We start from the raw sequence: 57,671 nt of genomic DNA on the forward strand, positions 1-57,671 counted from the left end.
CCGCTCTTTAAGCTAGCTAAGCTTGCAGCTCTGGTTTCTGCGAAGGATTTGGTATCGTCCTTGACCTTTCTTTTACCGCTAAATTTAAGATCTAGCGCTCTTCCGTTTGCATCTACCATCGCATATGTTTCATAATCTATGGTAGCGCCTTGTTGAACCTTGGTCTGCAAGTGATCTGCGTTAGGAAGAAGTAATCGTCCGCTTCCTTGTTTATCTATTAGATGGATCGTGCTGGTATCGCCTACGTCCGTATTGCCGCTAACATAAGCAGTGATCTTACCGCGCATATTACTTAGATCTGTATTGGCAGTAGGATCGGTTAGCTTGATCATCGAATCGCCGTCTTTAACGGTAGGTGGCATAAAGATATCGATATCGTCAAATCCGCTGATATTCTTAGCAGTGATTGAATTAGGAGCCGCGGGATTAGAAGTATCTTTACCTACGTTGAGTTTGCTTCCGTTGCCGCCCGAGATATTGCCGATATTATCGCCGCTGATTAAATTTACGGTCGAGTTATTGCCGCCATCAATATCTAAGCCGTTAAAATTCGTAGGATGAGAAGGATCGTCGCTTACTACATTTATGACAGGATTTGGAATATTTCCGTATTTATTGATCTCTCCACCGTCAAATTTGCCGTCATTGGAAATTTTTCTGCCGGTTAGCTTGTTTCCCTGGATCAAGATAGACTGATCGTCGCTGCTTTGGATCAAACCTTTTAACATTATGTCGTAAGAGGTAGAATTTTTAAGAGTAAACTCATTGGTTGTTTGCTTCGCCTTCTCGGTAAAATTCGAAAAGGTATTGCCTGCATTATGGACTAGATAATACTCTTTACCCTCTTCGATATTAAGTGAGCCATAGGTATCTTTATCTATGTCATACTCTTCGCCGTTTAGTTTAAATTTAGCGTTATTGATATCAGTGTCGGCATTAGTAGTTAAATTTAAAGCAGCGGTTGCAGCATTGCCGTTAGCATCCGAAATTCCGTTGAAGTTAAGAGCATTGAAATTCTTAATATCGCCTGCTGTTTTTTGGGTGGAAGCATTATTTACGTTAAGAGTGTTGCCACTATTATTGCCTCTTGCGTTAGATGCATCGTCAGAACCATAGAGCTTGCCCGATAATGTGCCTGCATTGAAATTTATAACGTTATTGCTGACTTTACCGCTTGAGCTAGCGTTATTACCTGCGATGACATCGCCGATATTTGTTCCGCCATTGATCTCTACCGTATTGTCGTGGATATCTAAGGTATCGCCCGCTGCAGTGCTTCCGCCGTAAATTTTTTTACCATTTAGATCGCCCGCATTGGCATCAATGATGACAGTATTGTTTTTATTCCTATCAAGTGAGTGACCGTTATTATCTGCATTATTTTGTTTATTGAGTTCAGTTTCGCCATAGTCGAATTCCCCATCCCAGTTTCTAGTCTGTGTGCCTTTCGAATATTGTAGCTTTTTGTGGCTTGCGTCGGTTTTATAGCTTTCTCCTACGAAGCTATATTCGTTTGCGTTCTTGATAGTATAGATTTGATCTTTTTGGATAGTGCGATCAAGCTGATTGATCGTTCCATTTGTTTTATTGATTAGCGTATATTGCGTATTATCGGCTAACTTATCAGAATTTACGCTAATTTTAGTACCGCTTAGATCGGTAGGATTACCATCTGTCAAGGTTAACGCAGTATCGCTGCCTGAAAAACCGTCCGGAACGTTGAAATTTAGCTTACCTGCACCAGATATATTTTTAGCTGTAATTTTACCAGGTACTAGTGGATTGTTGCTATCTTTACCTACGTTTATCGTATCGTCGCTATTGGCTCTTATCTCGCCGATATCATCACCGCTTACTAGATTTATCGTAGCGTTAGGAACGTTATTCGTATCGATATCTAGCCCGCCGAAATTCTGCGGTGCATTTGGATCTTCACCTACGTCGATAGTAGGATCGCCCGCAGGACCGGAGTATTTACCAACCTCGCCGTTATCAAATGCTCCATCGATAGTGCGGTCTGTTTTCTTTTTACCTTGGATTACGATGGATTTTCCGTCATCATCTTTCATTAGACCCTTTAAATTCATCGAGTAGGTAGTGGCGTTTTTGATCGTAAATACATTATCAGTGCGCTTGGTCGTTTGCGTTTCGTCAAAACCGGTAAATCCGTTTTCATTATGGATCAGATAGCGCTTCTCGCCGTCGCCTATCGCGTAAGTATCTACATTATAATCAGTGCCATCTAATTGGAATTTGGCGTTATTAATATTGGTAGTTGAGCCCGCATTTAAATTTAAAGCTGCAGTTGCAGCACTGCCGTTAGCGCTTGAAATTCCGTCGAAGTTAAGAGTATTGAAATTCTTAATATCGCCTGCAGTTTTTTGAGTAGAGGCGTTATATACGTTTAATGTGTTATTTGTACTACCTGCGCTAGATAGACCATAGATGGTTTTTGTTACACTACCGCTATAGAAATTTACCTTATTATCGCTGCCGTTTGCTGCGTGTGCTGCGTAGACATTACCGGCGACTTGTGCACCACTTAGATTTACGACGCTGTTTGTCGCAGAGCCGCTAGCTTTTGAGCCGTATACATCGCCACTGACGCTACTGCCTATTAGGCTTACTTGATTATCATCGGTATTACCGCTTTGGGCTTCGCCTCCGATTACATTCTTACTGGCTGTGACATTGGTTAGCGTGACTCTACTTCCAGTTACGTTGCCGCTAGAGCTTTTGCCACCTATTACGTTTCCATTAAATTTTGTTCCGCTGGCTATTATCTTACCACCAACTGCACCTGTAGAGCCTAAGCTACCGATTGAATCTCCACCGATCTCGCCGCCGGTCAGATCTAAATAACTATTAGTAACCGTTCCGCCGCGACTTTCTCCACCGATCAATCTTCCGCCTATTTTTGCACCACCATTAATTTTTGCGTAGTTATGTGCGACATCTTTATTGTTGCTTCTTCCGCCGATTGCATCACCGCTTATCTCGCCGCCTGTTAGGTCTAAATAGCTATTATTAACAGTGCCGTCATAGCTAAGCCCACCAAATACTCCGTCATCGCCAGCAACATTCGTGCCCACGACTTTACCACCACTCATATCTACATGAGCTCCATCTATATCGCCATAATATGTAAAAGCACCAAAAGTTGCCTTGTCAACGGTACCACCACTAATGGTAACATAATCGCCTTTGCTATTAGATTTAAGATCATGGGCATCGTTTCTATAATAACTTCCGTATACGTAGTTAGTTACATGGCCACCCTCGATAGTAGAATGATTTTTTTCGGTTTTGCTAACCATATACGCGCCGTTGATATTTCCTACTGTACCTTTTATCAGCTTACCATGATTATTTTTAGCTGTTGCTTTGCCGCCTGGGCCGCCAATACCACCGCCCGTACCATTAGCGACTAAAACATCGGTAACTACAGCACCATCGTTATTGATAGTGACGATATTATTTTGTAAAGTGGCGGTGCTGTCTTTTGAGGCTATTACTCCACTTACATTTGCTAAATTTACAATAGCGTTGATATCTACTTTATTGCTGTCTGCATCGCCGTTTTCTACCGCAGCACCAGCAATTCTACCATTGATAGTAGGTGTTCCCTTAATATTTACTTCATTATTATTGGCTTTATTTGTGCCTGTTGCTCTACCACCCATTACCGATGTGCTATTGAAATTTATGAAATTATTATATTTAACTTGCGTAGAACCGCTAATATTTACAATATTGTGGATAGCATCTCCACTGCTATCTGCTTGACCGTACCACGTACCGTTACCACCAAGCACGACATTATTCACATCTGCGTTAATCAAGTTGACAGTATTATTTTTCGCACCTTTTCCTTCGCCGCCCACAAGTATCGCCACCGTAGCGCCGCTGTAAACATTAAGCGTATTATTTTCGGCTGCGCTAGTTTGCTTATAATAAAAAGGTGGGGTTGTAGGAGTACCGTCTCCGTTACCTCCACCATAAATCGTATAATCCCACATAGCTTGACCGCCGCTATCAACGCCAGTTATCGTTACGATATTATTGTCGTTTTTACCGTGAGCATTTGTGGAGCTTTCAAAGCCACCTGAGAAATTTTTACCTGATGAATGGTAAAAGTTACCTGGATGGCCGTCTGTAGTAACGGTTACCTGCCCATCTTTGGCTAAGACCTGTATAGGCAGCAATGCTAGCGTAGCAGCGATGCTCAGACCTGAGATAATTGGGATTTTGATCTCTTTCATAGTTGTAATCCTTTGTAAAAAATAAAAACTATCCATTATACTATAAAAATACCTATTTACAATAAATTTAATACAATTTCTAACGAAAGGTAGCTTAACGCGAAAAAATGGGTATCGCGATGTAACGTTTTCGATAATAAAGTAAAATTTCAGCTTATTTTTGTTATCAAAGCTTAAATGAAAAATTACGATTACAAAATGATGGAATTTTAAAATTCCGACCTTAAAATTTAGCCGGCAGGATTCCCAAGAAGCGTCGCTGCGAGAAAAGCATTAGAATCAAGAGGCAGTAGTTTCTGATATCAAGAAATGGGGTAGGGCACAAATTTTCTAAAATTTGGATTTGTGGAATTTAAAGCGAAGTAATATATATGAGAGGGATTAAAATTTGAAGTAATTCTAGGCTAGAAGCACATGATTCTACGGTATGTCGTTTAAAATTTTAAAGCAGTTCCAGGTGAGTCGAAAAAACGATAAAGTAGCGGCGCGAAGGGTTAAATTTTAAAAATTCTAAGTGAAAACAAAAGCAAAATTCTAAGAATTTCAAGCGAAATCGGGGCTTTCAGCGGAGGTGCTTTAAAATAGCAGAGGGCTTTCGGCAGCTTTTAATGTTCGCCAAAAGCCCATTTTTATAGTTTATGTGTATCTTTTGCGCTCGAAAGCTAGAAATTCCGCTTTCCAGAAAGTCCAAAATCTCAAAAGCTTCTGCTAGCTTATCCGCAAGCTCCGCTAATGCTTTGTCCAGGCTTGCCGCGGTTAAATTTTAACGTTTGCGCGTTTCTCGCAGCTAAAGGCTTAGCGATCAAGCTTAGCGGATTACAAGACCTTGCGGAATTCCGCGTCTGATAACCCAGACTAGGGTCTTTTTGCCCTTATAATCTTTGATATAACGATCAAAGTCGTCTGAGCTTTTAACGTCATTTTGACCGACTTGGATGATCACGTCGCCTACCTCAAAGCCGTAATCATCGGCTTTTGAGCCATCTTTGACGCTTAAGACGAGGGCACCCGAGACATCGTCGTCGAGGTTATATTTGCGGCGCAAGCTGTCATTTAACGTCCTTAGCTTTAGCCCCTCTATTGCGCTTTTTGAGTCCTCGCCGGCTGAGCCTAAGGTGGTGGAGTCGGATTTCATCGCGTCTAGCTTGATAGTCGTACTCTTGCTTTTGCCGTCGCGTTCAAATTCTACATCCACTGAGCTTCCTGGAGCCATAGAGCCGATCAAATTTTTTAGCTCGTTAGCGTTTTTGATAGATTTGCCGTTTATTTTGGTAATCAAATCGCCGCGCTTGATGCCTGCTTTATCGGCAGGCATGTCTTTTTCGACGCTTGAGATTAGCGCGCCCTCTTTGCTTTCATAGAGCTCTTTTTGATCTTTAGACATATCTGAGATCGTAACGCCTATAAAGCCACGCTCGATCTTGCCGTTTGTGATGAGCTTTTCGGCGATCTCTTTTACCATATTTGAAGGGATCGCAAAGCCTACGCCGTTATTTCCGCCGCCGCGACTTAAAATAGCGGAATTTATTCCCAAAAGCGCGCCGCGACTATCCACTAGTGCACCGCCTGAGTTGCCCGGATTGATCGAAGCGTCGGTTTGGATGAAATTTTCATATTGATTTAGCCCGATATTGTTTTTATTTAGCGCCGAGATTATGCCTTGAGTGATGGTGCCGCCCACGCCGAAAGGATTTCCGATAGCAAAGACGATATCGCCCTCCATAGCCTTGGACGAGTCTGCAAATTTAACCGCAGAGAGATTTTTTTCGTCGATTTTAATAATTGCAAGGTCGGTTTTAGGGTCGGTGCCGATCACCTTGGCTTTATATTCCTTATCGCCTTCTAATAGCGTAACTACGATTTCGTCGGCGTTTTCTATTACGTGATTATTTGTGACAATATAGCCGTCTTCGGAGATGATGACACCAGAGCCTAGTGAGCTTCCCTCGCGCTCCTGCTGCTGCGGAATGTCAAAGTCGAAAAATTGCTTAAAAAACGGATCGTCAAACATCTGTGACATCGGGCTATTGCCTGCTTTAATCTTGGTTTTAGTTGCGATATTGACGACGGATTTTTTTACGTCCGCAAGTGAGCTGTGATACGAAAGCACCACGTCTTGATTAAAGCCCGGATTTACGCGCTCATAATTGCTTGGAGCTTCTTTAATGTCGATACTGGCGCCAAAAAGCGCACCTACTAAAGCTATCGATATGATGATCGATTTTTTCATTTTTGCTTCCTTTGTGATAATGAAATTTTGGCGGAATTATAAATTTTGTCCGCTAATATATTCTTAACGCAAAATTAAAATTTATAAATAGAATTTAGCAAACTTGATTGACACTCACTAAAGTTTTATGATATAATCTACATAAATTTTAAGATTTTAAGGATTAAAATGGCAAGCACAAGCAGTTTATACGAAACCTTAGGCGTGGATAAATCAGCAAGCGCCGAGGAGATTAAAAAAGCTTACCGCAGGCTGGCTCGCAAATATCACCCGGATATCAATAAAGAGCCGGGAGCCGAGGATAAATTTAAAGAGATCAACGCTGCGTATGAAATTTTAAGCGACGAGAAAAAGCGGGCGCAGTATGACCGCCATGGCGACGAGATGTTCGGCGGGCAGAATTTCCACGATTTCGCGCAGGGCTCGGCAAACATGGGCGATCTAAACGACATCCTAAATAGCATTTTCGGCGGCTCTTTCGGCGCAAAAAGCGCAGGCTCACGTGGCGGATTTAGTTTCAGCTCTTTTGGTGGCGGCGAGGGTTTTAGTGGCTTTAGCGGCAGCAGTTTCGGCGGCGGATTTGGCGGCACACAGAGCCTAGATACGCACAGCTCGATTGAAATTCCTTTTGAGACCGCGATACAAGGCGGCGAGATGAGCGTGCGCGTGGGCGGTGAGACTGTTAAATTTAAAGTGCCCGCGGGTATAAATGCGGGCGAGAAGCTGCGCATCAGGGGCAAGGGACAAAAATCAGGCGCTCAAAGCGGAGATCTGATTTTAGAGATAAAAATCGCGCCAAGTGCCGAGTATAGCCGCGAAGGCGACGATCTTTTCAAAAAGATTGACGTGCCTTTGAAAACGGCGATGTTTGGCGGAAAAGTAGAAATTTCGACGCCGAGCAAAAGCGCAACGATAAAGATTGCAAAGAATACCAAAAACGGGCAGAAATACCGCTTAAAAGGCTATGGCGTGCAAAACCGCAAGAGTAAAATTTTAGGCGATTTATACGCGGTGGTAAATGTCGTTTTGCCCGACGTTGATTCGCTGGGCGAGGACGTCAAAGCCGCGCTGCAAAAGCTATAAGGAGGCATCAAAATGCATGATTACGATGAGCCGGTTTATCTCATATCGATAGTTTCGAAGGTCCTAGATATCCATCCACAGACGCTGCGGCAATACGAGCGCGAAGGGCTCGTGAGTCCGGGACGTACGGAGGGTAAGATGCGCCTGTACTCGGCGCATGATATGGATCGCATACGCATGATTTTAAACCTTACAAAGGAACTCGGCGTCAATCTTGCGGGCGTGGACGTGATCTTTCGCCTGCAAGAAAGGATCGCCGAGTATGAGCGCGAGATCGAGGAGCTGCGGGCTAGAATTTTAGAGCTTGGCGGAGAGATAGACTAGGGTCTGCAAGATAAAGATTTTAAAGCTTAACAAAAATCGAGATCCTGGTGCTACAAGCTGAAATTTTAATGCTATCAAAAAGCAAGATCGCCTCTTAAGCGTAGATTAAAGCGATAAATTTTGACTTTCAGAGCGGATTTGTGAGCGCGTTAAATTTAAAGTTGCGCCAAACAAACCCAGGTAAATTTTCTTACAATTAAATTTAAAAGTCGCCTTGATATAATTTAGCTTTAAAATTTAAAATTCCAAGCCGTGTTAGGCTTTAAAATTTTGTCGCGAGCCTCTAAATTTAGCGATAAAGTGCGACATAATTTCTCTATTTTTAAGCGGGATTTTAGTAAAATCACATTATAAAATTTACCCGTAAATTTATATGAAAAGATAGAATTTCATCGATTATCGCCTCCGGTAAATGGTCGCATAATGTAAAATTTGACAATAAATTTAGCGCTAAATTTTATGCATAATCTTACAAAAAAGGGAGTTAATGGAGCTTGTTATAGAGCTATTTCTTGCGATCACGGCGCTTGCGATAGTGCTAAATATCGTCTTTAAAATTTTTGAAATTCCCACCATCATCGGCTATATCGTCGCGGGCGTGTGCTTTTCGCAGATCTATAGCTTAAGCAGTGTCGAAAACGCCCATATGTCTGAGCTGGCGGAATTTGGCATCGTCTTTTTGATGTTTACCATCGGGCTTGAGTTTAGCTTCCATCACCTGATGAGTATGAAAAAGGACGTGTTTTTTAATGGCATACTCCAAGTACTCGGCACCGGTATTATTCTAGCGCTCATCATCGATCAAGCTTTCGGCGGAAACATAAAAACCGTGATGATTATCGGGCTTGCGCTCGCGCTTAGTTCGACAGCGATCGTGCTAAAAACGCTCAACGAAACAGGCGAAATCAACCAAAACTACGGGCGCAAGGTGCTTGGCATCCTGCTCTTTCAAGACCTCGCCGTCATCCCTATTTTGCTGATGATTGACATATTCGGCTCGACCGACAATACCCCCGTGAACTATCTAATCTTAAAAACCGCCGTAAGCGCCGCCATAGTGGTGGTGATCCTTTTCGTGCTCGGTAAATTTGCTTTTAACCGCTTCCTCTACTACGTCGTAAGGACAAATTCTAAAGAAATTTTCATCGCGACCATCCTTTTTACCGTCGTGGGGGCTAGCTTTTTGGCGCATGTTTTTGGTTTTTCATATACGCTAGGTGCGTTTATCGCGGGCATGCTAATCGCAGAAACCGAGTATAAACACGAGATAGAGGCCGATCTGACGCCGTTTCGGGACATACTGCTGGGGCTTTTTTTTATCACGATTGGCATGCAGATAAATTTTGAAGTCATCGTCTCGCACTATGGGCTAATCCTGCTCGCTATTATCGTTATAATGGCGCTTAAAACGGTTGTGATTTACGCGATCTTATTTCTCTCGACCGGCAAAAGGATAGCGCTAAAAGCGGCGCTGTCGCTATGCCAGATAGGTGAGTTTGCGCTTGCGATCTTTTCGCTACTGATGAGCCGCGATATGCTAAGTAAGGAAAACGGGCAAATTTTAATTACAGTCGTAACCGCGACGATGATTTTAACGCCGTTTATCCTTAAAAATTTAAACAAAATCGCCAACCGTTTCGAGTCCAAGGTTGAAAAGCTCGAGGATGAGGAGCATAAAACTCAAATCCCGCCGATGAAAAATCACATCATTGTAGCAGGCTACGGCAGGATAGGGCAGGAAGTGGTGCTGCGCCTTAAAGATCAGGGGCTACTATACGTAGTCGCCGAGAGCGATTTAGAGCTTGTAGATCTGGGCAAATCGCGCGGAGAGAATATATATTTTGTAAATATAATGCAAAAAACCGCAATCGACGAGCTTCATGCGCGCGAAGCGTCGGTCATCATCCTAACGATCGCAAATCAGCAAAAGCTCGACATCGTCGCTAAGATGCTAAACGGCTCCAATCTAAAAGCAAATATCATAGTGATGCATACGGGCGCCGATCCACAAAGCGAGCTGCAGAGCGAATACGGCGAAAATTTTATATTCATAAAAAAGGAGAGAGTAGTAGCCAATGCGCTTTTACAAGAGGCGCTGAAATGCAAGCTAACGCAGTAGCCTTGAGCGTTTAAGATCAAATTTAAACGCATTTGCTATGCCTAAAATCTCCACGCTCTTTATTTTCTTACTTCTATACTCAGCTAATTTAAAGCGTTTTGATGAACGTAGATAAATAGATATATTTAAATGGTGGGCTTGCAAATTTAAAGACGCAAAGTGCTCTGCTTTGGATTGATTTAAATTCTAAATTTAAGCTGTCATTTCACAGCAAAGGGATACTCCGACAAGGAGCTGATGAAGTATATTCGCGCGATAAAGTTATTTAAAAATTCGTTTAAATTTTACTAATTTCACTCTTTTATCTCTTTATAAACGCTTAAATTGCGTGCTAGACAAACGATGGTCGTTATAAACAATATCGGAGCTATCGGCAAATACAGATACCCAAGAATCAGAGCCATATTATCGTAACTTCGTCCTTGAGAAAAGAGCAATTCCGAGAGTGGGAGATACAAAACTAGCGTCACAATCGCAAAATTTTCTATCGCGAAAATCGTATTGCTTTTTTCGGGATTTTCTACGAAAAGTTTGCTGTATCTGCGCTTTGAAAAGAAAAATATAATCGTGCAAACGGCGCTAACTATAAACGCCCAGTGTAATTCGTACGAATTTGGTAAAAATAAAATCAAAAAAACCGTTGTCGCAAAACTCGCGAAAGCAAATCTGATCAAACGGTGAAGTTGATATTTTTGCTTTAAATTTTTTGCAATTCGTGCTAGAGCTTTGCCGTACTCTAGCGCTTCCTCTTTGCTTTGGATAGATTCTGTTTCAAGGCTCGCGTCATTAAATTTTTGCTCAAATTTAGCGGCTTCATCTTGGGTAGCTTGCGCCTTGCCGTTTGTTTTGTTAAAATTCTGCTCGCCGGAAATTTTATCAGCGACCGCTCCGCTAATTTTTGTCTGCGATTTTGGTGCCGGTAGATACACGGTTTCATCGGCGTCAAATTCCGGATTTGCGTTATATGTTATTATCGCCACCGGAATAGCGATAAAAATAGCGGGTATAATCCGACGTGTATCCCAGTCTATGTGATATTTTATCTGTAAATAAAATCCGACCAAAGCATAAAGGACGTAAAATATCGCAGCCACATGTATCCATATAAGCATAAAGGCCTTATCTGCATCGCTAAATAAAAGCAGGGCGTATTTTCTATACTTCAGCCTGTTTAGGCAGACGAGTATATTTATCGCAGATAGCGCGAGCATGCATAAAAACGACATTATGAGCGCATTATGTACAAACGTAAGAAACACGACGATATAAATCAGGAAGGTCAAAAGCGTCCCGAAAAATAGATATCTACAAAAGCGAAATCTATCGTAGCTTTTTAAAATTTCTTGCGAAATTTGGCTGATGTCCGCAGGAATTTTGTCTTTTTGCATTTTTACCGCCTTTCTCGATTATTTTAGCTCAAATTTTGCTTTTTTACTCCGTAGCGTTTTAAATTTAATGAAGCGAGCTTTTTGGCTTGCTTCTTTTTTAACAGACAAGCGATCCCGGATTTCACATTAAATTTTAAAAGCGAATACTTACCGGCTCTCGCAATTTAATCGATAAAATTTTTGGCAGGCTAAATTTACGCTTCTTTTCTAGCTAAATTTAGCTTCAAAATTTATCCTGCTCCATTCATAAAATAAGGCAACCAAGCTAAAGCTCATCTGTTTTATTCACCCGCACGAACGCCCAGTGCATAAATCCTTGCCTCGGTTTATATTTGCCGCCACCAAAATCAACCTTGATTATAAATTCATTCGCGTAGCTAGTTTTAACAAGCCATCGTTGAAGCTGGGCACCTTTTTGCTCCAATGCTCGGCAAATTTTTTGCCAAAGCAGAGCAAGTCTTGGGCTATTTTTGAAATTTGGCTTTGAAAAATGGGGCGAGCCGCCTAGCATTGCCTGATGGATAATGAGTACAAATATGCCGTTATCTTGGGACTAAAGCTATAAAAGCTAAACATTAAGCAAATCAAGATATAATTTCGCCCCAATCCTAGGTAGACGTCCGAGCGGTTTAAGGAGCACGCCTGAAATGCGTGTGCGGGGCAACTCGCCGAGAGTTAGAATCTCTCCCCGCCATTTTTTAAATCTATTAAATTCACTTAGTGCTGAGGATAGGTATGAAAATTTTATCCTTAGACGCTAGCGGAAACCTTGGCGGCTACGTTATAGGCGCGCTCAAAGCCCCTACATAGACTCAGTCAAGATCATAGAAAACTAAGCTCTTGACTACACGCTGATACGTCCGCAGTGGTTTAGTAGTGCCAACGAGATAGACTACGAGGTCACGAGCTGGGCAAAAGGGGAGAAATTTAAAAACGAAAATACCCAAATTTCAAGAAAATCTATCGCAAATTTGGTTAAAATATGCCTAGTTGATAGCTTTGGCATAAAAGATAGCCTAGGCATCAACAAAAAATAAATTTAAAGGAAAAAGATGATTGAACACTTACTGCTATTTTTGGCTTTGCTAGCTATCATCATCGCTTTAGTGATGGTCTCAAATCGCCTAAACGTCGCCTATCCTGTGCTTTTGGTCCTTGGTGGGCTTGCCATTAGCTTTGTGCCAAATTTGCCAAGCATTAAGATCGATCCCGAGCTTATTTTCATCATATTTTTGCCGCCACTTCTTTATGAGGCTGCGTGGGCAAACTCGCTAAAAGAGCTCTACAAATGGCGCCGAATGATCGGAAGTTTTGCATTTATCGTCGTTTTTATCAGCGCAGCAGCTGTTGCCGTGATAGCAAATTTAGTGATCCCCGGCTTCTCGCTCGCCCTTGGCTTCATGCTAGGAGCCATCGTCTCGCCACCAGATGCGGTGAGCACGGCAGCTATCCTTAAATTTGTCAAAGCCCCACGCAGGATCAGCGCTATTTTAGAGGGCGAGAGCCTTTTAAATGACGTCACCTCGCTCATCATCTTTCGCTTTGCCGCAGTTGCAGTGACGACCGGGCAGTTTGTCTGGTACAAGGCGGCAACGACCTTTTTATGGATGGTGGCTGGTGGCGTTTTGGCAGGTCTTGTGGTGGCATTTGTAGCTTATTTTTTACATAAAATTTTGCCAACTGACGAAAACAGCGACACGATAATGACGATCACGACGCCTTATATCATGTATATCTTGGCTGAGGAGCTAGGTGCTAGCGGCGTTTTGGCGGTGGTTTGTGGCGGACTTTATCTCTCAACTAAAAGAAATGAAATTTTCACCGCTTCAACAAGGATCCACGCTGTGCCCATTTGGAACAACTTCATTTTCTTGCTAAACGGCCTTGCTTTTACCTTGATCGGCCTTGATCTGCCTGAAATTTTAGCAGGGCTAAAGCGTAGCGGTGTCTCGCTCTTTGAGGCGATCTTTTACGGCGTTTTGGTCACTGCCGTGCTCATCGTCATTAGGCTTTTGGCATCATACGGAGCTGTTTATATCACGATGTTTATGAAGCGTTTTATCAACGTGGCGGACGATCGCAATCCAGGTAAAGCGACGCCGTTTATCGTTGGCTGGGCTGGCATGAGGGGCGTAGTCTCGCTGGCTGCGGCACTTTCTATCCCTGCCATGGCCGGTAGCGAGCCCTTTCCGCACAGAGACCTTATCTTGTTTATCACCTTCGTAGTGATATTGCTAACGCTCGTAGTTCAGGGCTTAAGCTTGCCACTGCTCATAAAAAGTGTGAAATTTCCAGACTTTAACGACCATATGCCAAATGAACTTGCAAGGATCAAGATCGAAAAGGCGCTTGCCGAGGCTTCGCTTAAATTTCAAAGCGAGAAATTTTGCAATGAGGAGAATTTTTTGTTTCAGAAACTCAAAGAAGTTTGGAATTTTAAGCTTGAGAGTGAAAATTTTGAGATCAGCGACAAGGTCAGGCAGACCTATTTTGAAATTTTAGAGGAGCAAAGAAAGGCACTTTGTGAGCTCAACAAAGACCCAAAGATCGACGAAGAGGTGATTAGGACGTTTTTATACCACATCGACCTTGAGGAGCAAAGGTGGCAGGAGCATAAAGAGCACTAAACTTGCTCAAATTTATGAGCAAGTTTAGACATATGCTTTAAATTTAGGCTCTATTTGCCTTATCCACCCGCACGAACGCCCAGTGCATAAAATCTCGCTTTGGCTCGTATTTGCCGCTGTTAAAATACTCCGCTAGCCGCGCTTCCTCCGCTTCGTTTAGCTCGCCGCCTAGCATCCAGCGCGTCTTTTGCACAAACTCCTCTGCACTTTTCGCTCCGCCGTCATGGCACTGGGCTTTGATATAGCTTAGGCTCGGCAAATAGCCCATTTGAAACAAGATATTTAAAAGATAGACGAAGTCGGGCTTTTGCTCCACTTCGCGCCCTATCGCGTCCAAAATCTCATCATCTACGAAGCTGCCGCCCACCTTAAACGTGATGTAAAGCGATTTTTTGGTCTTTGAAAGAAGCTTATTAAGTGCAGTTTTTAGATCGTCCACCTCAAGGCAGCGTGAAGCAAAAACGAGATCGCACGCAGGCACATCCGACCAGTCGTCCTCAAAGGCTTTTTGTGCAAATTTTATATTTTTTTGCGCCGTAAGCTTGAGCGTTTTTCTCGGCAAACTCGAGCATCTTAGGCGAAAAGTCAAAGCCGTAGATCCGCTCCATCTTGTCCGCTGCGGCGATGCTTAGCGCGCCTGCGCCGCATGCGAAATCAAGCAGCGTGGAGACGCCAATAAAATCGACCTTGTCTATAAACTCGCGCGCGTAGGCGCTTTTCATCACGCCTTCGTTGAAGCTAGGCGCCTTTTTGTCCCAATGCTCGGCCAGTTTTTTGCCGAATGAGCTTTTTGCTTTTTGCGCCTTATAAAGCGCGTTAAAGCCGATCTCATCGTAGTTTGAAGCTAAAATCATCATTATCCTTTCCTGAATTTATCGGGCAGATCGCACCGGTTTTTCATTAAATTTTAACGTAAATTTATGCGCCGCCCCAAACCCGCCTAAAATTTCAAACCGCCCGGCGAGAAATACTAAGGCAAGCCAACCCCTGCGTATTTTATATGCTCGAAATTCTTTAAATTTTTATCGAACGATTGCAGTTAAATTTTAAAAGTCCGTGCATAAATCAAAATTTTTAGTCTGTCGCCCGCACTTGTTCGCTCCGCATTTAAATCGCTGCTTGGATTTATTGTAAAGCCTCCAATCTAGCCGCTATCACCTTTTGCATTGCTTGATTTTTCTTGTTTTTGGCTAAAATTTGCAGCCTTCTTTTACCGATGCGTTTGTCGGCGGCCTTTAGAATATTTGCAAGCCCCCATTCATCGGCATCAAAGTGTTTTTTAAACAGCTCCCCTTTGGGCGTGTCGATATATTCGCGTATAAGCTCGCCGATGTCGCTTATGTCGTTACCATACGGATAAATTTTCGTTAGAGCGCTCCGTGCTAGGCTTTTTACGCCGCCGCTTTTTAGCACGAAATCCTTCGGGTAATCAAAAATAATCTCGTCCGCAAGCGTGATAAAATATCGCGGCAAATCCGTGCTGCCGCGCCTGCTTTGCATCCGATAAACCGTGCAGTGGAGCTTAAAATCAATGTTTTCATCCACGAGCTCGTAAAGCTGTTTTGCAAGTTTACTCCAACGTTTCATTTTGCCCCCTTATCTATTTGTTGCCTCTTGCTGTTTTGCATGCAGCTTCCACCTTTGCAGTGATCTTGCTCAAAAACTCCGCACCTTTTCTATATTTTTTGCAAATCTGTTTTGTAAAATTCTGCCGCGCTAAACGGTCTCCCAAAATCTCGGCTCCGTCTTGATCGCACTGCGGTTTTTCTCGCGTAAAATTTGCAAAAATTCTTTAAAGTTCGGCGTAAAAATCGAAGCGGCGGGCACAAATTTATACTCGCTCGCGCCGTCTTGCTCGGGTTTGTCCGCGCTGCTGCGTTCAAGTTCGCTCGCGCCGCCTGCAAAGCGGATCCGCCAAATCCTAGCATGATTTATCCGTATTTTTGTGACTTCAAGCTCTAAAATTTGCTCAAATTTATACCTCGCCGCGAGCTTCTGTCCATCAAAAACGTAGATAAAATCCTGATCAAACCAAAGGCTCTCGCACGAGATAAAAAACCGCTCCAGCCAAAACAGAAACGGTCGCACGGAAAGCCTTTTTACCGCGCTTGCTTCGCTTATCCCATCTATCGCGGCAAGCTCGCGCGGGCTAAGCTTGCGAGGGTTGCGGCAAAAAAGCGTCCAAATAATCCCGCCCAGGAGCAAGACGCTAAAAATTACGATTAAAATTTGAATTAAAGCTTCAGCCATTTAAAATTTAAGTCCTTTTATAAATGCAAATTTCGCCTCCGTATCGCCCCAAAACAAACTCCTGCTAAAATCCGCCTCCGCGCCGTTTGCAAGCTCCTCGTAAAGCTTATAAAATCGCCCTTTGTAGGTGCAATCACTTAGGCAGATGTTGAAAAACGCCTCCGTCGCGTCCTTGCCGCCGAAATAATATACAAAGTAGATCGGGCGCAGATCGAAGGCGCTTAGATTTTTGTTAAATTTAGCCCCATGCCGCATCATAAACTCTACCGCCTTTTGTTTATCCTCAAAAAGCTCAAAAATAGGCAACGCGTAGTCCTTGATAGCCGCGCTAATCTCCCGCACGCTGAGCTCAAAGCTAGCGCCCGCGAGCTGCCAGTCGCGAAACTGCCTGCGCGGCGTGAGATAGCTCAGATACGATACGAAAACAAGGTCGGTCGAGTAGGGCAGCTCCTCTTGCATCAGCTTTTTTAGGCGCTTGCAGTAGATCGCGATCTGCGGCAGGATGCTTACGCTGCCGGCGTAGTTGCGCATGCTGGAACTAAAATAAATTTCAAACGAAATCTCCTTATCGCTTGCGAGCTTCGTTAGTTTTTGCCCCTTTTGCGTGGGCTTGAAGTCCGTAAAATTTGCCGCAATCTCATTGCAGCCGTTTAAAAATATCTCACGAGGACTCATTTTGCTTCTTTGTCTGTACCAAATTTGAACGCAATTTATGCTCCAGTGGCAGCTTATCTCTTAAATGAGTTAAATAAGCGGGAGGAGGTCGAACGAATAACAAACGAGTTAAATTCTATTGAAGCCGCGCAGCGCAGATTTATCTGCGTAATTCTCACTGCCATACTAACACTCTTCGTCATAATAAATTTTATAGAATTTACCTTTTTTATCTGCGCCTTGCTCGATATTTTGGCGGTTGCCATCGATGACTATTTGTATTTTTTTATCTAAATGAATCACGCGCTTATATAAACGTTGTTGTTTTTTACGAGCGGCTTCGGAAATCGTAAATTTATCGTCGATGAGAGTGTCGCTTTGTTCTTCGTATTCTTTTTTGTAATGATGAAATTTTTTGATCAAATTCGGCTCAGCCATAACCTCATTATCAAAATCATCAATATTAAACAAATCATTGACTTTAAAGAATTGTATCGATTTATTTAACAATTCGATTTGATCCACTTTTGAAATTTCAATGTCTTTGGGTAATTTTTCAGTTATAAATTTCTTTGTGAAAGACATAAAATTTTGAGTATTGGCATACCCGTCCTTTCGTTTACGCACATGTAAAAAATCATTTATCCAATACTGAGCTTCGGTGCCTCTGCCCGCATTATCCACGACAGCTACCACATAGCCGCTTTCTTGCTCTTTATTAAATATTAAGCAGCCTTTATCAAGCTTTTTTATATTTATGCCCTTTTGGCTTTCTAAGTTAAAATTTCCATTTTGCCGTATTACCTTTAAAAAAGTATCTTTATTTTCGGACTTAAATAAACCGATCGCATCAAGCGTTTCCCCATCTAAAATACAATCTTTAAAATAAACGGTATAAAACTCGCCGCCCTTGATTTTAGGGTGAGTGCTTTGTTCGTAGAGATGCTTGGCTAAATTTATGGACTGTTCGTAAAGCAGGTCTTTATTTTTAAAAATTTTTGATACATATGAATACGCTTCGTTTAGGCTCAAATCGCTTTCATGGTGAAAGCGGTAATAATCTTCGGAGGTAAAGGGGGTGAGGAAATATCTTAATAAAGATATACGGAGAAGATCGTTATCAATGTTTGCTATAGATGATGAAAATAAAATACCGTCATTTTCAACTTCACTACCAATTAAATGCAAAGAAAAACAATCTAAATTACAGTTAATTATATCTATCATGATCTTGTACCCCACAAAGTTTGTATTAATTCTAATTCGTCATCATCAAAACACCAGTTATCTTGAATCGAATGAAATCTATTATTGGTCAATCCCCAAAATATAACAAATATTTCTGGTTGTGTGAGAAGTGGAAGTTCTGCGTATCGATTCCGATTTTCATCAAAAATATGTTGCAGCTTTATATCGTTATTAGAAATAAAAGATTCTATTTCGGAATTTATTTTTTCTTGATCTTCTTTATTAAAGAAATTTAATATTGCACGCATTTGTTCAATGGATAGCTCTCTATCAAAATCAGATAATGCATATTTATAAATTTTACCTTCTAATTTTTTAAGTAAAACATATACAAGATCATTTTTGCATGATTTTAAGTATTCATTTACTTTTCCAAATTCCTCATCCGCAATCTCATATAACGATAATAATCGATATATTTTATGTTTCATTTCGTCTGACAATGCAATGTCTTGCTTATAATATAAAATATGCGCAGAATTAGCCCATGCATGTTGATTCATTGTACGGACTTGTATTTCAAATATAAAGCTACAATCGTTACAATCGATTAAATTTGGCTTAATTAAGACATCGTAATGATTCGACTGATAATCAAGCTTATTAAAATCTATACTATCTTTCTTTTTCTCCTCTTTTTTTATTATAAATATTTCTTTTAAAATTTTATCAACAATATCTAAATCAGATAAGAAAGGGCAAATAATTCTAATCCCTAACTTATCGGTTAAATCATTATAACTATATGTTTTTTTGATTTTTGATTTTTTTTGTATCTTTTTTATTATGCTTTGTATCTCTTTTACTCTAAAAGAAATTTCAGCATATAATTCTTCTTTATATAGCCTTTCTTTTAAAAAATCAATAACTTTCTGACCTAAAGCTCTTAATTTTGGTTCGTCATTTTTCCACTGTTTTGCTATTTGTATTGCATTAATCATTATTTTATATTTTTAATTTTAGATTTTATTGTAGCTGTAATTATATTGGTTTTTTTACTCCGTTTTAGTTTTACTTTTTCTTCAAAAGAGCCTTTGTTTCCCAATATTGATATACCATTACTAAATTCTAATATTATTTTCTTTATATGAGAATTTATTAAAGTGTTATCTTTTGTATATGCTTCAAGAGCAAATCCTTTATCCCGCAGATATTGTTCGTATTGATTTTTGTGATCCGTTTCCGACATATACTCTTCTGCAAATTCGCGTGGATTTATCATATTTTGATTTTTTTGCAAATATGAATTTAGATCCTGTATATATTTTGTACGAGCTAAATCATCAGGAATACTATCAATAAAAGCTCTAGTATAATTATAGAAATTTTTTGTTGTTATTTTGGGATCGGCATAAGGACGACACCCTATAAAATCGAGAAAAAATGAATTTGTGCCCTTTTTATCTTTTATATTTATTTGATAATCCATTAATAACCCATCATAGTCTATTTGAAAATCATCACGTCTAATAAATAGGGCTACTTTAAATATCTTTGTCTTGTTTGTAAGCATTAGATTTTGAATTTCTTCAACATCAAAAGTCCTTGTGGCTGCATTTAAGACAAGTTGTGCTCCTTTATCTTTTTCTAATTTTAATATTATGCAAACAGTCTTATCTTGTATTTTGCCTCTTATTACAAGAAGGACTCCGGCCGAATTAGTACCCTTTTGGATATTGAATAAATTTATAGCAATATCTTTAGATAATTGTATAAATTCATTATCTGTATTTAGTATTTCTTGTGTGCATGTCGGCACGGAAGACCTTACCTCTGTTTTAAAGCAAACTTTAAAAGCTTGATTGCCATTCAGTGCGGATTTGACCTTGTTTTGAAAGAATACCCTTAATCCATCAGTAATAATACTTTCATTTTCACTATAGTATGGGGCGCCTTCCTCATTTTTCTTATGCTTGGGTATATCGTGTATTATTAATTTCTCAATAATAAGCTGCGAATAATCAACATTTCCCATTTTTTCTCCTTATGTATAATAATTTGGTACTTCATTAAATAATAAAACAAAAATTTTACTTTATAAAAATATTATTAGAAAGTATAACATATATTAAAAATAATCGGTATATAAATTTATCAATATTCCAAATTTTAGATGTAGAAATAAAAAATTGTTTGACACTTACAACCTATCCTCGTATCTTTCGTAGTTTATGCTGTAAATTTTATCGATATTTTCGGCGTTTATGAGCTTTTCGCTCTCGCCGAAGGCTAAAATTTCGCCGTCTTTTATAAACAGCGTCAAGCTTGAAACGAACTTCGCATGCCGCGGGTAGTGCGTCGTCTGCACGAAGGTGTAGCCCTCGTCGCCTAGAGCTTTTATCATCTCGAGTAGCTTGATCTGATTGCCGAAGTCCAGCCCGTTGGTAGGCTCGTCCATAAAGATCACTTTCGCTCCCTGCACGAGCGTGCGCGCGACGTATGCCAGCTGCCGCTACTTTGAAATTTCATCTTTTAAAATTCCGTCTTTATACGGATCGCGCTTAGAATTTTATATCGTTGCGTTTTTGAAATTTGCGTCGTTGCGAATAAATTTTTATCTAGGTTTAAAATTTGATGTTGCGTTGTTGCGCTGCGTAAAATTTCAATAACGCGCTAAATTTTTAAGCGGCGCGTAAAATCAAGCATTGCGCTAAATTTCAAGTTACGCGCCCGATTTAGCTCACGCGGCAAATTAAGCGCGCCGTATAATAAGCGGTATAAAATTTGCTCGCGCGCTAAGGCTCGTCCCTCGGGACCTAGGCGTATAAAATTCTACCTAGGCGGATCATGTTCGAGCCGCATTTGATCGCGAGCTCGAAATCATCGCTCATCCCCATCGAGCAGATCTGCGCGCCGTGCGGCACGAGTGCGTCAAAGATTTCGCGTGTCGCCTCGAAGCTTCGCGCGATCTGCGCTGGCTCGCTAGCGTGCGCTCCGATGCTCATCACGCCGATTAAATTTAGATTTTTGCACTCCTGCTTGATGCGCAAAAACTCCTCCACCGCGCGATTTTTATCGAGCCCAGTTTTGGAGCTCTCGCCCGCGGCGTTGATCTCCAGCAGCGTATCTAGCGGATAAGTTAGCCGCTTATTCACGGCAAGCGCGAGTTTATAGGAGTTGCAGCTCTGCCACAGCGTCGGGCGCAGAGCGATGAGCTGATTGATTTTGTTGCTTTGCAGCGTGCCGATGAAGTGCCACTTTAGCGGCAGCTCGCGCAACGTCTCGCTTTTGCGCTTTAGCTCCTGCACTCTGTTTTCGCCAAACGCGATCTGCCCTTGCGAATACAGCCCGCGCACATCATCCGTGCCTACGTTTTTGCTTACTGCGACTAGCTGCACTTCGCCCGCGCCTGCTTTCGCAGCCTCAATGCGCTTTAAAATTTCATCCAGTCTCATTTGTAAAATCCCAAAATTCTAGCAAAATCATTCAGTACCGTAAATATCATCAAAAGCGCCAAAATCCCCATGCCTACGTAGCTAGCACCCACGAATACCCGCTTTGGCACCGGGCGACGAAAGATAAGCTCAAAGAGATTGAACGCGATGTGTCCGCCGTCGAGCGCGGGGATCGGAAAGAGGTTGATGAGCCCTAAATTTACCGATATGAGCGCCACGAGCGCGAGCAAGACCGCCGCGCCGTAATCGACCGCCTTTGAGGTGATGTCCGTAATGGCGACGATGCCGCCCATCTCCTTAGGCGAAACGACGCCGCTAGCGAGCTTTTCAAGACCTACCAAGATGAGCTTTGATGCCTCCACCGTCTGATCCCATGCGAAGCTAAGCGAGCTTGCGCCCTTGTGATACAGCGTCACGGTCGCGTTGTAATCGGGCGAAATGCCGATGAGCGGCACTCTGATGCTCTCGCGCCAGATGGTTTTTTTCTCGCCGAGCTTTGGCGTGAGCTGCAGGCTCAGTCGCTCGCCGCCGCGTAAAATTTCCAAGCTTAGAGGTGCTGCGGTTACTTGCTTTGAGATGTCGTCCCACTCGCGGATCTGTTTGCCATCGATCGATAAAATTTCATCGTTTAGCATTAGCCCTGCGCTTGCCGCGGCGGAATTTGGCGAGATTTTGCCGACCTTCGGCGCTAGCTTTTCGACGCCGATGTAGCCCAGCGCTATGTAGATTAAAAACGCAAGCAGCAGGTTAAAAAACGGCCCCGCAAAAAGTATGATTATGCGCGCGATCGGGCCTTTGGAGTTGTAGCTGTCGGGGTCCGCGCTTGCTGCGGCGGGATCCAGATCCTCCTGCCCCTTAAGGCTCACGTAGCCCCCCAGAGGGATCGCGCTGATGGCGTACTGCGTAGCGCCGATACGCTTAGTAAAGACCTTTTCGCCGAAGCCCACGCTAAAGACGTTCACCCCCACGCCCAGCGCCTGCGCCGCCAAAAAATGCCCCAGCTCATGGAAAAAGATGAGGAAGCTGATCGCCAGCACCGTGACCATAAAATTTATCGAGTAAAAATAAAATCCGACCGCCAGGATCGCTAGCGTTAAAATTATGCTTTTCAAATTTCAGACCTTTGTAAAAAATGGGCTAAGCTTACTATGATTTTGCAAATTTTAAGCTTAGATCGCCGTTTAAAGCCTTAGTTCGCTTTTTAAACTTGGCTAGCTTTTTGAGCTTAGCCCGCCGTCGTTTCGGGCTGTAAATTTAACTAAATTAGGGTGTGCGGTGGATGGAAGGCGTGAGGAATTTAAAATTTAAAAGCGAAATTTTACCGCGAAATTTTGCGGAGCGGATTATAAAATTTCGCCGCACGATGCTTTGTAGTGTGAATTGCCGCTATGCTTTGAAATTTCATTATGTCTTGACAAGTCGTCATACTCTAAAATTTTGTCGCGCTTTGAAATTCCATTATATTTTAAAATACTGTCGCGTCGCCCTGAAATTTTGCGCGGCGGTTTAGACAGAATTCTGCGCCGTGAAATTTCACGCGGCGGAATTTTATCTTTTAAATTTTATAGGTTTGTACATCGCTGTGCGCATACAGACTAAGCATCTATAGAATTTTGTCTAGTAAAATTTGAACGTGAAATTTCAAAATTTAATGTCACCGTTATAGGTAAAATTTTACGCTGAAATTTTATCGCTAAAACCCCACTTAAGTGCGAGTTCTAGCATCTTGTGATGAAGCTCTGTAGTCCGTTATCCATTGTTTTTACAGCAAAGAGACAATCGCATTTGGAAATTTTATCTCTAATATCCTTTTGAGCTTTGTCGAGATCATGCTTTCTTGCATTTTCTTCGCCGATTTTTTCTTTAACTACGAAAGCCATATATAGCCGAAATTCTAACTCTTTTTCGTAGCCTTAGCATACGCTGCGACGTATTCAAAGCCCGAATATAGCGTCAGCGCAACCGCGATCCAGAGTAGGGCGTTTGCATAGGGCCACTGCATCGTTAGCCAGCCGATAGCGATCATCTGAAAGACTGTCTTTACCTTGCCAGCCATCGACGCGGCGACCTCTACGCCGTCGCCCGCCATCGCCACGCGAAGACCAGTGATGAAAAACTCGCGGATTAGGATCAGATAGATCGCCCACGGGCTAGCGCGCCCGATAAACATAAGCCCTAAAAAGCCCGCAAGCGTCAGCATCTTATCAGCGAGCGGATCGATGATGGCGCCTAGCTTGGTCTTCTGGTTCCAAGAGCGCGCGATGTATCCGTCGAAAAAGTCCGTGACGGAGGCGATTACGAAGACTAGCGCGGCGAAATAATCGATCCAGCTTACGTGCACCGAGCCTACCATGTCGCCGTTTGCATGGCCTGCTAGTAAGATCAGCCAGAAAAACAGCGGCGCCAGCGCAACGCGAAAGCTCGCTAAAATATTGGGTAAATTTAGCATTATTTAAAGGTCGTTCCGCCGTCGACTATGAAGGTGTGCCCCGTCACCCAGCTAGCCTTGCTCGAACATAGAAATAAACATGCTCCCGCCAGATCCTCCGGCTGTCCCATGCGTCCTAGCGGGCTAAGTTCGGCGGTTTTGTCGCGTACCTCTTCGTAGTTGGTGAAAGCTCGTAGCGCGTCCGTTTCGATCGGTCCGCCGCTAACGACGTTTACGCGGATGTTTTTTTCGCCGAGCTCGGTCGCGGCGTAGCGCGCCATCGCCTCAACTGCGGCTTTCGCCGTGCCGTGACCCGCGTAGTTTTCGATATAGACTAAATTTCCCGTGGAGCTAAGCGAGATGATCGAGCCGCCGCCTACCGCTTCCATGCGTTTTGCGGCTTCTTGTGCGCCCACGACGAAGGCATTTACCGTCGCGGTAAAGATATTGTTGATGCCGCGCGGCTTTAGCCTCATAAATTTAGTGTATCCGCCCGCGACCGCGCGACCCGAGATGATGGCGTTTGAGATGAAAAAATCCACTCGCGCAAAATCCTCGTCGATCTTGACAAAGAGCTCCTTGTAGGTCTCTGGCTCTAAGATATTGAGCGCATAAGCGCGCGCCTTGATGCCGTAAGCCTTCTCAAGCTCGGCTGCTTGTGAAGTCGCTAGCTCCTCGTTGGAATTATACGTAAAAGCGATATTTGCCCCCGCAGCTGCGAATTCCAAAACTATCGCCCTGCCTATGCCTCTAGTGCCGCCGCTGATAACTAGCGTTTTTCCTTTAAATTCGTTCGTCAATTAAAATCCTTTGATAGTGTATTGTTTCATTACGTTTTCTATTTTTTTGAGGTTTTCCGCGCTCGGCTCGCAAAGCGGCAAGCGGTACTCTAAGCTCGGCGCGAGGCCCGCGATATACATCGCCGCTTTGATCGGGATCGGATTGCTCTCGCAGAATAAAATTTTATTGATCGCGTAGAGATCGTCGTTGATCTGCTTGGCTTTTAAAAACTCATTTTGCAGCGCAAATTTCGTTAGCTTCGCCGTGTAATCGGGCAGTAAATTTGCCGTAACGGAGATCACGCCCTTGCCGCCGTTGCTTAGGATCGGATAGTTGATTGCATCCTCGCCGCTAAGCACGCTAAGGCGCGGCTCGTGCGCGAGTAGATCTACGCATTTATCGATGCTGCCGCTTGCTTCTTTGACGCCGTAGATGTTTTCGCAGTCGTTAAAAAGCTTGATGATCGTATCTGCGGCTATGTCGCAGCCGGTGCGACCGGGGACATTGTAGAGCAACACCGGCAGATCTACCGAGCTCGCGATCGCCTTGTAGTGCAGATAGAGTCCTTTTTGGGTGGGTTTGTTGTAGTAGGGCGCTACAGATAAAATTCCGTCCGCGCCGTGAGCCTGCGCAAACTGCGCTAGCCCGATCGCTTCGTGAGTTGCATTACTGCCCGCGCCCGCTAGTACCTTGACGTCCGTGCCCTTACACGCATCTACGGCGATTTCGATACAGACGCGGTGCTCGTCGTGCGTCAGCGTCGCGCTCTCGCCCGTGGTGCCTACGGGTATGACCGCGCTTATGCCGTTTGCGATCTGTCTTTTGATGAGCTTAGCGTAGGTCTGCTCGTCCAGTTTGCCCTCTTTAAAAGGCGTGATCAGCGCCGTCATAGAGCCGATTATGACATTTTTATTCATCGTTTTCCTTTCGTAAGATAATGCTCGTGGAGCTTTTAAGGCTTAGATAGGTTTTCATCGCTTTTTTAACCGCGCTTTTATCGAGACTTTTGATCTCGCACTCCAGCCTAAATAGCGCGTCCAGATCGCCGCGGACGATGTAGCTGCCATACATCTGAGCTACCTTGCTGGCGCTGTCGAGGGAGTAGATCAGATCGCCGCTTAGGGTGTTTTTGATCTTTAACATATCATCGTCGCTTATTTTAGCTTTTTTGGCTTTTTCGATCAGCGCTAGAATTTCATCTCTCAGCGCCTCGCCGCTTACGCCCTGGTTGCAAACGGCAAAGACTATAAATAAATTCTCATCCTTGGCGCTCATATCGTAGATGTTGATCTGATTGGCGAGCTTTTTCTCATCGACCAGCACGCGCTGTAAAAGCGAGCTCTTGCCGCCGCTAAGATATATATCCATCGCTTTAATCGCCGCGGCGTCAGGATGGTTAAACGGCGGAATTTTAAAGGCGACCGCTACGATTTGCGCCTCACTGTTTTTATAAATAACGCTAAGCTTCTCGCCGTCTTGCGCGGGCTCGGTGCAGTGAAGGCACGGAATTTCGCCCTTGTTTTTTACGGGCGCGAAGTATTTTTTAGCCGCATCAAACGCCGCCTTTTCGCCGATGTCGCCGGTGATCAGCAGTACGGCGTTTTGCGGCTGATAAAATTTAGCGTGAAATTCCTTGATATCTTTGATGCTCCAGTTTTCGATATCCTTGCGAAAGCCGATCGGCGTCCAGTGATACGGGTGGTACAAAAACGCGGCGTTGTAGAGCCTGAAAAATAGGTATCCGAACGGATCGTTATCGGTGCGCCACAGTCGCTCCTCGAGCACGACCTTACGCTCGGGCTGAAATTCTTTGTCTTTGAGGCTTAAGTTTTGCATAATGTCGGCGTAAAGATCCAAGCAGACCTCTAAATTTGAGCTCGCGCACTTGATGAAGTAGTGCGTGTAATCAAAGCCCGTGCTTGCGTTGTTCACGCCGCCGAATCCCTTTACGATCGCGTCGAACTCGCCCGCCTTGCGATTTTTCGTGGATTTAAAATTTAGATGCTCCAGCATGTGCGCAATGCCGCTTTTGCCCATCGTCTCGTCGCGCGAGCCGACGTTGTAAAACACGTCCACGCTTATGACGCCGCTGCCTTTATTCATCGGGATGTGATAAATTTGAAGCCCGTTTTGTAGCGTGATTTTCTTAAATTTTGGAAACATTAATCTTTTTTCGCCTTTCGTTTTTTACTTGAGTTTTGCTCCGCGTCTTGGGCGCCGCTCGCTTCTTTGGCCTCTTTGGCCTCGGCATTTTTAGTTTTTGCGCCGCTTTGTTTTGCGTTTTTGGCTTTTAAGCTTTTGCTTTCCGCGCTATTTTTTGGCGCGGCTTTAGTTTTAGAATTTTTGCTTTCTATGTCGTTTTTTGACGCGGCTTTGATCGCGGTTTTATTTTTAGATGCGGTTTTTGTTTTGGCGGTTTTGCTTGCCGCGACACTTTGTTTTATGTCTTTAGTCTCTAAATTCTCGCTTTTTGCGCCGCTTTGCGAGAGATTTTTAGCTGCAGCGTCCTTCTTTTGCGAGACGTTATCCTGCGCGGCGTCATTATCCTGCGGAGTATCCTTCTGCACGGCGTCTTTTTGCGTAGCGTCCTTTGAGATTTTACCGCGCCTGGAACCTGCGCCGCTTTTTGAAATTTGACTTCGCTTTTGATTCGCATCGCTTTTGGAAGCCCTTTTTGAAATTTTATCCTGCTTCTCATCGACGCTGCTTTGCCTTGTGCTTTTAGCCTCTAAATTTTCGCTTTTTGCGCTGCTTCGTTTTGTATTTTTAACCTCGGAAATTTTGTTCTCCGCGCTACTTTGCTCGGCTGAGCTTTGATCCGTCGCGGTATCTGCGCTTACCAAGGCGTTTAAATTTGCCGAAGCGCTAGAATTTTCGTCTGATTCAGAGATTGAGTTTGTTTGAGCGCTCAGAATTTCATCTGTTTTAGCGGCGGGAATTTTATCGGCTTGGGCACTCGATATTTCGCTTTTGCTGTCGTTTGAAATTTCGTCCGCATCCTTGCTCTCGGGCGCGTTTGAAATTTCATCCGTTTTAGTTTCCGCCTCTTTGTCTTCGCAAGCGCGCAAATCCGCGCCGTTGTCGCGATTTTCGGCCTGATCGCCTCTCGCGCCGTATCCTTCGCCCGCGCGATCTTTTAAATTTACCCCGACCGCCTCGCTTATGTTATTGAAGCCGTCTGCGCGCAGAAGCTCCGCGAGTCCCTCGTTGATCGATTTTGCGACGAACGGACCCTTGAAGATAAAGGCGGTAAAAATTTGAACCAGGCTCGCGCCCGATTTGATGCGCTCGTAGGCCTCCTGCGCGCTGTCTATGCCGCCGCAGCTGATTAGGACCGTGCGGCCGAAGAGCTCGCGAGCGACCTGTGCGAAAAGCTCGCGCGATTTTTCGGTGATCAGTCTGCCGCTTAGGCCGCCGAAGTCCCTAGCGTTGGGACTTAGCGAATAATCAACGCTCGTGTTGTTTATGATGATGCCGCTTGCGCCGCTTTGCACCGCGCACTCGCACAGCGCGATCGCCTGATCCGCGCTCATATCGGGCGCCAGCTTTAAGACGAGCGGCCTGTTCGTGATCTTTTTCATCGCCCCGATCAGCTCGCTTATGAAGCTGTTTTCTTGCAAAGCGCGCAGATTCGGGGTGTTCGGCGAGCTTACGTTGATGATGAAAAAATCGCACAGCCCGTTAAATTTACGACCTAAGGCTTCATAATCGCTCAGCGCATCCTCGTTCGGAGTGGCCTTATTTTTGCCGATATTTGCGGCGATCGGGATTACAAAAGGATAAATTTTTCGCACGCGATGCTCGATAATATCGGCGCCTTCGTTGTTAAAGCCCATTGCGTTTTGGATGCTCTGCTCGCTAACGAGGCGAAAAAGTCGCGGCTTTTCGTTGCCGCTTTGAGGACGCGGCGTAAAGGTGCCAAAATCGATGTGTCCGAAGCCGAGAGCGGCCAGCGGTGCGATCATCGTGGCGTTTTTGTCGAAGCCGCCCGCGATACCTACGGGGTTATCGAAACTTAGATTCCATATATTTTGAGTTAAAATTTCATCTTTATAAACGCCGAATTTTGCCAAAGCCTCAAGCCCGCCCGGGGTCGCATAGAGCGCGCGAAGTCCGAATTCTGCGATCTTGTGAGCGGTTTCTGGATCGAATCGAAAAAAGATTTTTTTCAAGGTATCATAATTCATAATTTTTCCTCAAATTTTGCGTAATGGTAGCTAAAATTTAATTAAATATAGATAAGAATTTCGCGCTGAATTGCAATTCGCGGCGGTTAAATTTAGTTTTAGAATTACGCGAGAAATGCCGGTAAAATTTCTACGGCTTGCAATGAGCGGTTTAAATTTACGCAGAAGTCTAAAGATGCGCGGCGTAAATTTTATAAATTTAGCTCGCCCTGGTACGTGCCGAAACGCGCGGTGTCTGTGGCGCAGCTCGCACTACAGGAGTTGTACGCGACTTTATCCTGCGCCGATCTGCGCTCAATCCCGCTGAAGCTAAATTTTAAAATTTAAAGCGTTTGCTCGCGCTGTTTGAGTTTAGCGCGCCTCTTTGCCGCCGAAAGCAACGATCATCGTTCCCAGAGGAATGATCGCAACGCCCAAGATAATCGCTAGCGGGTTTAGCAAGGACAGCTTGGCAAGCAGGTAGATCGCCGCCACGAGCGCCGCGTAGGACAAAATTTTAAACGGAGAGAAAAACGCCCCCGCGAAATTGCTCCGAATCTCGCCTCTTTTGCGCTCATCATCCCAACCATCAATGCTGCCGTCCGCGCCGTCGAAATTATCATTCGATCCATCGCGCGCGGCGACACCTAGCTCACCGTTACCTGTGCTATCGCTACGATTGTTGCGATCTGCGCCGTCGCCCAGATCGCTGCTCGCTGCATTTTTCAAGTCGTCGCAACGCTCGCCTATGCCGCCTTGCGAACTATCGCTAGCTTCGTCGTTTATGCCGTCGTATGAGTCGCTGCAAGTCGCGCTGACATTCATATTAAATTTATCGGTGGCATGTCCTAAAGCGGTCGCGTCGCAAGCGGAGGTTTTGTCGTCGCTCTTCGTAGAATTTACGTCGCGCTCGCCAGCGGAAGCTCTGCCGTACTCGGCGTCTAAATTTGAGCTGCGAGTAAAATTTATATCAGCGGCGGAGTCTGCGACACGCTCGGCGGCGGTTTCGTCGTGCAGGGCGTAGTTGTCATTGTTTTCGATACGGGTCTCGCCGTTTGTGAAATTTACCGTGCCTTCGGAATTTTGAGTGTTTAAAATTTCGGCGCCTAAATTTAGATCGCTAAAGCTTTCTCTCTTTAAAATTTCGCCGTCGCAAATTTTGCTATATAAAATTTTATCGCCGCCGCCTATGCTGCCTTGGTTTTTGCCGCCGCAGCTTGCGGAATTTATATCGCAGGCGGAAGTTTCGCCGCTTATAAAACCGGCGGAATTTTTGGAGCTTTGCTGTAAAATTTCATCGTATTTGCCGGCCCTGAGTTCATCTTCTATTTTGTTGCGGTAAGCGCGAAACGAAAAATATACCGCGCCGAATGCGCCCAAAAATCCGGCCTCCAAGCTGAGAAGCCAGGCAAGCGCCCGCACGCCGAAAGAGCCCGAGCCGAAAAATCCGCCGCCGCAAAGCGCTAGCCCAAGCAGGGCAAATGCCGCGTTTAGCGCGCAGTATATGAGCAAAAACCGCCTACTCAATCCCGCTCATCCAATTCGTCGTCGTCGAAATTTTTCGGATCCGCCTTGTATTTCGGATCGTTTTCAAGCTCTTTTAAGCTCGAATTTAGCGCCTTGCACGCGCGGTAAACGTTCAGAAACGCCGCCGCGATGCCGATAGCGATGCCGAACCAGAGCAGAAGCAGTGAGCCCGTGAGATGCCGCAGCCCAAGTCCGATCGCTACTCCGATGCCGATCGCTACGACGATCGAGATGCCCAGGCTGATGTCGCAGGCGCCCTTTACGATTTTGTTTAAATTTTTCGTTACTCTCATCTAAAATCCGTAAAATTTTAAAATGCAGCCCTTAAAGCGCCGCCATCGCTTCATCCGCGGCGTTTAGCGCAAAGTCGATCTGCGTTTCGTTCATTGTGGCGCAGATAAAGCCCGTCTCAAACTGACTAGGTGCTAAAAATACGCCGCGCTTAATCATCTCGCCGTGAAATTTAGCAAAGCGCGCGGTGTCTGCCCGCAAAGCGCCGTCATAGTCGCGCACCTCTTCGTCTGCGAAAAAGTAACCGAACATCGAGCCGACGCAGGCGGTTTGTAGCGCGATGCCACGGCGATTTGCTATGGCGCAAAGCCCGTCCGTAAGTCTGCGGGCAAGCTCGCCGAGCCTTTCGTAAAGGCCGCTGCTAGCGTAAATTTTACTTAGGCTGGCGATGCCCGCAGCCATTGCGACGGGGTTTCCGCTTAGCGTGCCCGCTTGATACACCGCTCCTAGCGGGCTTATCATATCCATAATTTCGCGCTTGCCCGCAAACGCCGCCACGCTCATACCGCCGCCAATGACCTTGCCGAAGGTTACCAGATCGCCGCGGACGCCGTAGATGCCGTAGCTGCCTAGCTCGCTCGCGCGAAAGCCGCTCATTACCTCGTCGATTATCAGCACGATCTTTTTCTCGTCGCACAGCGCGCGAAGCTCGGTTAAAAATTCGGGATCCGCCGGCACCAAGCCCATATTCCCCGCGATAGGCTCAATGATGATCGTGCCGATGTCGTTTTGCGCTAGGACGTCCTTTACGCTTTGTATGTCGTTGTATCTGGCTAGGTAGGTGTTTTTCGCGACATCCTGTGGCACGCCCGCGCTGCTTGCGTTACCGAAGGTGCTTGCGCCGCTGCCCGCTTTGACGAGCAGGCTGTCGCTATGACCGTGGTAGCAGCCCTCAAATTTTAAAATTTTATCCCGTCCGCTAAAGGCGCGCGCAAGACGGATCGCGCTCATCGTAGCTTCCGTGCCGCTGCTGGTAAAGCGGATCTTATCTAGGAAATCGAAATTTTTTAGCACCAGCGAGGCGAGCTGCGTCTCAAGCGGGCTGGATGCGCCGAAGCTTAGCCCCTTTTTGGCGGTTTGCACGACGGCGCGCTCAATGTAGGCATCTGCGTGACCGAAGATGAGCGGACCCCAGCTCTGCACGAAGTCGAGATATTTTTTACCCTCGACGTCGTATATATACGAGCCCTCGCCGCGATCCACCATAAAAGGCTCACTGCCTACGTTGCCGAATGCTCGCACCGGCGAATCGACGCCGCCCGGGATAAGTTTTTGTGCTGCTAAAAATTCGTCGTGATTATTCATTTTTTCTCCTTCTTTTTTGGTTGATTTATCGATTTTATATATTTGTAGATGATGATGATCTCGTTTTGCGTCAGGAAGTAGCTTGGCATCACGTCGCGCGAGCTGCTGATCCCGTCGGCGAGCTCCTGAAGCGAGAGATTATTGATCGGCGGCGCGTTTAGGGCGCGCTCGTAGTAGGCGCCCGAGGTGCGGTTAAATTCTTTATACTTTACGATTAGCGAGCCCTCACCCTTTTCGCCGTGGCACTTATCGCAGCCCACGCCGCGCGGGTTTTTATACAGCATCGCGCCGTACTCCTCGTCGGTGATAAAGCTCTCGGCTTGCACGCCGCGAGGTAGAAAAAATATGGTCGCGGTTAAAAATAGCGCTAAAAATATAAAATTTCGCATCTTCTCGTTTCGAATTTTTGGAGCAATAATATAAAAAATGTGCTTAAATTTCATAACGTCGCTATATTTTCGATCCCCTCAAAATAAAATACGTTTAGCTCGTCCTGCCTGCGGTAGAGGAATTTTAGCCCGTGCGCTTTGGCTATATTATCGACGATGTAGAGCCCTAGGCCGAAGCTTTGCTTAGCGTTCGTGCCCTTGACGAAGGCCTCTTTGTAGTAGCTAAAGTCCTTCTGTAGCGGCTCGCCGAGCGTTATGAAGTCCATCGTTTCGGCATTTAGGCGGATTAAAATTTTACCGTCTGCGGCGTATTTTACGGCGTTGTCGATTAAATTTTTCACCGCGACGCAAAAGAGCTTCAGATCTACGTTTAAGCTTAGTCCTAGCGGATTTTGCAGCGTTACACAGCCGGGCTCGATCATCGCGATACTAAGCGCTTCTTTTAAAATTTCATCCATTGAAAAAATTCCGCGTTCGACTAGCGCCGTGCCCGCAGTCGCGCGCTCGACCGCCGCAAATTCGTTGATTAGGCTTTCCAGCCGCTCAAAGACCGAGATGAGACGCTCCTGATTTTTACCGTGCTCGATCATCTCGACGGCGATGCGACCCTTTGTGATGGGGGTTTTGAGCTCGTGCATTATGTTTCGCAAAAAAAGATGGCGCGATTCGTTAAGCTTATTTATCTGCGTGACCGCCTCGTAAAATGCGTGCGAAACCTCGGAAATTTCGTCGTTTCCTACGCTTACGTCCTTGATCTGAAGATCGCCTTTAGCAAATTTATCGATCTGGCGCTTAAGCTTGCGAAGAGGACGAATTTTGCGGATGATGAAGATATACGCAAGCAGGATGATCACCAAAATGACGCCGTAGATCGCTTTGAAAATATCGTAGCGGTAGGGCTGATACTCCTTGTCATTTAAAAGCCGCGTCTCGCCAGCGTGCGTGATTTTTAAGTAGTGCTTGCGCTTAAACAGCAAGATGTCTGCAGAGCCGATGTCTGCGGAGATGCTGTCTAAAATTTCGGCGCCTTTGATGATCTCATCGCGTTTGGCTTCATCGCGTATGGTCGAAAACTCGAAATTCGCGACCTGACGGTCGTATTCGACATCGCTGATGAGCTTGCTCATCTGATATAGGTTCGCGCGCGCAACGATGGAGTATTTGGAGTTTAGCTCGCGGGTGTAGTTTTGCTGATCGTAGCCGATGAGCCAGAGCAGAGCGAGCGAAACACCCACAGCGGCGAGCGCGAAGATGAACGTGATGGTGTAAAAAATCGACGATCTTACTTTCATTAAATTTATATGATCCTTAAATTTTTAAAATTTCAAAGCTTTGAAGCCGCTGGCTTGCTTTGCTTTAGCGCGCGGAACCGGCTTGCCCTGCTTTAAATTTACGGCGCATCTTAAAGGCGCGGCGCGTAAATTTTAAAATTTCACCGCAAAGCAGGGCGCTTTTAAATTTAACAGCCACGGCGCTTTAAATTTTAAAATTTGCCTCTTCCCGCTGCCCTGGGCTCTGTTTTTTATGGCTCGTTCTTGCCCGTAGCGCCGAATTTTGCCGAAATTTACAACGATGAAATTTCACGCCCATTTAAAATCGCACGCCAAATTTATAACTACAAAATTTTATCGTAAAATTTTAACGCTTCAGTTGCGGCATCTTAAATTTAAACGGCAAAATCGCGCGGACCGACTTGCGATTTCAGTTTCGCCGCGCGAGTGTCTATTAAATTTAGAGCCGCGAGCGGCTAAATTCTATCGCGCCGCCCGCCGGACGCAAGTGCGCTCATTGTATCAGCTTATAGCCTACGCCGCGGATAGCGTGGATGTAGCTGGGTGCCTTGGATGTTTCGCCGAGCTTTAGGCGGATGCGACCGATGATGACGTCGATGCTTTTGCTCGAGGATTCCTCGCTTATGGAGCTACAGTTGTAGATGAGCTCCTCGCGGGTGATCGCGCCGCCTTCCTTCTTGATGAGATACGAAAGCACGTCGTATTCGGCGATGGTGAGCGACAGGGGCTGTCCTTTGAAGCTGATAACGTGGCGGAAATCATCCACTTCGAGGTCTTTTTTGGGCTTTGCGGCGCGCTGGATGGAGTTTATATCGTAGCGCTCGATGTGACGTTTGATGCGCGCTAAAAGCTCTTGTGGATTATAGGGCTTTGGCAGATAATCGTCCGCGCCGAAGTCAAAAGCGTTGATCTTATCGGTCAGATCGTGGCGGGCACTTGATATTATGATCGGTATATCGGTGTTTTTACGGATCTCTTTGCAGACCTCAAGCCCGTCCATCCCAGGAAGCGTGAGATCTAAAATCACGAGGTTGAAATTTTCTAAATTTAACTTAGAAAGCCCCAAAAACGGATCGTCCGCGACGGTGATATCGATATCGTATTGTTGCAGATATTCGCTTAAAATTTCGGCGAGTTCTAAATCGTCCTCTATCATTAAAATTTTAGTCATAAAAAAGCCTTTGAAATTTTGCGCGGATTATAACAAAATATAGTTTATATATTTTAAAGCGGCAAATTTGGGCGAAATTTTATAAAAATGAAGCGCGGATGGGTAAAATTTTGAAATTTTTTGAAATCTGGTGAAATTTCAAAAATCAGCCCCAAAAATATGGCGAAATTTTGAAATTCCAAGAAGCAAAATCTGAAAAATTGACGAATTTGGGCTAAATTCGGCTAAATTTTGCCGATTTTTGCGTTTTTTTCTTAAAAAACTATTGTATTTTTTGCGAAACTATTGTAGAATACCGCCGAAACCACTTTATTTTAAAGGATTAGCATGAAAAAAGCTGATTTTATCCAAGTAGTTGCCGAGAAGGCAGGTCTTTCTAAAAAAGATACCGTTAAGGTAGTAGATTCTGCACTTGAAGCTATCAAAGAGCTTTTAGTAAAAGGTGATGACATAAGCTTCATCGGCTTCGGATCTTTCGGCATCGCAGAGCGTGCAGCTCGCGAGGGTAAAGTTCCTGGCACAAACAGAACTTACAAATCTCCTGCTACTAAAGTAGTAAAATTTAAAGTTGGCAAACAGCTAAAAGAGGCTGTTGCAGCTGCAAAAGGCAAGAAGAAAAAATAATTTTCTTGCTCCAAGCCCCGTCTTCGGGGCTTTTCTCTTTTAAATTTATAAAATCATAACTTTTTAAAATGCCCGAGTGGTGAAATTGGTAGACGCACCAGACTCAAAATCTGGCGAGGGCGACCTCGTGTCGGTTCGATTCCGACCTCGGGCACCATAAATCTTCTTTAAATTTTATCCGTAATTTCAACCGCCTTTTGTAAATTTCAACTTGCTATAAAATTTTTTATACTATTATTACCGCGGTATTTTTTTTAAAAGAGGCAATTATTTATGATACGTAAAATTCTTATCGCTAATCGCGGCGAGATCGCGGTTCGCATCATTAGAGCCTGCAGAGATCTGCATATTAAAAGCGTCGCGATCTACACCAAACCCGACATCGATTGCTTGCACGTAAAAATCGCCGATGAGGCCTACGAGGTCAGCGCCGACGCGCTAAAAGGCTATCTGGATGCCAAAAAGATCGTCGAAGTCGCCAAAGAGTGTGGCGCTGATGCGATACATCCTGGATACGGCTTTTTGAGCGAGAATTTTGACTTTGCAAGAGAGGTCGAGGACGCGGGGATCATCTTCATCGGTCCGAAACCCGACGTTATTCGCAAAATGGGCAACAAAAACATCGCTCGCTATTTGATGCGCAAAAACGGCATTCCGATCGTGCCGGGCACCGAGAAGCTAAATCACGAGAGTATGGATACGATCAAAAAATATGCGCGCGAGATCGGCTATCCCGTGATTTTAAAGGCTAGCGGTGGCGGTGGCGGACGCGGTATCCGCGAGGTGTGGGACGAGAAAGATATGCAGAGCGCCTACGACTCGTGCACGAGGGAGGCGAAGACCTTTTTTAACAACGATGAAATTTTTATGGAAAAACTCGTCGTCAAGCCGCGCCATATCGAGTTTCAGATCATCGGCGACAATTACGGAAACATTATCCACCTTTGCGAGCGCGATTGCTCGATCCAGCGCCGCCACCAAAAGATCATCGAGATCGCGCCGTGCCCCTCGATAAGCGAGCATCTGCGAAAGACGATGGGTACGACCGCAGTAGCTGCGGCGAAGGCGGTGAATTATACCAACGTCGGCACGGTGGAATTTTTGCTTGATGATTACAACAACTTCTATTTTATGGAGATGAATACCCGTATCCAGGTCGAGCACGGCATCACCGAGGAGGTCACGGGCGTCGATCTCGTCGTGCGCCAGATCCGCATCGCAAACGGCGAAATTTTAGAGCTTGAGCAAAGCGATATCAAACCGCACGGCTACGCGATCGAGGCGCGTATTACCTCCGAAAACGTCTGGAAAAATTTCACCCCCGTTCCCGGCACCGTTAGCGATTATTATCCAGCACTAGGCCCTTCCGTGCGCGTCGATAGCCACATCTACAAAGGTTATAAAATTCCGCCGTTTTACGACTCGCTTCTAGCCAAGCTAATCATCAAAACCACCGACTACGACCTGGCCGTCAATAAACTAGAGCGTGCGCTGAAGGAATTTCGTATCGAGGGGGTGCGCACGATCATTCCGTTTTTGCTCAGTATCAGCAAGTCGCGTGAGTTCCGGCTTGGCTTTTTCGACACGAGCTACGTAGAGAAAAATTTAGACAAAATTTTAGAAAACACTATTGATGATATGCAGCCGAATAAAAACGAAGCGATCGCCGCCATCATCGCTGCGATGCGTAAATCGGCGCGGATTTAGGAAAGAGTATGGATTTTTTAGATAGCCTAAAAGATATAAAAAAGGATATGCTTAAGGATAAGGCGGCAAGCTCCGCGCCCAAAAAGCCCAAAAAACCTAATCCAAATCGCGACGAGTTTAAAGATATTTTTAAAGATGATGATTTGAGCTTGCAAAGCGGGGGCGTCCTAGACGGTGCCGCGGAGGAATTCGACGCAGCCAAAGAGAGCATCGCCGCACGCGAAAATCGCCTCAAAGACGAGTTTTTAAAATACGTGGACGCGGCAAACATCAAAAAGCTGAATGACTGAAATTCCATTTTGCACGCTGGATTTTGCCTGCCCCTATCTGGACGGCAGAGCCGCGCGCAGCGAGTATCTCTACATAAAAGACTGCGACTTCGAATATAATTCAAGCTTAGTGCAGCACGGCTACCGCCGCTTCGGCAGGTATTTTCAAAAGCCCATTTGTGCAGCCTGTGCGGAGTGTAAAAGTTTGCGTGTCGATGCTACAAATTTTAAATTTAGCAAATCGCATCGTCGCGTCTATAAAAATAATCGCACGACCGCCTATGTATGGCAATCTCGCCCGCTTTTAAACGATGCGCGTTTGGAGCTTTTCGCGCTTTACCACGACTATATGCATCTAAAAAAGGGCTGGCCTCTGCAAGAGATCGATTTTGAGCGATATGACGAAATTTACGTCCAGGGCCACGGCGACTTCGGCAAAGAAATTTCTTACTACGGCGAGGATGGGCGGCTTATCTGCGTCGATCTCATCGATATTGTGGATGACGGCATCAGCTCGGTGTATTGCTACTACGATCCGTATCTGCCGCATCTAAGTCTGGGTAAATTTTCGCTTTTAAAACAGATCGAGTTTGCCCAAGATCTGGGGCTACGATGGATCTATCTGGGCTATGCGGTGAAGCAGTGCCCGAGCCTGGCGTATAAATTTAGCTACGAGCCGTATGAAATTTTAAACTCATACGTAGAGCTTGACGCTCCCGCTGTGTGGGAGGGGCGCATAGAGGGGTAGGTTCCGCGCGCAGACGCCCTGAGTAGCCTAAATAGACATACACACTGCGCGGAAAAATGAGCTCCGCTCGCCCTTGCAGCCTATAAATACGGCGTGCGGTAGAGGTCATGCCGCCGCGCAAAATTCGCTCGCGCGCAGATACGAATTCGGTATGTTAAAAGCACGCTTCGGCGTCAAATATCGCGCTGAAATTTCGCGCGTTATGAGTCTTCAAGGCTTTTGAGTCACGGCAGGCGTTAAATTTTGCGCTGAAATTTAGCGCCGCTCGGCCTGCAAAAATATCCGCGGTGATGAAATTTAAGGCGAGGAAATTTAAAAGTAGAGCGGATGGATTTGCAAATTTTACGGCAGGCTCGGCATTTACGTGTAGCAAGACGGCACGCGCGGCTTTTGATCGTATTTGGCTCTTGAGTGCGCGCGAAAAAGGACGATTAGTTTCGTAATATAACTCTTACGCTGCCGCAATTAGCCTTGGCGCTGCGACCGGCTTCGGCATTGACCTAGTTTCGATATCGCGATTAGCTCTGGTCTGTAACCGATACTGCCGCGCAAGCGGCGGAGCAAAAAAAGATGGCTTATAAAGCACGATATTGCATATATTTTGTAAAATTTAAGCAAACTGCGAAGCGCAATAAGACGACCGGTTACGGCAAATTTATCAGCTCCACCTTGTTTTCCAACGTTTTTGGGATAAATAAAACTTTACCGTCGCTTGAGATGTCCGCAGGTCTTTGCATCGCGCCGAGGTTTATTTTGCGTATCTGTCCGTTTGCATCGATACGCCAAATTTTGCCGCTTAAAAGGTCCTCACCCCAGTCGCTAATTAAAATTTCGCCGTTTTTTCCGCGTGCTATGCCGTAGAAAACTCCCTTCATATCGGCAAAGATCGAAATTTCGCGAGATTTCAGATCCATGCTTAGCACGCGCCCCGGAACCTTTCCGCTAAGATCGAAGGTGGTGATCAGAAGTTTGTCGCCCTTGAGCAAAAGCGCGCCCGCATTGCCGAGCGAGGGGTCGATGCGTGCGAACTCATCGTAGCTTTTTGCGTTTAAATTTATGCTGTAAATCACGCTACGCGCATTATCGCTTGCGAGCAAAACCTCGCTACCGAGCGCTACGACGTCGTTTAAGGCCTGCGCTCCCTCGATTTTCAGATTGAAAACCTCCTGACCTTTGCTAAAGCCTCTGATCGCATCCAGATCGCACACGTAGAGCACGCCCTTGATCTGCGCCATTCCGCCAGGATTTACCAGATCGTCTATAAAATTTGTCTCAACGATACCCGAGTTTTTTACTATGCGGCTGATGAAGCCGTCGCGCTCTTGTGGATCTTCACTACTGCCGCGATTTGCGATATAAAAAGCGTCATCGGTAATAAGTGAACCACTAGGTGCACTAAATCCGTCGATCTCTAGGCCAAAAAGCGCGCCTGCCAAGGCGCACGAAAGTAGAACTTTTTTCATAATCTCTCCTTGATCTCGCCAAAATTTTAAGAATTTTAAAATTTTAAGGGAAGCGACGAGTGCCGGGTTAAAATTTTAAAATTCGCAGCGAGCTTTAAGATGAGCGAAATTTAAACCCGCAGAGCAAATAAAAGTGTAATTTTAATTAAACAAGGCGGCTTGATCGGCAAAATTCTAGCGGGTCGGAAGGCCTTGCTTCGCGCGTCGCTTTTAATTTGATGCGTCGAAGCCGAAGTGAGTAGTTTTGTGCGTGCTTTGGTTTACGCTGCCACTCGCGGAATTACGCCGTGAAATTTAACCACATCACGCGACCGCAGGCATCTTCGCATACGTAATTTATTTGAGGTTGTTGCTTTAAAATTTTAATTCTACGAGCGGATATTCTTTTGCAAATTGTGGGCGTGATTTTGATGCGCAGATGAAAGCGTTACGTTTAAAGACGTCTCACGCTTTAAAATTTGATTTAATTTAAACAAAGTGCGATTAAAATGCGATTTAAATTTTATGTACCGCAGGTGTAAAATTTCGGTCGTAAAAGTGAGTCTGTAGCAAAAAAATTATTTAAAATTTGCAGTGCACAAAATACCTTTTGAAATTTAAAAACGAGCCCGAGACGCACTTCAAAAATTGATGCGCGAGATTTAGACGCCGAGTTTAAATCTCGCCGTCATAACTATTTCAAAATTTTAAGCACAAAATTCAAACCATACTGATACGCGCCTCGCACCGAAGCGCTACGCCTCAAAATTTAATATGTAAATTAAAACGGACGTGAAATTATTGAGCGCCGAGGCTTTACGGGCTTTAAAATTTTAATACGCAGATTTAGGTCGAGAGGCACGCGTACAGCCAGTCGCAGCCGTACACTTGAATTTTAAATCGCAAAACTTAAATTATAAAATTTAACCGCGCGCGCCGAAGCGGGAAGTGAAAATCCAAAGCGCTCTGGCTGACTTAGATGCTAAAATCCTCGCCGAGGTAGAATTTACGGACATTCGGATCGTTAGCTATCTCTTTTGCGGTGCCGCCGGCGAACAGCTCGCCGTCTTTGATGACGTAGGCACGGTCGCAGATCGCAAGCGTTTCGCGGACGTTGTGATCGGTGATGAGCACGCCGATGCCAAGATCGCTTAAATCGCGCACGATGCTTTGGATGTCGTTAACGGCGATCGGATCGACGCCTGCAAATGGCTCGTCCAAAAGTAGAAATTTCGGCGTTATCATCAGGCTTCGCGCGATTTCGCAGCGCCTGCGCTCGCCCCCGCTTAGGCTCACGCCTTTGCGCAATCTGATCGGCTCGATGTTGAGCAGATTTAGCATCTCATCGACCTTTTGCGAAGCTTCGGCCTTGTTTTTATAGGTGATCTCCGCGGCGAGCATTAAATTTTCTTCAACGCTAAGCTCCTTAAAGATGCTGCTTTCTTGTGGCAGGTAGCCGATGCCGAGCTTAGCGCGCTTATGAAGTGGAACCTTTGCGATGCTGCTCTCATTAAGCAAGATATCACCACCGCTAGCGCTTATCAGCCCGCAGATCATATAAAACGTCGTGGTTTTGCCCGCTCCATTGGGCCCCAGCAGCCCCACTATCTCGCCGTTGTAAAGCTCCAGCGAGATGCCCTTAATGATCGGCGTGCTTTTTATGGTTTTTTTAAGACCCCTGACTTCCAGTTTATGCATAGCTTACCTCGTATTTTCGCCCTTGCGCGTGTGGCGTGATCCTCACTACGCAAAAATCAAGCTCATATTTTTTAAGTAAATTTATCAAATTTTCATCCGCCCATTCGATCAGATGAAGCCCCTCTTCAAATAAATTTTCAAATAGTCCGTTTTTTAAAATCCCCTCGCAGCCGCCGTTATAGATGTCGTAATGATAAATTTCGCCGTAGTTTTGCATGATTGAAAATGTAGGCGAGTTCACGTGCTCGTCTAACCCATGCGCCCGCACGATCGCACGCGCAAGCGTCGTTTTGCCGCTGGCAAGATCGCCGATTAGCAATATTATGCCGCTTTTTGGCAGAGTCTGCACGAGGCGTGAAATTTCATCCTCGCCGCAGAGCAGTTCAAAGCTCTTGGACATACTTTGCTTGCTCGCTTTTGGGCGTATTTTTCGCGCTAGGAAAGGCTAGGACTTTAAAGCTTTGTTTTCTATCCAAAAATCTTATCGTGATTACGTCGCCGATTTTAAGCTCTTTGGCGGGCTTTGCTACGACGCCGTTTACGGCTACGACGCCGCTTTTGCACATATCTTCGCTAATGGCGCGGCGCTTGGTGATATTGACTGCGTTTAAAAATTTATCGATTCTCATAGGCGTGAGTTTAGCGATATTTGCCTTAAAAGCAACTATTAAACTATTTTTGGTAGAATTTCGCCAAATTTTACGTAAAGGATTTGAGATGGCAAAAGATGTAAAAAAGGTCGTTTTGGCGTATTCCGGAGGACTAGATACTAGTATTATTTTAAAGTGGCTAGGTGATACTTACGGCTGCGATGTGGTGACTTTCACCGCAGATATCGGTCAGAATGAGGATTTGGAGCCGATCAAAAACAAAGCTGTGAAACTGGGCATAAAAAAGGAAAATATTTTCGTAGAGGATCTGCGCGAGGAATTTGTGCGCGATTACGTATTTCCGATGTTTCGCGCAAATGCCGTTTATGAGGGCGAGTATCTTTTGGGCACGTCAATCGCGCGCCCGCTAATCGCTAAAAAGCTAGTCGAGATTGCGAAAAAGACCGGCGCGGACGCCATAAGCCACGGCGCAACCGGCAAGGGTAACGATCAAGTCCGCTTCGAGCTTGGCGCATACGCGCTAAATCCAGATATTAAGGTGATTGCGCCGTGGAGGCTGTGGGATCTGAACTCTCGCGAGAAGCTGCTTGCTTACGCTAAGAAAAACGGTATCGACATTGCCTCAAAGCCTGGCAAATCGCCGTATTCGATGGATGCGAATATCCTTCACATCTCCTACGAGGGCTTGGTGCTGGAAGATCCCGCCCATGCGCCTGAAGAGGATATGTGGCGATGGACCATGAGCCCTAAAAATGCGCCAGATAAGAGCGAGATCATCGAGATCGAATATGAACGCGGCGATCCCGTAAAGCTAAATGGCAAGGCGCTTAAACCGCACGAGATGCTGGCAGCACTTAACGAACTCGGCGCTAAAAACGGCATCGGCAGGCTCGATCTTGTTGAAAATCGCTACGTCGGCATGAAGAGTCGCGGCTGCTACGAAACTCCGGGCGGCACGATCATGCTAAAGGCTCACCGCGCGATCGAGAGCATCACGCTAGATCGCGGCGCGGCGCATCTAAAAGACGATCTAATGCCGCGCTACGCCGAGCTTATCTACAACGGCTTTTGGTTCAGCCCGGAGCGCTTGCTGCTTCAAGAGCTGATAAACAAATCCCAAGAGCACGTAAACGGCAAGGTTAAGCTAGAGCTTTATAAGGGCAACGTGACCGTGCTGGGTAGGGAGAGCAAGAGCGATAGCTTGTTTAATACCGATTTCGTGACGTTTGAAGAGGATAAGGTTTTCAATCAAAAAGACGGCGACGGGTTTATCAAACTAAGCGCGCTAAGATTTATCATCGCGGGCAAGAACGGACGCAAGCTTTAGCTGAAATTTTGCCTATGGCGGCAAGGTTTGTAGGCAAATTTCACAAAATGAAATTTTAAAATTTATCGAAAAAGCGCGAGCGGCTGCTGGCGGGTTTCATGAAATTTCACGAAATTTTAGATCCGTCCGCGCCGCTTATAAAATTTTATAAATTTAAAGCTAAATTTAAAAGGATAATGGATGAAAGTATTACTAATAAAAGACGTTAAGGGGCTCGGAAAGGCGGGCGAGGTAAAGGAGGTCAAGGACGGCTACGGTAATAACTTCCTAATCGGCAAAGGTTACGCCAAAGCCGCTACGACTGAGGTTTTGCGTAAATTTGAAGCGGATAAGAAAAAGCAAGCCGAGCTAGAAAAATACGAGGTTGCAAGCTTGCAAAAATTAGCCGAGGAGCTAGCTAAGATCCGCGTAAAGATCGAAAAGCAGACGGGCGAGAGCGGCGCGCTTTTCGGCTCAGTGACCAAAGATGAGATCGCAACCGCGCTAAAAGAGCAAAAAGGGATCGAAATCGATAAGAAAATTTTAGAGACCGAGGCTATCAAAACGACCGGGATTTACGACGTAAATGCCAAGCTAAAGCACGGCATAAGCGCTAAATTTGAGATAGAGGTGGCTAGTGTTTGAAGCGACTACCATTTTAGCTTACAAAGGCGCGAAGGGCTCTGTCATCGGCGGCGACGGGCAGGTTACGTTCGGAAACACCGTCTTAAAGGGCAATGCGACTAAAATTCGAAAGATCGGCAAAGAGGGCAACGTCTTGGCGGGCTTTGCGGGCAGCACCGCCGATGCGTTTAATCTTTTTGATATGTTTGAGAAGTGCTTAGATGGCGCAAAGGGCGATCTTTTAAGGGCTGTGATAGAATTTAGCAAGCAATGGCGCAAAGATAAATATCTGCGAAAGCTCGAAGCGATGATGCTGGTGCTGGACCGCAAAAATATCTTTCTGCTTAGCGGCACGGGCGACGTGGTAGAGCCGGACGACGGCAAGATCGCAGCGATCGGAAGCGGCGGGAATTACGCTCTTAGCGCGGCGCGAGCTTTGGATAAATTTGCAAGCTTAGACGAAGAGGAGCTCGTAAAGCAAAGCCTTAAAATCGCGGGCGAGATTTGCATTTACACGAATGAGAACATCAAAACATACGCAATTTGGGACGAAAAGAGATGATGACGCCAAAGCAGATCGTAGAGAAACTAGACGAATATATAATCGGACAAAATAGCGCCAAACGCACGATAGCGGTGGCTTTGCGAAATCGCTACCGCAGAATGGCGCTTGAAGATGAGATGAAAAACGAGGTGATGCCCAAAAACATCCTGATGATCGGCTCTACCGGCGTAGGTAAGACCGAGATTGCGCGCAGACTTTCGAAGATGTTCGGGCTTCCTTTTATCAAGGTCGAGGCTAGCAAATATACTGAAGTAGGCTTCGTGGGGCGCGATGTGGAGAGCATGGTGCGCGATCTGGCCGCCGCGTCGGTAAATTTAGTGCGCGGCGAGGAATTTGAAAAGAATAAAGACAAGATCGATGATTACATCAAGCGTAAAATTTTAGAAAAAGTCCTTCCGCCGCTTCCGCGCGGAGCGAGCGAGGAGAAGGTTGCCGATTACGAAAAAAGCTACGAAAAAATGGCGGCCAAGCTCGAACGCGGCGATCTAGACGATCTTAGTATCGAGATCGAAGTAAGCGAAAACGCGCTTGAATCAAATCCGAATTTGCCGCCCGAGATGGCGAATATGCAGGAAAGCTTCATCAAAGTAATTGGAATTTCGACGCGCAAAAGCAAAAAAGAGATGAAGGTAAAAGACGCCAAGGTTGCCCTCAAAAGCGAGGCTAGCGAGAAGGTCTTAGATATGGAGAGCATCAAAGCCGAAGCCGTTAGGCGTGCGCAAAACGAGGGCATTATCTTTATCGATGAGATCGATAAAGTGGCAGTTTCAAGCGGCAATAGCGGCAGGCAGGATCCGAGCAAAGAGGGGGTGCAGCGCGATCTGCTTCCGATCGTGGAGGGCAGCAGCGTAAGCACGAAATTCGGCAATATTGACACCGATCACATCCTTTTTATCGCCGCGGGCGCCTTTCATATCAGCAAGCCTAGCGATCTCATACCCGAGCTTCAGGGGCGCTTCCCGCTTCGCGTCGAGCTTGACAGCCTAGACGAGGCGGCGCTGTGCGAAATTTTAACCAAGCCGAAAAATTCGCTTCTTAAGCAGTACTCGGCGCTTTTAAAGACCGAGGGCGTGGAGCTGGAATTTAGCGAGGACGGGGTCAAAGCGATCGCGAAATTTGCGGCTAGTACGAACGAAAAGGTCGAAGATATCGGCGCTAGAAGGCTACATACAATAATGGAAAAGGTGCTTGAGGATATCAGCTTCGAAGCGGATAAGTTTAAAGGGCAAAAGATCGTCGTGGATGAGAAGCTCGTAAGCGAAAAGCTCGCAGGCATCGCAAGCGACGAGGATCTGGCGAAATACATTTTATAAGGCGGCGCGGTAGCTACTTTTAGAATTCTACAGAGTCGCGGAATTTGGCGGTTTTGAAAATTGCGAAGCGTTAGAATTTTAGGTTTGGAATTTAGCGGAATTTTAAAATACGCAGAATTCCATCCTTTTAAATTTGGTGATACTTTGAAATTTTAAGTCTGTAAAATTCAGGAATGATCGAAATTCTGTGCTGCGTGGGTTATATGCCAAGCCGTAGCGCATGGCAGGATAGAATTTAAAATTTCGCGATCAATTTACGAAGCTGCAGAATTCGCGGCTCGCGAGATTCTGGATAGATAAAATTCTGTGCTGCGACGGGTAAGATTTTATCGCTACCGCGCAGCTTGAAATTTTAAATTTTATCCGCTTATGTGATGGCAGAATTTCAAATTTCAACCGCTTGTGCAAGAGCTGGCCTGCGCAAAACGAGATTTTAAAATTTACCTGCAAGGGCTTAGTGCTGCGGTTGCAAGATAAAATTTATAAATTTAAGGAAAATATGAAAAGCGGATTTGTAACGCTCATCGGGCGGACGAATGCGGGCAAGAGCTCGCTGTTAAACTATCTCTGCGGCGAGAAAATTTCGCTCGTCTCGCACAAGATCAATGCTACACGCCGCAAGATTAACGGCATCGCGATGAACGGCGCAGATCAGGTGATTTTCACGGACACGCCGGGGCTGCACGAAAGCGCCAAGCTGATGAATAAACTGATGGTCGAAGTGGCGCTCGGGGCGATTGAGGGCTGCGATTTGGTGCTGTTTTTGGCGCCCGTGCACGACGGTACCACAGAATACGAAAAGTTTTTAAATTTAAATGCAGGCACCAAACATATCGTGATTTTAACTAAAATTGATGAAGCAAACGACGAAAAGATCGTGCAAAAGCTGCTGCAATATCAAAAATTTACCGATAAATTTGAGGCGATAATCCCCGTTAGCATCAAAAAAAAGGTCTATAAAAAGCAGGTTTTGGACGAAATTTGTAAAATTCTGCCCGAGCATGAGTATTTTTACGATCCTGAAATTTTAAGCGCGACGAATGAGCGCGAAATTTACCGCGACTTCATACTTGAGGCGATCTTTGAGAGTATGAGCGACGAGATCCCGTATTGCAGCGACGTCGTCATGGAAAAAGTGGTGGAAAAACCGGGTCTGATCTCGGTATATGCGCGGATCATAACGGACAGCAATTCACACAAAGAGATGTTGATCGGCAAAAACGGCGAAGCGATCAAGCGGATCGGAATTCGAGCCAAAAAGTTAATTTCAAATTTTTCTAAGGTCAAAATTTACTTAAAATTAACAGTTTTTGTAAAAAAAAGCTGGAAAAATGACGAATTTAGGGTAAAAACCGATTTTATCTATTGACATTTTATTTTATTTCTATTAGTATTAGCAGCGTAGAAAATTTCATTTGGAAGTGGAGTGTTATGGCAAAGAATAGTAAAAATGCTAGTTCGATTGTTGCGATTAACAAAGTCACGCAAACCATATTCGGTCTAAGTGAGAATGAAGTTTTCGAGCACGACTTCTCAAAAGCGAATCGTGCGAAGGAAACTTACGTCTCATATATTCCGTATAAGGATATAATGACTGCGACGGTTGAGATAAGCAGATCGGTTGAGGACGCGGATCTTTTAGATGCGATCGTCGTTAAGGTGTATGAGGAGCTGGGGCTTGACACCGCTTTGGATTACAAAATCACTTATAGTGAGGTAATAGGCGCTGGCGGCGATGATAGAATTTTCAACGTCTTTGTCGTAGATAATGCCAAACTCACTTCAGAATTCGATGCGATCGCCGCTAGGACGAACTACATCGACTATGTGGCTATGGCTCCGTTTTTATACGAGGGCTTGTATAATAGAGGCGTCCTAACTCGCGACGGAATCGACTGCTTCATCTACTTGCAACGCGACGATGCGTTTTTGGTAGTGTATCAAAACGGCGAATATTTTCAATCCCGCCAAGTAAGATATAACCTAAAATTCTTGCATGAAAAATATGTTGAGCTAGTCGGCAGTAGAGTCGATGAAGAGAGCTTTTATAGACTGCTCTCCAAACAGGGAGTAAATTTAGAAAATCCGACCGAACGCGATTATATGATCCAAATTTTTGACGATATGTTTTACTACATCAACGACGTATTGAACGGTATTAGTAAAATTTACAACGTCAATATTCAAAACGTCTATATCGGAACGGATATCGGTAAAATTCCTGCGATCGAGGTTTTTGTAGAAAATAATCTAAAGCTAAGATACAAGGATTTTAATTTTAACGTTGCAATCAACGCAAAAGATTATCCTCTCACTCAGCTAGATATTTTGATGTTTTTGGTAGGTCAAGATTATTTGGTTACCAAAGATGACGATCACAACTACTCGCCGTTTATGAGACCTCCGCCTTTGACTCAAAGATCAACCGGCAAGCTGATAGGCTATATGTTGCTAGGCTGCTTACTTGGGGCTGTGTATCCTGCGTATAACTTCGGCTATGGATATTATAATAATATGGTAGCTAATGATAAAACTAGCGAATATCAAGGTTTGGAAGATCAGATGGTTCCTGCTAGAGCAGAAAATGCGCGTTTGGATAAAGAGACTAAAGAGGTAAATGCCCAGGCTGCTAAGAGTGGTAAGGAGCTTAACGACAGGCGCGATCTAATTAATGCCATCTTAGATAAGAAAAACAATTACGCTATGAAGGGTGTTTCTATTTTTGAGCTAACCAATATGGTCGTTAAAAATAAGGGCAATATGGTTAGGATCGGTGATGAGAATAGGACTCTAACTGTTCAGGTGCGCACCAAAAACGATAAGCAGATGACCGAGCTTTTAGAGGATATCAGTAAAAAAGAGGTGTATGGCGTGGATACTAAAACAATCGCGCTGCAAGAGGGTAATAAAACCGTCTTTTACGATAGTAATATCAGTGTGGAGGTTAAATAATGAAAAAGAAAAGTTCATTAGATCAACTTGATCAATGGTTTGCCTCCAAGGGAAATAGTGCAAATAACTATTTTTACATAGCTTTATTGTTTGTAGGTGTGGTAGCTTACTTTATTTTGAGTAGCTATGCGGATCCGTATTTAGAGGAGAGCGAAACAAATCTAAGTACTGCCACGACGAAGCTTGAAGGCGCACAAAGAGAGTATAACGAGTTTTTTGGCGGTGATCCTAAAGCTTTCGTTGATAATAAGCGCAATATCCTCAATGGTGCTAGGACCAACCTTAACAATATCATTGAAGAGCGTGGGTATCTAGACGGTAAGCTAAAAGAAATTTCAAAACTTACCTATAATGAAAAGAACTGGGCTAAATTTATGGATAGCCTCTCAACGATCGCAGAGAATAACAATATTAAAATTTATGCTATTCACAGCGATAGAAGAGAGCCTAGCATCAAACAAATTTTTCAGCCTGAAGCTTTGCTGGATATAGATGTGAAATTTGAAGGAGCATTTTCGAACGTCCTTAGGTATATCAACCTTATAGAACAATCGGAGATGATCGTAGATGTAAATAAGATGGATATCAATGCCACTAAAAACGGCAAAATCGGTGGAAGCATCGGTATATCTATCTGGGGAGTAAATTACTAATGAAAAAGTTAATTTTATGCTCTTTGCTGCTTTCTACTGCTCTATTTGCTGTAGATAATAATCAGACGGTGGCGCCTAGTAATGGAGCCTATAAAGCTAAGTACGATGCGATATTCGATGATCTTAGTAAGCCTAGAGTGGGTCTTAGCGATGAGCAGATAGCTTCTTTGCAGGATCCGTTTTATCCTAAAGAAGCCAATGCGCCTAGAGAAGCCAATCAGCAGGTGGATCTAGGTTATCAGCTAGTAGGTATTATGGGCGATAAGGTTAAGCTAAACGATAAGTGGTATGGTTTGGGCGAGTATGTAGGCTCATATAAGATCGTGCAAATAACGGGTAATAGCGTTATTATTACCAACGACGATGAAAATAAAGTCGAACTAACACTAAAACAAGGAAGTCAAAATGTCATTATTACATATAAGTAAAAAGCTTAGCATAGCCGCTATGCTTGCTTTGTCTGTTACGGCTACTAGTCTATATGCCGCTCCCGCAACTGCAGGTAACTGCGATAGGAAGGCACTAAATATCAAGATTAACGATACCGTTACGCTAAATGAGATGCTAACTCAGCTATCCGATATGTGCCGCTTCTCGGTGGTAGCAAAAGATGCTATCGCTCAAGAGGAGATGAGTAAGCCACTGCAAGGCGTAAGCATCAAAGACCTTTCTTTACGCGAAGTTTTAGATCTACTCATAAAAGAGAATAATCTAAGCTATGAGTATTCTCATGGCATATTAAAAATTTCAGCGCTAGAGACTAGGACTTTTAAAGTGGATTACATCACTTCTATTAGAGAAGGTACTGCTGTTACTAAATCTTCCGTCGATTCCGCACCTACGAAAGTGGATGATAGCGACGATAAAGAAAATAAAGAAGATAATAAGATCACTACCAAAGAGAAATTTGATTTTTGGGAGAAGATTAGCGAGGAAATTACCTCTGTTTTAAATAACGGTACCGAAAAATACGTCGCAGTCGCTCCTATTATAAATCAAAATGCCGGTTTAGTAACCGTTACTGCTATGAAGTCTCAGATAGCTCGCGTAGATAGATATCTAAGCGGTATGCAAAAACGCCTTAGTCGCCAAGTCTTACTAGACGTAAATATCATATCTGTCGAGCTAAATAACGAATACACTACCGGTATTGATTGGAGTAAATTTCAACTAGGATTTAATACCTATGTAGGTGGAGATCCGACTAAGCTTTCAGGATATCACATAGATAACGGAAATAGAGGAAAGGCTAGCGATACTCACGGAACTTGGACGATAGGGGCTAATCTAAATTTTAATATCGACGGTTTAATTAACTTCCTAGAGACTAAAGGTAAAACCAAGATTATTTCAAGCCCTAAGGTAACTACGATGAATAATCAGCCTGCTATTATCTCCGTAGGTGATACCATTAACTATGTATTGAAATCTACTACTACAGGTGATTATCAAGGCGGAGATACCCAGTCGGATGATCAGTATTCGATCTTTGTAGGTATTCTTTTGAATATCTTGCCTGAAATTTCAGATGATAATAGGATTATGCTACGAATCAATCCATCTTTAAGTTCTCTTAAATATGCAGAAGATAATGTAAGAAAAGAAAACGGTAGAAGAGATATCGCACCTGATACCTTGCAAAAGAAACTCTCTAGTGTAGTTTGGGTAGATGATGGCGATACTGTAATTTTAGGCGGTTTGATTGGTGCAACTAAGTCTAAGAATAACACTAGGGTACCTGTGCTAGCTGAAATTCCGCTAATCGGAAATCTTTTCAAAAGTACTGCCGATGTTTTGAGTACATCAGAGCTAATCTTCGTAGTAACTCCACATATCATCGACAATACCGGCGCGCCGCTTGCTACCTCTCTTAAAGAGCTAGGTTACTCAAAATCCATCTACGAAAATGAGTAATAACTATACGGCGATCAAGGAGATCTTTATCGAGGATAACGAAGTCTCAGACTTCGTTAATCTCGATAAATCTACCCTTGCTTATCATAAAATTTTAAATGCTTTGCAAAAGCCGTTAAAACTTATACTTTTCTACGGCAAACCGGGCTGTGGCAAGACATTTTTACTTAATAAAATCAAGGTCGATCTTGAAAAAAAGGTAAGAGTCGTATTTGTACCGCAGCCGTTTTTTGATGAGAAAGAATTTTTCTTAGAGCTGTATTCTCAGATATTTCACTCTACGCCGAGTGAACCGATAGATAATTATGAAAATTTTATGCGGGTTTACAGAGAGAGATTTGGAATTTCTACTAACGTAGGGGCGGTAGAGCAGGTCGTTATTTTGCTTGATGAGGCTCAGCTGTATCCTGGGAATTTAATAGAAAAAATTCGTCTTATGGCAGATACCAGATTGTTTAAATTTTTATTTACGGTACATAAGACGGACGAGGAAGATCGCCTCGCGAAGGATTATTTTAAAACTAGAATTTGGGAGAGCATTGAGCTTCCTAATTCAAATTTAGGCGAAGTCAAGCTGTATATTGAAAAAAAGCTTGTGCTTCATGGCTTTCAACAATACTATTTTATGTTTAGCGACGATAATTTCGATTTGATTTTAAATTTAACGGACGGCAATATGAGAAATATCAACAAGCTTATGTATAAGATGTATGAGCTTTTTGAGTATTACGAAGTAAATAAACCTACGGAAATTAGTTTTTCGCAGATTAATAATAAAATCATAGAGATGGCAGCGATAGGCTCGGGGATAATAAATGCTTGAATTTTACGAAGTAAACGAACTTGAAAAAAAATGGGAAGAGTATAACAAAAATAGAAAGCAGTTTTCCTTTTTGAAATCTAAGCCGAATTTCGTATTGAGATTCGACAAGACGATTCTGGGGCTTTTGATATTGATCTCGGTTGCTATCGGAGCGATATTTTGGCTGCTTAAAGACAGTGATAGCGTCAGTATGGCAAGTATCAATCAAAATATTGAGGACAAAGGTGGTGCTGTAAATTCTACTAATGATGCCGAGCAGCAGGCGGCAGATCTTGCAGTGCAAAATAATATCTCCAAAGAGGATTACAACATTAGCGCGCCGAAAGTTGCCCGCGCCTCTAAACACGAAAAGGAACGCCCAAGCTTAAATTTAAACGATGTGGGTGTGCTATCCAGCGAGGATTCCGGTGGGTTTAAGATAACCAATAATTACGAAAATGGCGGAAACTATGGCGGGCAGGCTCAGGCGCAAAATTTCGGCGGTCAAAATTTTGGCGGACAGAATTTTGGTAATCAAAATGCTCCTACATTTAATGTGCCTAATACCAATAACGCAGCTTTTGCAAATCAGCCGCCTAAAAACGAAGTTATAGATTTTGGACGCGCTCCATTGCCGCCTAAATCAAATTTCTCTGGAGGTTCTACAAATACCGCAAGTAGCGCTCCGCTAAGTTCTAGAATTGAGATAAAAACTTCAAATTTAAGCGAAGATAAGCAGAGCTTGGAGAGCAAATTTTACGCTACAAATAAGATTGAGTATTCGCTATCGCTAGCCGAAGAAGCGTATAATAAGAAAGACTACGACAATGCGATTAAATGGGCTCTTACTTCAAATGAGCTTGATAAGGACAACGTCGCTAGCTGGATAATTTTTGCCAAAGCCAATTATAAAAAGGGTCGTAAAGAAGACGCGCTTTACGCTCTTGAGACCTTTAATGCAAAGGCGAAAAATAGCGAAATTTCTAATCTAATTTCAAAGATAAGAAGCGACAAACTATGAAAATTTTATATATTTTAGCTTTTACGATCGCGTCGTTATTTGCAGTTAGCGCCGATGACGTGCGCAACTGGGATCAGATCGGTCAGTATAACCGTATCTGCCAAGAAAGCGTGCGAAATTTATTCATCGAGGAGCAGAGTGAGGCGCTTGCGAATATGTATGCTAAAGCGTGCCTCAAGATGGATAAAGTAAATGAGCTCGTCGTGCCTACGGTGATGCTTTATAAAACCAAAGAGGCTCGCGAGAATGCTTCTCTTTATTCGACTATAATTTTTCAAAAAAAGATGCTTTATTTGGCGCTTTGCGACGGCGTGGATATTAGCTATATACGCACGCCTAAGATCAATTATATTTTGTCTGAAATTTTTGATAAATTTACGGAGAGAGCATACGTAAAAAAGAGTGATACGTATGTCTTTACCCTAGAAAATGGCGAGCGTGCCGAGCTTTTTATCAAAGAAGAGGAAGGGGTAAAAAAGATGGTAATTGCAATTTATGCTGGCGATAAGCTTAGCTCGATTAAAATTTATTGGTGATCGCGATGACAAAGATTGAAGAGCAGATCGTTGCGATTTTAATACGAAACAATATCCTTACTAGCACCGTTGTTCCGGAAATCAAGGACAAGATGGATATTGGCTTGACGCTAGGCGAGGTTTTAGTCGGAGATAACTATCTAAGCCAGGATGATTTTTGCTCGATTTTAGTTGAGTTATACAAGCGCCGTCAGATAGAATTTGACGATATAAGCGAAAAATTTTCGATGGATCCGAAGGAATTTTTGCAAATTCTAGCCAAGAAAATGAACCTGTCATATATGAATTTAGATGATATCGATATAGACTTCAGGCTATCGGAACGCACTCCTACCGCACAGCTTAAAAGATACGGCGTGATACCTGTTAAAGCGGATGATCTGAATATTTACGTTGCTTTTTCTGATCCGTTTAATCTTGAGTCGCAAGATAAAGCGCAGGCTATGTTTAGCAAACAGCTGCTTAAAATCGTAGTAGCCGATCCAAATCAGGTAAATAAATATCTATCTAAGCTTGAGCTTTCAGAGAGCATTAAAGGGCTCGTAGCGGAGATACGCAAAGAGCTTGCTAACACCGGCGGTAGCGGAAGCAGCGATGATACCTCAGCGATTTTAAAGCTCATTGAGATGATAATTAGTCAATCTATTAAGATGCGCGGTAGCGATATTCACATCGAGCCTACCGAGAATAACTGCGTCGTGCGTACGCGTATCGACGGAATGCTTGCTGAAATTTTTATCTTTGATAAGGATATCTATCCACCGCTAGTAAGCCGATTGAAGCTACTTTCAAATATGGATATCGCCGAGCGTCGCAAGCCGCAAGACGGCAGGTTTAGTATGAAAATTTCAGGTCGCGAATACGACTTTCGTATTTCGACACTGCCTATCATCAATGGCGAATCTACCGTTATGCGTATCCTAGATAAATCCAAGGTTATCATAAGTCTGGAAAAGCTCGGTATGCACCCTGATAGCTTTAAGAAATTTAATAACGCTATGAAGGCTCCATATGGTATTATCTTGGTTACCGGACCTACGGGAAGCGGTAAGTCTACGACGCTATATGCAGCGCTAAACGATATTAAAAATATCGATACTAAGGTTATTACCGTAGAAGATCCGGTAGAGTATCAAGTAAATTTAATCCAACAAGTCCAAGTTAACGAAAAAGCAGGTCTTACCTTTGCTTCAGCATTGCGCTCGATCTTAAGACAAGACCCTGACATCATAATGATCGGTGAGATCCGTGATCAAGAGACCCTTAGGATCGCGATCCAGGCTGCTCTTACTGGACACTTGGTTTTCTCGACCCTACACACCAACGACGCCGTTAGTGCGATCCCGCGAATAGTGGATATGGGTATAGAGGCCTACCTCATAAGTGGTGCGCTCATTGCAGTAGAGGCGCAGCGTCTCGTGCGAAAGCTTTGCCCGCACTGCAAGCAGCCTACGAATCTGCCTAAATCGATGCTTGATCAGCTGAAGGAATTTTTGCCTGAAAAATACACATTTTTCAAGGCTGTAGGTTGCGATCAATGCGGTCAGACGGGCTATATGGGGCGTGAGATGATTAGTGAAATTTTACCTATTACCGATAAAATGCAGAGCTTGATCGCTAACGGCGGCTCAAAGGACGATATGAGGGTCTTGGCGAAGGAGGAGGGTTTTATAGATATGTTTGAAGATGGTGTTATACGTGCTGCGCGCGGAGTAACTAGTATAGAAGAAATTTATAGGGTGGCTAAACAATGAAAAAGCAATTAGAAGTTGAATACAACGCCAAGGGCGCAAGAAAGAAGATGTTTTTGCAAGCTAGCGATAAGGTGCAAGCAAACAACCTAATGAAGCAGCGCGTAGGCGGGACGATCGTAAAAAGAGGTGAAACCCAGGTCGTAGCGAATACGGGCGGCGATTTTAAGGCGCAGGTTTCGCGCATGCTAGGTGGTAGCGGAAGAGTTAGAACGCTGCCGTTAGTAGCGTCGATCCGTCAGCTTTCGGTTATGACAAATGCGGGAATTTCAATCCACGACTCGATCAAAGAGGTCGCAAGGGCGGCAGAGGATAAGACGCTAAAAGAGATTTTTAGTGCTATGAACGACGATCTTAACGCAGGTCTTAGCTTGACCGAATCTACGGAGAAATTTAGAGGACAGCTCGGTGATGTCGTCGTTGCGATGGTAAGTCTGGGCGAAGCAACCGGTAATATGGCAGAGTCTCTAGCCAAGCTTGCCGCTATGCTTCAAGAGCTTTGGGAAAACCAGCGTAAATTTAAAAAGGCGATGCGTTATCCGATGATCCTTATGATCGTTATGGCAATTGCGTTTTCGGTTTTGATGATGTATGTCGTGCCGAAATTCCGCGAGATTTTTGAGGATTTGGGCGCGGATTTGCCACTACCTACTAGAATTCTACTTGGTATCGAAAGCACTCTTAATAATTATGGAATTTTTGTTTTAGCGGGCATTATAGGCACTATCATAGCTCTTAGATGGGCATATCGCAATAACCCTGAGTTTAAAAAGGGCTTTGACAAGACGATTTTAAAGGTCTATCTATTCGGTAAGATCATATTTTTCTCGACGATGTCGCGATTTATGCTTATTTTTACAGAGCTTGTGCGAGCGGGTATTCCTATCGCAGATGCACTAGATACATCTGTTTTAATGGTGGATAATCATACTTTAAAAGAGAAGCTCTCTACCGTTAAAATCGCCGTGCAGCAGGGCGTGAGCCTAACCGAGGCGTTTAACAATACAGGGCTTTATGAGAGTATGCTTATTCAGATGATCAGCGCGGGCGAGCAGGCCGGTAACCTCGATAAGATGCTCGGCAACGTCACTGACTATTACAAAGAGAAATTCGACGATATTATCGATAATATCTCAAGCTACGTAGAGCCGATCATGCTATTTTTTATGGCGGGCATGGTTCTTCTTTTGGCTCTGGGTATCTTCATGCCTATGTGGGATCTGGGCAAAGCCGTCAAAAACTAACCCCTTTAATTCCGCGCCTGCGAGGGCGCGGAATTTTATCAAAGCATTAAAATTTCATCCTTCAAATAAAATTTTAACCTTCGTTTGGCTAAAATACCGCTTTAAATTTAAGGATCAATCATAGTTAAAGAAGTATATTTTATCGTCATATCGGCTATCATAATATTTTTTGGGCTTGCCACTATCGCGCCCGATTCCGCGCTTGTAGGCAGTGCAGGCAATGCCATCCGCTCGTTTAATACTCAGCTATTCGGCTATTTTGCATACATCTATCCGCTATTTTTGCTCGCCTTAGCATACGTAGCCTATAAGCATTTTCGCGGTTTTGACTTTAGATTTTTTGAGTTTAGCATCGGCGCGATTTTGCTGTTTTTTACCATTTTGATGGTGCAGTCGAGTCTCTTTGGTGCTAGCGGCGGAGCAGTCGGCAGCTTTGCAGTGGATGGGCTTAGGCGAATGATCGGAAGCGTCGGCGTGTGGATTTTTAATATTACGATTTTTGTGCTTTCGCTAGTGCTTATATTTGAAGATCGCTTTACCGACATCATCAAAAACTGCTTTATTGGCTCAAGATATGAAAGCTCGCAGGATGAAATTGGGAATGATTTTGCTAGCGACGCGGATGCAGCACAAAGGGGCGGGCTCGCAAGGCATTCGTCTGCGCAAGGATTGAGAGGTGCAGAAAATTTTAACGCTTCGAATGACACTTTGAGCACAGAGGACAATTCGGCGAAACAGGGTAATTTTGCGGAGCAGGGCGCAAGCGGACGCGGTTTTGAAAGCGGGCAAAATTTACAAAATTTAAACGATACTCGCGAGCCTGAAAATGAGCAGAATTTCGGTGACGCGCATGGTCTGCAGGCTTCCGCTGAACGCGAGCTTAAAATGCCGCAAAAGGGAAAGCCGAGCAGACTAAAAAGGGTCGAGCGCCTAAGCGAGGTCGCCGAAAATAAAAGGCTTTT

General features: G+C 44.4%; 53 protein-coding genes, 1 tRNA gene and 1 pseudogene (1 of these 55 running past the window's edge). 25 read left to right on the plus strand and 30 right to left on the minus strand.

Going from position 1 to position 57,671, the window contains the following annotated elements:
- The coding region (locus tag Q0323_RS00900) for a hypothetical protein (RefSeq protein ID WP_298050599.1) at positions 1 to 4,262 on the minus strand (4,262 nt) is incomplete at its 3' end.
- Between the two features lie 808 nt (positions 4,263 to 5,070).
- On the minus strand, positions 5,071 to 6,492 hold the full coding sequence (locus Q0323_RS00905; protein ID WP_298050601.1) for a Do family serine endopeptidase: 1,422 nt from the start codon (positions 6,490 to 6,492) through the stop codon (positions 5,071 to 5,073).
- 168 nt (positions 6,493 to 6,660) lie between these two features.
- On the opposite strand from Q0323_RS00905, the gene Q0323_RS00910 reads away from it, so the two are divergent.
- The 3 genes from Q0323_RS00910 (at position 6,661) to Q0323_RS00920 (ending at position 10,018) form a co-directional block, all read left to right on the plus strand.
- Positions 6,661 to 7,575 (plus strand): DnaJ C-terminal domain-containing protein, encoded by a 915-nt coding sequence (locus Q0323_RS00910; protein ID WP_298050603.1) that lies wholly within the window; start codon positions 6,661 to 6,663, stop codon positions 7,573 to 7,575.
- 12 nt (positions 7,576 to 7,587) lie between these two features.
- On the plus strand, positions 7,588 to 7,899 hold the full coding sequence (locus Q0323_RS00915; protein ID WP_298050605.1) for a helix-turn-helix transcriptional regulator: 312 nt from the start codon (positions 7,588 to 7,590) through the stop codon (positions 7,897 to 7,899).
- Between the two features lie 487 nt (positions 7,900 to 8,386).
- Positions 8,387 to 10,018, plus strand: a complete 1,632-nt coding sequence (locus tag Q0323_RS00920) for a cation:proton antiporter (RefSeq protein ID WP_298050607.1) — start codon at positions 8,387 to 8,389, stop codon at positions 10,016 to 10,018.
- Positions 10,019 to 10,311: 293 nt separating this feature from the next.
- Here Q0323_RS00920 and Q0323_RS00925 read toward each other — a convergent pair whose 3' ends face one another.
- Positions 10,312 to 11,406, minus strand: coding sequence for a hypothetical protein (locus tag Q0323_RS00925; RefSeq protein WP_298050608.1), 1,095 nt, complete (start codon positions 11,404 to 11,406; stop codon positions 10,312 to 10,314).
- An 851-nt stretch (positions 11,407 to 12,257) separates the two neighbouring features.
- Between Q0323_RS00925 and Q0323_RS11255 the strand changes: the two genes are divergently transcribed.
- Together Q0323_RS11255 and Q0323_RS00930 are read left to right on the plus strand one after the other, a co-directional pair.
- On the plus strand, positions 12,258 to 12,443 hold the full coding sequence (locus Q0323_RS11255) for a hypothetical protein (RefSeq protein ID WP_298987334.1): 186 nt from the start codon (positions 12,258 to 12,260) through the stop codon (positions 12,441 to 12,443).
- A gap of 15 nt (positions 12,444 to 12,458) precedes the next feature.
- Entirely contained in the window at positions 12,459 to 14,033 is a 1,575-nt protein-coding gene (locus Q0323_RS00930; protein WP_298050610.1) for a Na+/H+ antiporter, read from the plus strand.
- Positions 14,034 to 14,076: 43 nt separating this feature from the next.
- Here Q0323_RS00930 and Q0323_RS00935 read toward each other — a convergent pair whose 3' ends face one another.
- The 23 genes and pseudogenes from Q0323_RS00935 to Q0323_RS01045 form a co-directional block, all read right to left on the minus strand.
- Positions 14,077 to 14,595, minus strand: a complete 519-nt coding sequence (locus tag Q0323_RS00935) for a hypothetical protein (RefSeq protein ID WP_298050612.1) — start codon at positions 14,593 to 14,595, stop codon at positions 14,077 to 14,079.
- Positions 14,531 to 14,890: a class I SAM-dependent methyltransferase gene (locus tag Q0323_RS00940; RefSeq protein WP_298050614.1), complete on the minus strand. Its 360-nt coding sequence runs from the start codon at positions 14,888 to 14,890 to the stop codon at positions 14,531 to 14,533. Before Q0323_RS00940 ends, Q0323_RS00935 begins: the two co-directional genes overlap by 65 nt.
- Positions 14,891 to 15,158: 268 nt before the next feature.
- On the minus strand, positions 15,159 to 15,620 hold the full coding sequence (locus Q0323_RS00945; RefSeq protein ID WP_298050616.1) for a hypothetical protein: 462 nt from the start codon (positions 15,618 to 15,620) through the stop codon (positions 15,159 to 15,161).
- Between the two features lie 129 nt (positions 15,621 to 15,749).
- Positions 15,750 to 16,283, minus strand: a complete 534-nt coding sequence (locus Q0323_RS00950) for a hypothetical protein (protein ID WP_298050617.1) — start codon at positions 16,281 to 16,283, stop codon at positions 15,750 to 15,752.
- On the minus strand, positions 16,284 to 16,958 hold the full coding sequence (locus Q0323_RS00955) for a hypothetical protein (RefSeq protein ID WP_298050619.1): 675 nt from the start codon (positions 16,956 to 16,958) through the stop codon (positions 16,284 to 16,286).
- 165 nt (positions 16,959 to 17,123) lie between these two features.
- Positions 17,124 to 18,164, minus strand: coding sequence for a nucleoid-associated protein (locus Q0323_RS00960; RefSeq protein ID WP_298050620.1), 1,041 nt, complete (start codon positions 18,162 to 18,164; stop codon positions 17,124 to 17,126).
- Positions 18,161 to 19,126: a RelA/SpoT domain-containing protein gene (locus Q0323_RS00965; RefSeq protein ID WP_298050622.1), complete on the minus strand. Its 966-nt coding sequence runs from the start codon at positions 19,124 to 19,126 to the stop codon at positions 18,161 to 18,163. The genes Q0323_RS00960 and Q0323_RS00965 overlap by 4 nt, the downstream gene beginning before the upstream one ends.
- On the minus strand, positions 19,126 to 20,160 hold the full coding sequence (locus tag Q0323_RS00970; protein WP_298050624.1) for a nucleoid-associated protein: 1,035 nt from the start codon (positions 20,158 to 20,160) through the stop codon (positions 19,126 to 19,128). Before Q0323_RS00970 ends, Q0323_RS00965 begins: the two co-directional genes overlap by 1 nt.
- A 165-nt stretch (positions 20,161 to 20,325) precedes the next feature.
- Complete coding sequence (locus Q0323_RS00975) at positions 20,326 to 20,592, minus strand: ABC transporter ATP-binding protein (protein WP_298050625.1); 267 nt, start codon at positions 20,590 to 20,592, stop codon at positions 20,326 to 20,328.
- A 349-nt stretch (positions 20,593 to 20,941) separates the two neighbouring features.
- On the minus strand, positions 20,942 to 21,580 hold the full coding sequence (locus Q0323_RS00980; protein WP_298050626.1) for a YggS family pyridoxal phosphate-dependent enzyme: 639 nt from the start codon (positions 21,578 to 21,580) through the stop codon (positions 20,942 to 20,944).
- Positions 21,577 to 22,692 (minus strand): RIP metalloprotease RseP, encoded by a 1,116-nt coding sequence (rseP, locus tag Q0323_RS00985; RefSeq protein WP_298050628.1) that lies wholly within the window; start codon positions 22,690 to 22,692, stop codon positions 21,577 to 21,579. The genes Q0323_RS00980 and rseP overlap by 4 nt, the downstream gene beginning before the upstream one ends.
- A gap of 606 nt (positions 22,693 to 23,298) precedes the next feature.
- The gene (locus tag Q0323_RS00990) at positions 23,299 to 23,460 is read right to left on the minus strand and encodes a hypothetical protein (RefSeq protein WP_298050630.1); all 162 of its coding nucleotides are present in this window, start codon (positions 23,458 to 23,460) and stop codon (positions 23,299 to 23,301) included.
- Positions 23,461 to 23,474: 14 nt separating this feature from the next.
- Positions 23,475 to 24,032: a CDP-diacylglycerol--glycerol-3-phosphate 3-phosphatidyltransferase gene (pgsA, locus tag Q0323_RS00995; protein ID WP_297918971.1), complete on the minus strand. Its 558-nt coding sequence runs from the start codon at positions 24,030 to 24,032 to the stop codon at positions 23,475 to 23,477.
- Positions 24,029 to 24,808, minus strand: a complete 780-nt coding sequence (locus tag Q0323_RS01000; RefSeq protein ID WP_298050632.1) for an enoyl-ACP reductase — start codon at positions 24,806 to 24,808, stop codon at positions 24,029 to 24,031. The genes pgsA and Q0323_RS01000 overlap by 4 nt, the downstream gene beginning before the upstream one ends.
- Complete coding sequence (gene dapA / locus Q0323_RS01005) at positions 24,809 to 25,705, minus strand: 4-hydroxy-tetrahydrodipicolinate synthase (RefSeq protein WP_298050634.1); 897 nt, start codon at positions 25,703 to 25,705, stop codon at positions 24,809 to 24,811.
- Positions 25,698 to 26,951, minus strand: a complete 1,254-nt coding sequence (locus Q0323_RS01010) for a pitrilysin family protein (RefSeq protein ID WP_298050636.1) — start codon at positions 26,949 to 26,951, stop codon at positions 25,698 to 25,700. The genes dapA and Q0323_RS01010 overlap by 8 nt, the downstream gene beginning before the upstream one ends.
- 971 nt (positions 26,952 to 27,922) lie before the next feature.
- A pseudogene (locus tag Q0323_RS01015) lies at positions 27,923 to 28,975 on the minus strand (quinone-dependent dihydroorotate dehydrogenase); the annotation flags it as partial.
- 351 nt (positions 28,976 to 29,326) lie between these two features.
- Positions 29,327 to 30,466 carry a hypothetical protein gene (locus tag Q0323_RS01020; RefSeq protein ID WP_298050638.1) on the minus strand — a complete coding sequence of 380 codons (1,140 nt, stop codon included), beginning with the start codon at positions 30,464 to 30,466 and terminating at the stop codon, positions 29,327 to 29,329.
- An 11-nt stretch (positions 30,467 to 30,477) separates the two neighbouring features.
- A complete protein-coding gene (locus Q0323_RS01025) occupies positions 30,478 to 30,774 on the minus strand; it encodes an AtpZ/AtpI family protein (protein ID WP_298050639.1) in 297 nt (98 codons plus the stop codon).
- Between the two features lie 31 nt (positions 30,775 to 30,805).
- Positions 30,806 to 32,077 (minus strand): glutamate-1-semialdehyde 2,1-aminomutase, encoded by a 1,272-nt coding sequence (gene hemL, locus Q0323_RS01030; protein ID WP_298050641.1) that lies wholly within the window; start codon positions 32,075 to 32,077, stop codon positions 30,806 to 30,808.
- Entirely contained in the window at positions 32,074 to 32,466 is a 393-nt protein-coding gene (locus Q0323_RS01035; protein ID WP_298050643.1) for a cytochrome C oxidase subunit III, read from the minus strand. Before Q0323_RS01035 ends, hemL begins: the two co-directional genes overlap by 4 nt.
- Positions 32,467 to 32,516: 50 nt before the next feature.
- Positions 32,517 to 33,758 carry an ArsS family sensor histidine kinase gene (locus tag Q0323_RS01040; RefSeq protein WP_298050644.1) on the minus strand — a complete coding sequence of 414 codons (1,242 nt, stop codon included), beginning with the start codon at positions 33,756 to 33,758 and terminating at the stop codon, positions 32,517 to 32,519.
- Positions 33,759 to 34,251: 493 nt separating this feature from the next.
- A complete protein-coding gene (locus tag Q0323_RS01045) occupies positions 34,252 to 34,929 on the minus strand; it encodes a response regulator transcription factor (protein WP_005870247.1) in 678 nt (225 codons plus the stop codon).
- Positions 34,930 to 35,256: 327 nt separating this feature from the next.
- Here Q0323_RS01045 and Q0323_RS01050 point away from each other — a divergent pair, with 327 nt between their 5' ends.
- From Q0323_RS01050 to Q0323_RS01070, 5 genes are all read left to right on the plus strand, one after another.
- Positions 35,257 to 35,553 carry an HU family DNA-binding protein gene (locus tag Q0323_RS01050; RefSeq protein WP_177389243.1) on the plus strand — a complete coding sequence of 99 codons (297 nt, stop codon included), beginning with the start codon at positions 35,257 to 35,259 and terminating at the stop codon, positions 35,551 to 35,553.
- Positions 35,554 to 35,623: 70 nt separating this feature from the next.
- Positions 35,624 to 35,710 (plus strand) — tRNA-Leu (locus tag Q0323_RS01055).
- 116 nt (positions 35,711 to 35,826) lie between these two features.
- The gene (locus Q0323_RS01060) at positions 35,827 to 37,260 is read left to right on the plus strand and encodes an acetyl-CoA carboxylase subunit A (protein WP_298050646.1); all 1,434 of its coding nucleotides are present in this window, start codon (positions 35,827 to 35,829) and stop codon (positions 37,258 to 37,260) included.
- Between the two features lie 8 nt (positions 37,261 to 37,268).
- On the plus strand, positions 37,269 to 37,550 hold the full coding sequence (locus Q0323_RS01065; RefSeq protein ID WP_298050648.1) for a hypothetical protein: 282 nt from the start codon (positions 37,269 to 37,271) through the stop codon (positions 37,548 to 37,550).
- A complete protein-coding gene (locus Q0323_RS01070; RefSeq protein WP_298050650.1) occupies positions 37,543 to 38,277 on the plus strand; it encodes an arginyltransferase in 735 nt (244 codons plus the stop codon). The genes Q0323_RS01065 and Q0323_RS01070 overlap by 8 nt, the downstream gene beginning before the upstream one ends.
- A 644-nt stretch (positions 38,278 to 38,921) precedes the next feature.
- Here Q0323_RS01070 and Q0323_RS01075 read toward each other — a convergent pair.
- The 4 genes from Q0323_RS01075 to Q0323_RS01090 form a co-directional block, all read right to left on the minus strand.
- On the minus strand, positions 38,922 to 39,740 hold the full coding sequence (locus Q0323_RS01075; protein ID WP_298050652.1) for an ATP-binding protein: 819 nt from the start codon (positions 39,738 to 39,740) through the stop codon (positions 38,922 to 38,924).
- 954 nt (positions 39,741 to 40,694) lie between these two features.
- Entirely contained in the window at positions 40,695 to 41,417 is a 723-nt protein-coding gene (gene lptB / locus Q0323_RS01080) for an LPS export ABC transporter ATP-binding protein (protein ID WP_298050654.1), read from the minus strand.
- Entirely contained in the window at positions 41,410 to 41,817 is a 408-nt protein-coding gene (gene tsaE / locus Q0323_RS01085) for a tRNA (adenosine(37)-N6)-threonylcarbamoyltransferase complex ATPase subunit type 1 TsaE (protein WP_298050656.1), read from the minus strand. The genes lptB and tsaE overlap by 8 nt, the downstream gene beginning before the upstream one ends.
- A complete protein-coding gene (locus Q0323_RS01090; RefSeq protein ID WP_298050657.1) occupies positions 41,801 to 42,046 on the minus strand; it encodes a S4 domain-containing protein in 246 nt (81 codons plus the stop codon). The genes tsaE and Q0323_RS01090 overlap by 17 nt, the downstream gene beginning before the upstream one ends.
- 88 nt (positions 42,047 to 42,134) lie before the next feature.
- Between Q0323_RS01090 and Q0323_RS01095 the strand changes: the two genes are divergently transcribed.
- The 15 genes from Q0323_RS01095 to Q0323_RS01165 form a co-directional block, all read left to right on the plus strand.
- Positions 42,135 to 43,355 carry an argininosuccinate synthase gene (locus Q0323_RS01095; protein ID WP_298050659.1) on the plus strand — a complete coding sequence of 407 codons (1,221 nt, stop codon included), beginning with the start codon at positions 42,135 to 42,137 and terminating at the stop codon, positions 43,353 to 43,355.
- Between the two features lie 180 nt (positions 43,356 to 43,535).
- Positions 43,536 to 43,979, plus strand: a complete 444-nt coding sequence (gene rplI, locus Q0323_RS01100; protein ID WP_297880930.1) for a 50S ribosomal protein L9 — start codon at positions 43,536 to 43,538, stop codon at positions 43,977 to 43,979.
- Positions 43,972 to 44,520 carry an ATP-dependent protease subunit HslV gene (gene hslV / locus Q0323_RS01105; protein ID WP_005870266.1) on the plus strand — a complete coding sequence of 183 codons (549 nt, stop codon included), beginning with the start codon at positions 43,972 to 43,974 and terminating at the stop codon, positions 44,518 to 44,520. Before rplI ends, hslV begins: the two co-directional genes overlap by 8 nt.
- On the plus strand, positions 44,517 to 45,836 hold the full coding sequence (gene hslU / locus Q0323_RS01110) for an HslU--HslV peptidase ATPase subunit (protein ID WP_297942322.1): 1,320 nt from the start codon (positions 44,517 to 44,519) through the stop codon (positions 45,834 to 45,836). Before hslV ends, hslU begins: the two co-directional genes overlap by 4 nt.
- Positions 45,837 to 46,335: 499 nt before the next feature.
- Positions 46,336 to 47,205, plus strand: coding sequence for a GTPase Era (gene era, locus Q0323_RS01115; protein ID WP_298050661.1), 870 nt, complete (start codon positions 46,336 to 46,338; stop codon positions 47,203 to 47,205).
- A gap of 62 nt (positions 47,206 to 47,267) precedes the next feature.
- A complete protein-coding gene (locus Q0323_RS01120) occupies positions 47,268 to 48,788 on the plus strand; it encodes a hypothetical protein (RefSeq protein ID WP_297942316.1) in 1,521 nt (506 codons plus the stop codon).
- A 116-nt stretch (positions 48,789 to 48,904) separates the two neighbouring features.
- On the plus strand, positions 48,905 to 49,441 hold the full coding sequence (locus Q0323_RS01125; RefSeq protein WP_298050663.1) for a hypothetical protein: 537 nt from the start codon (positions 48,905 to 48,907) through the stop codon (positions 49,439 to 49,441).
- Between the two features lie 68 nt (positions 49,442 to 49,509).
- Positions 49,510 to 49,869 carry a hypothetical protein gene (locus tag Q0323_RS01130; RefSeq protein WP_177389139.1) on the plus strand — a complete coding sequence of 120 codons (360 nt, stop codon included), beginning with the start codon at positions 49,510 to 49,512 and terminating at the stop codon, positions 49,867 to 49,869.
- Positions 49,847 to 51,355 (plus strand): pilus (MSHA type) biogenesis protein MshL, encoded by a 1,509-nt coding sequence (gene mshL, locus Q0323_RS01135; RefSeq protein ID WP_297894751.1) that lies wholly within the window; start codon positions 49,847 to 49,849, stop codon positions 51,353 to 51,355. The genes Q0323_RS01130 and mshL overlap by 23 nt, the downstream gene beginning before the upstream one ends.
- Positions 51,348 to 52,178, plus strand: a complete 831-nt coding sequence (locus Q0323_RS01140) for an ATP-binding protein (protein ID WP_005870282.1) — start codon at positions 51,348 to 51,350, stop codon at positions 52,176 to 52,178. The genes mshL and Q0323_RS01140 overlap by 8 nt, the downstream gene beginning before the upstream one ends.
- Positions 52,171 to 53,178, plus strand: a complete 1,008-nt coding sequence (locus tag Q0323_RS01145; protein ID WP_298050665.1) for a hypothetical protein — start codon at positions 52,171 to 52,173, stop codon at positions 53,176 to 53,178. Before Q0323_RS01140 ends, Q0323_RS01145 begins: the two co-directional genes overlap by 8 nt.
- Complete coding sequence (locus Q0323_RS01150; protein ID WP_298050666.1) at positions 53,175 to 53,714, plus strand: hypothetical protein; 540 nt, start codon at positions 53,175 to 53,177, stop codon at positions 53,712 to 53,714. The genes Q0323_RS01145 and Q0323_RS01150 overlap by 4 nt, the downstream gene beginning before the upstream one ends.
- 5 nt (positions 53,715 to 53,719) lie before the next feature.
- Positions 53,720 to 55,468 carry a GspE/PulE family protein gene (locus Q0323_RS01155; protein WP_298050668.1) on the plus strand — a complete coding sequence of 583 codons (1,749 nt, stop codon included), beginning with the start codon at positions 53,720 to 53,722 and terminating at the stop codon, positions 55,466 to 55,468.
- A complete protein-coding gene (locus Q0323_RS01160) occupies positions 55,465 to 56,709 on the plus strand; it encodes a type II secretion system F family protein (protein ID WP_297903504.1) in 1,245 nt (414 codons plus the stop codon). Before Q0323_RS01155 ends, Q0323_RS01160 begins: the two co-directional genes overlap by 4 nt.
- Before the next feature lie 183 nt (positions 56,710 to 56,892).
- Positions 56,893 to 57,671 carry the 5' end (the start) of a DNA translocase FtsK gene (locus Q0323_RS01165; RefSeq protein WP_298050681.1) on the plus strand. The gene runs 1,441 nt beyond the window's last position, so the window shows 779 of its 2,220 coding nt (coding positions 1–779); its start codon is at positions 56,893 to 56,895; its stop codon lies off the right edge, out of view.

Source organism: uncultured Campylobacter sp. (genome assembly GCF_938030145.1).
Classification (GTDB): domain Bacteria; phylum Campylobacterota; class Campylobacteria; order Campylobacterales; family Campylobacteraceae; genus Campylobacter_B.

What these genes read in the sequence shown, in the direction of transcription:
- lptB (WP_298050654.1), bottom strand. Translation starts at nt 41,417, where the DNA reads ATGCATAAACTGGAAGTCAGGGGTCTTAAAAAAACCATAAAAAGCACG.
- Q0323_RS01120 (WP_297942316.1), top strand. Translation starts at nt 47,268, where the DNA reads ATGGCAAAGAATAGTAAAAATGCTAGTTCGATTGTTGCGATTAACAAA.
- Q0323_RS00960 (WP_298050620.1), bottom strand. Translation starts at nt 18,164, where the DNA reads ATGATAGATATAATTAACTGTAATTTAGATTGTTTTTCTTTGCATTTA.
- Q0323_RS00925 (WP_298050608.1), bottom strand. Translation starts at nt 11,406, where the DNA reads ATGCAAAAAGACAAAATTCCTGCGGACATCAGCCAAATTTCGCAAGAA.
- mshL (WP_297894751.1), top strand. Translation starts at nt 49,847, where the DNA reads ATGTCATTATTACATATAAGTAAAAAGCTTAGCATAGCCGCTATGCTT.
- Q0323_RS01035 (WP_298050643.1), bottom strand. Translation starts at nt 32,466, where the DNA reads ATGCGAAATTTTATATTTTTAGCGCTATTTTTAACCGCGACCATATTT.
- dapA (WP_298050634.1), bottom strand. Translation starts at nt 25,705, where the DNA reads ATGAATAAAAATGTCATAATCGGCTCTATGACGGCGCTGATCACGCCT.
- Q0323_RS00970 (WP_298050624.1), bottom strand. Translation starts at nt 20,160, where the DNA reads ATGGGAAATGTTGATTATTCGCAGCTTATTATTGAGAAATTAATAATA.
- Q0323_RS01160 (WP_297903504.1), top strand. Translation starts at nt 55,465, where the DNA reads ATGAAAAAGCAATTAGAAGTTGAATACAACGCCAAGGGCGCAAGAAAG.
- Q0323_RS01150 (WP_298050666.1), top strand. Translation starts at nt 53,175, where the DNA reads ATGAAAATTTTATATATTTTAGCTTTTACGATCGCGTCGTTATTTGCA.
- Q0323_RS00915 (WP_298050605.1), top strand. Translation starts at nt 7,588, where the DNA reads ATGCATGATTACGATGAGCCGGTTTATCTCATATCGATAGTTTCGAAG.
- hslU (WP_297942322.1), top strand. Translation starts at nt 44,517, where the DNA reads ATGATGACGCCAAAGCAGATCGTAGAGAAACTAGACGAATATATAATC.
- Q0323_RS00930 (WP_298050610.1), top strand. Translation starts at nt 12,459, where the DNA reads ATGATTGAACACTTACTGCTATTTTTGGCTTTGCTAGCTATCATCATC.
- Q0323_RS01025 (WP_298050639.1), bottom strand. Translation starts at nt 30,774, where the DNA reads ATGAGAGTAACGAAAAATTTAAACAAAATCGTAAAGGGCGCCTGCGAC.
- Q0323_RS01145 (WP_298050665.1), top strand. Translation starts at nt 52,171, where the DNA reads ATGCTTGAATTTTACGAAGTAAACGAACTTGAAAAAAAATGGGAAGAG.
- Q0323_RS01045 (WP_005870247.1), bottom strand. Translation starts at nt 34,929, where the DNA reads ATGACTAAAATTTTAATGATAGAGGACGATTTAGAACTCGCCGAAATT.
- Q0323_RS00940 (WP_298050614.1), bottom strand. Translation starts at nt 14,890, where the DNA reads ATGATGATTTTAGCTTCAAACTACGATGAGATCGGCTTTAACGCGCTT.
- Q0323_RS01060 (WP_298050646.1), top strand. Translation starts at nt 35,827, where the DNA reads ATGATACGTAAAATTCTTATCGCTAATCGCGGCGAGATCGCGGTTCGC.
- rplI (WP_297880930.1), top strand. Translation starts at nt 43,536, where the DNA reads ATGAAAGTATTACTAATAAAAGACGTTAAGGGGCTCGGAAAGGCGGGC.
- Q0323_RS00920 (WP_298050607.1), top strand. Translation starts at nt 8,387, where the DNA reads ATGGAGCTTGTTATAGAGCTATTTCTTGCGATCACGGCGCTTGCGATA.
- Q0323_RS00955 (WP_298050619.1), bottom strand. Translation starts at nt 16,958, where the DNA reads ATGAGTCCTCGTGAGATATTTTTAAACGGCTGCAATGAGATTGCGGCA.
- Q0323_RS01075 (WP_298050652.1), bottom strand. Translation starts at nt 39,740, where the DNA reads ATGAAAAAAGTTCTACTTTCGTGCGCCTTGGCAGGCGCGCTTTTTGGC.
- Q0323_RS00910 (WP_298050603.1), top strand. Translation starts at nt 6,661, where the DNA reads ATGGCAAGCACAAGCAGTTTATACGAAACCTTAGGCGTGGATAAATCA.
- Q0323_RS00905 (WP_298050601.1), bottom strand. Translation starts at nt 6,492, where the DNA reads ATGAAAAAATCGATCATCATATCGATAGCTTTAGTAGGTGCGCTTTTT.
- tsaE (WP_298050656.1), bottom strand. Translation starts at nt 41,817, where the DNA reads ATGTCCAAGAGCTTTGAACTGCTCTGCGGCGAGGATGAAATTTCACGC.
- Q0323_RS01140 (WP_005870282.1), top strand. Translation starts at nt 51,348, where the DNA reads ATGAGTAATAACTATACGGCGATCAAGGAGATCTTTATCGAGGATAAC.
- Q0323_RS00950 (WP_298050617.1), bottom strand. Translation starts at nt 16,283, where the DNA reads ATGGCTGAAGCTTTAATTCAAATTTTAATCGTAATTTTTAGCGTCTTG.
- Q0323_RS01070 (WP_298050650.1), top strand. Translation starts at nt 37,543, where the DNA reads ATGACTGAAATTCCATTTTGCACGCTGGATTTTGCCTGCCCCTATCTG.
- Q0323_RS00980 (WP_298050626.1), bottom strand. Translation starts at nt 21,580, where the DNA reads ATGAGACTGGATGAAATTTTAAAGCGCATTGAGGCTGCGAAAGCAGGC.
- era (WP_298050661.1), top strand. Translation starts at nt 46,336, where the DNA reads ATGAAAAGCGGATTTGTAACGCTCATCGGGCGGACGAATGCGGGCAAG.
- hemL (WP_298050641.1), bottom strand. Translation starts at nt 32,077, where the DNA reads ATGAATAATCACGACGAATTTTTAGCAGCACAAAAACTTATCCCGGGC.
- Q0323_RS01095 (WP_298050659.1), top strand. Translation starts at nt 42,135, where the DNA reads ATGGCAAAAGATGTAAAAAAGGTCGTTTTGGCGTATTCCGGAGGACTA.
- Q0323_RS00945 (WP_298050616.1), bottom strand. Translation starts at nt 15,620, where the DNA reads ATGAAACGTTGGAGTAAACTTGCAAAACAGCTTTACGAGCTCGTGGAT.
- Q0323_RS01010 (WP_298050636.1), bottom strand. Translation starts at nt 26,951, where the DNA reads ATGTTTCCAAAATTTAAGAAAATCACGCTACAAAACGGGCTTCAAATT.
- Q0323_RS00965 (WP_298050622.1), bottom strand. Translation starts at nt 19,126, where the DNA reads ATGATTAATGCAATACAAATAGCAAAACAGTGGAAAAATGACGAACCA.
- Q0323_RS01040 (WP_298050644.1), bottom strand. Translation starts at nt 33,758, where the DNA reads ATGAAAGTAAGATCGTCGATTTTTTACACCATCACGTTCATCTTCGCG.
- Q0323_RS01065 (WP_298050648.1), top strand. Translation starts at nt 37,269, where the DNA reads ATGGATTTTTTAGATAGCCTAAAAGATATAAAAAAGGATATGCTTAAG.
- Q0323_RS00990 (WP_298050630.1), bottom strand. Translation starts at nt 23,460, where the DNA reads ATGGCTTTCGTAGTTAAAGAAAAAATCGGCGAAGAAAATGCAAGAAAG.
- Q0323_RS01050 (WP_177389243.1), top strand. Translation starts at nt 35,257, where the DNA reads ATGAAAAAAGCTGATTTTATCCAAGTAGTTGCCGAGAAGGCAGGTCTT.
- Q0323_RS01155 (WP_298050668.1), top strand. Translation starts at nt 53,720, where the DNA reads ATGACAAAGATTGAAGAGCAGATCGTTGCGATTTTAATACGAAACAAT.
- Q0323_RS01090 (WP_298050657.1), bottom strand. Translation starts at nt 42,046, where the DNA reads ATGAGAATCGATAAATTTTTAAACGCAGTCAATATCACCAAGCGCCGC.